The organism is Cryobacterium sandaracinum, assembly GCF_004403415.1.
Classification (GTDB): Bacteria; Actinomycetota; Actinomycetes; order Actinomycetales; family Microbacteriaceae; genus Cryobacterium; species Cryobacterium sandaracinum.
This window is the reverse complement of sequence record NZ_SOGO01000006.1, coordinates 56,674-112,769: the sequence shown is the minus strand read 5'-3', so window position 1 is coordinate 112,769 and position 56,096 is coordinate 56,674. Positions and strand designations below refer to the sequence as shown.

Here is a 56,096-nt window from a genome sequence, read left to right as displayed (position 1 = left end):
GTGCACAGCCGAGCCGGACTGCTCCACGATGACGTTCACCCAGACCTGGGTCCAGGCCAGCAGGGCCAGACCGCTGGCCGCCAGCATCACGAGGATGTGCCCGAGCTTGAGGCGCCGTGCGGATGCCACCTAGCGCACCCGCTTCATGGCGTTCGCGACCGCGACTGCGCGAAGGGGCGCCGCGGCCTTGTTCTGCGACTCCTGGTATTCCGACGCCGGGTCGGAGTCCGCGACGAGGCCGCCGCCGGCCTGCACGCGGGCGACGCCATTCATGATCGTTGCGGTCCGAATGGCGATGGCCAGGTCCGCGTCCCCGGCGAACCCGAAGTAGCCGACCACCCCCCCGTACACGCCGCGCTGCGCGGGCTCGAGCGCGTCGATGATCTCGAGGGCGCGCGGTTTCGGGGCCCCGGAGAGAGTGCCGGCCGGGAACGTGGCGCGGAAGACGTCGATCGCGGACCGGCCCGGCAGCAGGTTCCCCTCCACCGAGGAGACGAGGTGCATGATGTGGCTGAACCGCTCGATGCGCATGAACTCGGTCACCTCGACCGAGCCGGGTGCACACACCTTGAGCAGGTCGTTGCGGGCCAGGTCCACGAGCATCAGATGCTCGGCGCGTTCCTTGGCGTCACCCGCGAGCTCGGCTTCGAAGTCGGCGTCGGCCTCCGGGGTCGTGCCGCGCGGCTTCGAGCCCGCGATCGGATGCGTGAACACGCGTTCGTTCTGCACCTTCACCAAGGCCTCCGGGGAGGAGCCCACGATCCAGTAAGTCTCCTTCTCCGGCGATTCCAGGCTCAGCAGGTACATGTAGGGCGACGGGTTGAGGCTGCGCAGCACCCGGTAGACGTCGATGGGGTCCGCCGTGCACTCCTGGTCGAACCGCTGGGAGACGACCACCTGGAACACGTCACCGTCGACGATGTGCTCCTTGGCGACGTCGACAGCGGCGAGGAAGTCCTCACGTCGGGTGCGGTTCGTCGGGGAGGCGGGCGTGGCGAGGTCGACCTCTGCGAGCCAGGTCTCGGAGGGCTCGGCCAGGCGAGACTGCAGGGCGTCGAGCCGGTCCTGGGCGGCGGCCCAGAGGGCATCCGGTTCGTCGTGGCCGTCGTTGAGAACGTTGGCAATGAGCTGCACGGTGCCGAATTTGTGGTCGATCACGACGAGGTCGGCCACGAAGCTGAAGGCCTGGCCCGGCACGTCGTAGTCCGCCGGCGGGCGATTCGGCAGGCGCTCGATCTGGCGGATCGCCTCCCAGCCGATGAATCCGACGAGGCCGCCGGTCAGGGGTGGGTGGCCGGGCATCCGCGGGGTTTCCCAGCGTTCGTGGAGGGCCGCGAGAGCCGCCAGCGGGCCGAGGCCGGTGGCGTCGCCGAGGGCGCGCTCAGCCGAGAGGCCATAGTCGAGCCAGCGGGTCTCGTCGCCCTGCTGGGTGAGCACGCCGAACGAGGACACGCCCACGAACGAGAACCGCGACCAAATGCCGCCCTGCTCGGCGGACTCGAGGAGAAAGCTACCGGGCTGGCCGGCAGCGAGCTTGCGGTAGATGCCCACCGGGGTTTCGCCGTCGGCGAAGAGTTCGCGCACCACGGGGAACACCCGGTGGTCGTCGATCTGGAGCGCGAACTGCCCGGCGGTGGTCGTCGGGGCTGGGCCGGAGCTGTTCGGTGCCATGGTCAGTCCTTCGGTTTTTGGGTGGTTGCCCGGTCTGCTGCCACGTCGGGTGCCGCGGGGCGGGCGCCGGTCACGACCTCGATGCCGCGCCCGTCGAAACAGGTGCGGGAGCCGGTGTGGCAGGCTGCTCCGACCTGGTCCGCCTGCACCAGGAGGGTGTCCGCGTCACAGTCGAGCGCGGCGGACTTCACATACTGGCCGTGGCCGGAGATGTCGCCCTTGCGCCAGAATTCCTGGCGACTGCGCGACCAAAACGTCACGCGCCCCTCGGTGAGCGTGCGGCGCAGCGCTTCCCGGTTCATCCAGCCGAGCATGAGCACCTCACCGGTGTCCCACTGCTGGATCACCGCCGGCAGCAGGCCGTCGGAGTTGAAGACGGCCCTGGCCAGGGCGTCGTCGAGGGTGGAGAGTACATCGGTCATTTACGGAGCCGTTTCGGGTCGGGTAAGGCACAGCATCATCAGCGCACGGGCATTCCGGCGTGCCGGAGCTCCGCCTTGATGTCGCCGACGGTCAGCTGGCCGCTGTGGAACACGGATGCCGCGAGCACGGCATCCGCCCCCGCCGCGATGGCCGGGGGAAAATCCTCGACCCGGCCGGCGCCGCCGGAGGCGATCACCGGAACGGTGCTCAGGGCGCGCATCAGCGTGATGAGTTCGACGTCGAAGCCCGCCTTCGTGCCGTCGGCATCGATGGAGTTGACGAGCAGCTCGCCGACCCCCAGCCCGATGGCCGTCTGCGCCCAGGCGAGAGCGTCCAGGTCGGTTTCGGTGCGGCCACCGTGGGTGGTGACGACGAAGCCGGACTCGGTGCGCCCGCTGCGCTTCACATCAAGCGAGAGCACGAGCACCTGGGAGCCGAACCGGTCGGCGATCTCGCCGATCAGGGCGGGCCGCTTGATGGCGGCGCTGTTGACTCCGACCTTGTCGGCACCACTGGCCTGCAGCCGGGACACGTCCTCGACCGTGCGGATGCCGCCGCCCACCGTAAGCGGGATGAAGACCTGCTCTGCGGTGGCGCGCACGACGTCATAGGTGGTGGCACGGTTGTCCACCGTGGCGGTCACATCGAGGAAGGTGAGTTCGTCGGCTCCCTGCTCGTAATACCGGCGGGCGAGTTCGACCGGATCGCCCGCGTCTCGCAGATTCTGGAAGTTCACGCCCTTGACCACGCGGCCGTCGGCCACGTCGAGGCAGGGTATGACCCGCACCGAAAGACTCACGATTGTGCCTCCATTGTGTGTCGCCGCATCTGGGTACCGCCGGTCAGCCCGTTACAAGCGGGCGTTGTGAATGGAGCTGATCAGGATGGCGCGCGCCCCGAGCTCGTAGAGGGCGTCCATGACATGGTTCGTGTTCAGGCGCGGGATCATCACACGCACGGCAACCCATTCCGGGTCGTGCAGGGACGATACGGTGGGCGACTCGATGCCGGGCGCCAGCAGGCAGGCGTCGTCGAGGAGCGTCTGCGGGATGTCGTAGTCCATCAGCACGTACTGGCGGGCCACGAGCACGCCCTGCAAGCGGCGCAGGAGGGTCGCGATGCCGGGCTTGTCGTTCTCGGAGCTGATCAGCACGGCCGTGGACTGCAGGATGACCGGGCCGAAGATCTCGAGGCCGGCCTTGCGCAGAGTGGAGCCGGTGGAGACGACGTCGGCGACGGCATCCGCCACGCCGAGCTGAACGGCTGACTCGACCGCGCCGTCGAGGGTGACCAGTGTCACGCTGACGTCGTGCTCGGCGAGGAAGGCCTCGACCAGTCCGGGGTAGCTGGTGGCGACGCGATGGCCGGACAGGTCGGCCAGGTCGGTGAAGCGGCCTGCGGGGCCGGCGAAGCGGAAGGTGGAGTCGCCGAAGTCGAGGCTGGCGATCTCCTGGGCGGTGGAGCCCGAGTCGAGCAGCAGGTCGCGCCCGGTGATTCCCACGTCGAGGGCTCCGGAGCCCACATAGGTGGCGATGTCGCGGGGACGCAAGTAGAAGAACTCCACGTCGTTGCGGGGGTCGGCGACGACGAGGTCGCGCGGGTCGCGGCGGCCGGTGTAGCCGGCCTCGAACAGCATCTGCGCGGCGGTTTCGGACAACGAGCCCTTATTGGGCACGGCAATTCTCAGCATTTGGGCACTCTCTGCGTCTTCAGGTTCTGGCGAACAGGTCTCACGGGGTCAACCGGGTGGAGTCTCTCTGATGACGCGTCACAGATGGCGGTACAGGTCGGCGGGGGTCAGCCCCTTCGCCAGCATCATCACCTGTACGTGGTAAAGCAGCTGGCTCATCTCGGCGGCGGTTTCGTCGTCGCTCTGGAACTCGGCGGCCATCCAGACCTCGGCGGCTTCTTCGACGATCTTCTTGCCGATGGCATGTACGCCGGCGTCGAGTTCGCGCACGGTCCCCGAACCGTCCGGGCGGGTCCGTGCCTTGTCGCTCAGTTCAGCGAACAGGTCGTCAAAAGTCTTCACCTGACTAGGGTACTAGTGCGCGTGCTGGTGTTCGGTCGCGGCGGCGCGCAACAGGGCGATCTGCTTCGCCGGGTCCGCGGCGTTGAACACGCTGGAGCCGGCGACGAACGTGTTCGCCCCGGCCTCGGCGGCGATGACGATGGTGTCCTCGGTGATGCCGCCGTCGACCTGCAGCCAGACGTCCAGGCCGGACTTCTTCACGGCCTCCGACAGGGTGCTGAGCTTGCGCATGGTGGAGGGCATGAAGCTCTGCCCCCCGAAGCCGGGTTCGACGGTCATCACGAGCACCTGGTCGAATTCGGGCAGAAGCTCGAGGTAGGGCTCGATGGCCGTGCCGGGCTTGAGGGCGATGCCGGCCCGGGCGCCGATCGAGCGCAGCTTGCGGGCCAGGCCGACCGGGTTGGTCGTGGCCTCCGCGTGGAAGGTGACCGAGAACGCGCCGGCTTCGGCGTAGCCGAGCGCCCAACGCTCCGGGTTCTCGATCATCAGGTGCAGGTCGAAGGGCAGCGGGGAGACCTGGGCGAGGCGGTCGACGACGGGCGGTCCGAACGTCAGATTCGGTACAAAATGGTTGTCCATGATGTCGACGTGCACCAGGTCGGCGGTGCGGATGCGCCCCAGGTCCCGTTCGAGATTGGCGAAGTCGGCGGCGAGGATGCTGGGGTTAATCCGGGTGACCATGCTTTCACCCTACTGCGGCGAGCCCCGGCGGCTCGAAAGTCCCCTGCCGGTCGAGTCCAAGGCCCTGGAGCGATCCCGTCCCGAACGAATTCGACGGAGATTTTGCCGAAATGGGCCCAGAACCTTTAAAAAAAGTAGTTTTCAACCAGAATCTCCGTCGAATTCGTTCGGGCTGCGACGGAGAAGGATGCGAGTGCCTGGACCTCACAAGCCCTGCCGCAGATCCGGCGCGCGTTGTGGCTTACGCAGGAGATCCGTCCGGCTACACCGGCATTCGAACTGGTCCCGTACTGGTCCGCGGCGGCTGGGCAGCCCGGACGACGGATGTCCTGAGTTGGCCACGCGACGCACGGGCGCGGCCGGGGCGACGCCGGCCCGCCCGCATGCCGGCTGGCTGGCCGAGGCAGAGCCGCAGCCGCAGGAACGACGCATCCACCGGTTGCCGTCGGGCGGGCCGGACACTCGCCCCGCCCGCGCAAGAACCGCTGCGCATTCGTGAGTGTCGTGGTCAACTCAGGAGATCCCACCGGCCGGGTTGGATATCTACTTCGGTGCCGCACTGATTCGCGGCACCGGTGAACGCGCGGGACGGATGTCCTGCCTTAGCCACACGCGCGGGCTCGGCCGGGCCATGCTCACGGAAGAACCAGGGGAGCCAGAATCTCCGTCAGATTGGGTCGAGGCCGGGGCCCGAATGCGCCGGGACCGAATGCGCCGGGTCCGGGTGCGCGGGGTCCGGGTGCGCGGGGTCCGGGTGCGCGGGCTACTCCGTGCGCTCGAGCAGGGTGATGAACATAGCGTCAGTGCCGTGCCGATGCGGCCACAGTTGCACGCTGCCCCCGTCGCCGGGCAGGTCGAGCTCGGAGCTGCTCAGCCCCTGCAGCACGGATGCCGTGTCGAGAGTGCGCACACGGCCCTCCCATCTCTTGAGCGCGGTAGCCACGATCCCGCGGGTCTCCGCGATGTGCGGTGAGCAGGTGACGTAGGCCAGCACCCCGCCCGGCTTGAGCGCGCCAAGGGCCGCGTGGATCAGCCCGGACTGCAGATCGGAGAGCTCGGCGACGTCCTTAGGCTGCTTGCGCCAGCGGGCCTCCGGGCGCCGACGTAGCGCGCCGAGCCCGGTGCAGGGAGCATCCAGCAGGATCCGGTCGAACTCCTTCGGATGATCGTCTCCGAACCGGGTGCCGTCCTCCTCCCAGACAGGCACCTCTCCGGGCACGGCGGCCAGCGCCTTACGCACGAGGGCGGCCCGGGCCGGGACGAGCTCGTTGGCGACGAGGCTGGCCCCGCCGGCCAGCGCCTCGGAGGCAAGCAGGGAGGCCTTGCCGCCGGGGCCCGCGCACAGGTCGAGCCAACGCTCCCCCGGCGCCACCGGGCGGGCCCGACTGAGCGTGAGGGCCGCCAACTGGGATCCCTCGTCCTGCACTCGAAGGCGTCCGCCGCTGTCCTGCATCAGGTGCACGGGGTCGCCGCCGGCCAGCACAAAACCGATGGGCGAGAAGTCGTTGGCAAGGCCGAGACCGTCGGTGTCTTCGGTGTTGCTGAGGCCGGGCAGAATGACCATGTTCACCTTGGGCGCGGCATTGTCGGCCGACAGCAGCTCCTCGAGCTCGGTCTCTCGGCCCTCGAGGCGCAGCGACTGCCGGAACGCCCGCACCACCCAGATCGGGTGTGAGTGCTCCGCGGCAAGGCGGTCATCATCACTGGTGGCTTCGGTGAGCACGCGTTCGCGCCACTCGTCGGCGCTGGAGCGGGAGATGGTGCGCAGCACCCCGTTGGTGAAACCGGTGGTGGCGCGGGAGCCCACCTGACGGGCGAGTTCGACGGACTCGTTCACGGCGGCGTGGGTGGCCACCCGGGTGGCGAGCAACTGGTGCGCACCGAGACGTAGCACGTCCAGGATGGCCGGGTCGATCGCGGTGACGGGCCGACCGGCCGCGTCGGCGATCACCCGGTCGTAGAAGCCCTGCATACGCAGGGTGCCGTAGGTCAGCTCGGTGGCCAATGCGGCATCCGCGGTGCTGAGCGCCGCCCGCTTGATGCGGCTGGGCAGCAGCAGGTTCGCGTAGGCGTCTGATTCCCGCACGGCGGCGATGACCTCGTAGGCCACCCGCCGGGCCGGCTGCACGAAGTCGGTCTGCGGGCGCTCCAGGCCGCGGCCGCCCTGAGCACGGACGTCGTTCTTTCGCCCCTGGCGACGGTCGTCGCTCATGAGGCGACAACCTCCGTCCAATTCACTCCGCGCCACCAGTCGATTGCCTTCATCTGTGTCTTTCCGGCCGGTTGCACGGTGACCAGCTCGAGCGGCTCGGTCCCCGTTCCAATCAGCACTTTCTTGTCGATCTCACGGATCAGGCCGGCCGGTTGCGGCTCGGATCCCTGGGTCAGGGCAACGCCCTGGAGTTTGAGGCGGGCGTCGCCGAGCACCGTGAACGCGCCCGGCTCCGGGGTGACCCCGCGCACCCGGTTGCGCACCGAGACGGCCGGTTCGGACCAGTCGATACGGGCATCCGCAAGAGTCAGCTTGGGGGCCAGGGTGACCGGACCGGACTGCGGGGTCGCCTGGACGCCGCCGGCTTCGAGGGCGTCGATCACCTGCAGCAGCAGGCGTGCGCCGCTGTCGCTGAGCGCCCGCAACAGGCTGCCCGCGGTGTCGTCCTCGACGATCGCCCGCGTCAGTTGCGCGAACACGGCGCCCGCGTCGAGTTCCGGAACCAGCTGGAATACGGCGGCACCGGTCTGCTCGTCGCCAGCCATGAGTGCGCGCTGCACGGGAGCGGCACCGCGCCAGCGCGGGAGCAGGGAGAAGTGCAGGTTGATCCAGCCGAGCCGGGGCACCGACAGGAGCGGTTCACGCACGAGCCCGCCGTAGGCGACGATGACGCCGAGGTCGGGTCGCAGTGCGGCGATCTCCACGGTCGCGGCCTCGTCGAGGCGATTGGCCTTGATCACGTGCAGCCCGTTCTCGACGGCGGCTCGCGCGAGCGGCGAGGGGGTGAGCACGCGTTTGCGGCCGAACGGGGCATCCGCCCGGGTGATCACGGCCGCGAGGTCGTGGTGGGACTGAGCCAGGGCGCTCAGGCTGGGCACGGCCGCCTGCGGCGTGCCGGCGAAGACGAGTTTCATTTAGAGCAGCTCCGGGTCGTCGAATCGTACTTTGAGTGTAGGCGCGGGGCGGAAGGCCGCCCCCTTCGGGCGCCGGCGGCGGGCGGCATTGCGCACGACCGCGGCCTTGAGCGCACGGGCCACGGCGTCACCGCTGGCGTAGGGCAGCCGCACGATCGCACGCACCAGGGGGTCCTCCGTGGTGACCGGGCCGAGTACATCGACGCCGTCCATCCCGGCCAGCTCTGCCAGGGCCAGGGCGACGTCGGCGTCGGTGCCGGTGACGGATGCAGCACGCACCGCGGGCGGGAATCGCAGTTGGCGGCGATCGGCCAGTTCCGACGCGGCGAGCATCTCGGGCTGCCAGGAGTTGAGCGCCCGGGCGACGAGCCCGCCCACGCCGACCAGGACCACAGCGGCACCCGGGGCCGCCAGGGATGCGGCGTTGGACCACCAGCGCAGGCAGTCCTCCCCGACCCGCAGGGATTCCCGGGCGAGCATCCGTTCGCCGTCGAGCAGCAGGATGGCTCGGTACCCACCCGTCGGGATGGGCTCGGCGCCGCGGGTGGCGATCACCAGGGCCGGGGCGTCGCCGAGGTGCTGCAGCGGATGGTCGCCGTCGGCGACGACAATGCGCGCGCCGGGGAACGCCCGGCCGAGTTCTTCGGCGGTTCGCCCGGTGCCGAGGGTGACGACCCGCAGGGCGCGCCCCTCGCAGTGCGTGCAGCTCCAGTTGGCGGCCAGCGCCCCGCACCAGCGACACGACGGGGTGGAGTCCTTGGAGGCCAAAGCGAGCGGCCCCTGACAGGTGGTGCAGCGGGCGGCCTTCTTGCAACTCTGGCAGGCGAGCATCGGGGCGTAGCCGGGGCTGGCCACCTGCACCAGCACGGGGCCGTGGGCCAGCGCCTCCTTGGCGGCCCGCCACGCGGCCGTCGGGATGCGCGCGGCGCGGGCCTGCTGGTCGGGCTCGGACTGGAAGTCGGTAGGGATGATCCGCGGATGCCGGTTCTGCGCGGGGTGCACCGCAGTGAGCCAGCCCAGCTCGACCAGGCGCTGCACCTCGACGGTGCGGGTATGGCCGAGGAAGACGAGGGCGCAGCCGGACTGGCCCTGGCGCACGAGCGCGGCGTCGCGGGAGTGCGCGTAGGGGCTGAGCGGTTCGCCGTGCAGCGGGTCGCCGTCGTCGAAGAGCGCGATCAGACCGAGGTCGTGGGCCGGCGCGTAGACGGCCGACCGATTGCCGAGCACGATCCGGGGTTCCGGGGCAAGGGCGGCCAGGAAGGCCCGATAGCGTTCCGGGTTGGGCTGGCGTGCATCGACGCGGCTGACCGAGTCGGCCGGGGCCAGCAGGTCGAGGGCGGCCTGAAGCTGGTCCTGGTCGCGGTAGTCCGGCACGATGAGGATGGCGCTCCGCCCGGCGGCCAGGCCGGCCACCGCGAGCTCGGCCAGGGTGATCGCCCACTTCCCGATGGTCTGCCCGTCCGGCAGCCGTTGCAGCTCGGGCACCGCGGCCACGCAGAGGCGCGCCCCCGTGGCGACGGCCGTGTCGAGGGTGCCGGCCGGGTAATCGGCACAGGCCGGTCCGGCGGGGGTGGCGGGGTCGGCCACATCGCCAGGCTCGGCCACGGTGGCAACACCGGCCGTCCCGTCGGCCGGGGCGGAAGCATCCGCTGTTCGCGCCGCCAGCCAGGTTTTCTCCACCCGGACCTGGCGCGGGGGCACGGCGAGACGGATGATGTCGCTCGCGTTCCCCGAGGCCCGGTCGGCGACCCGACGGGCGAGCTCCCAGACCTCGGGGGTGAGCACCTGGGCGGCGGAGACCACGCTCTCGATCGGGCTGAGCGCGCCCCGGAATTCGGTGCCAGCCTCGAGACCCGGCAGCGCCTCCGGGCCTGCGGCCGGTCCGACCGCACCGCGCCCCTCGGCCGCACCCAGCACCTCGATCAGGTATCCGTCGGCGACGCGACCGGCCGAGCGCAGCGGCACCCGCACGCGCACGCCGGGCCGGGCGATGCCGGCGAGCTCATCGGGAATGCTGTAATCGAACAGGTGGTCGAGCTGCGGCAGCGGCGAGTCGATGAGCACCCGGGCCACGAGGCCGGAGCGGGTCATCGGCGCCGCGCCTGCCCGGTCACAGTCCGGCAGCGCTTCTCAGCTCGTCGACCCGGTCGAGGCGCTCCCAGGTGAAGTCGGGAAGCTCGCGGCCGAAGTGGCCGTAGACGGCGGTCTGCGCGTAGATCGGGCGCAGCAGGTCAAGGGAATGGATGATCGCGGCCGGGCGCAGGTCGAAGACCGCGCGGATCGCCGCGGTGATGTCCCGGTCGGCCATCACCCCGGTGCCGAAGGTCTCCACGTAAAGTCCGACGGGCGAGGCCTTGCCGATGGCGTAGGCCACCTGAATCTCGAGACGGTCGGCCAGCCCGGCGGCCACGGCGTTCTTGGCCACCCAGCGCATCGCGTACGCTGCGGAGCGGTCGACCTTCGACGGGTCCTTGCCGCTGAACGCGCCCCCGCCGTGCCGGCTGGAACCGCCGTAGGTGTCGATGATGATCTTGCGCCCGGTGAGGCCGGCGTCGCCCTGAGGGCCGCCGATCTCGAACCGCCCGGTCGGGTTGATCAGCGTATTCAGTTCAGACGAGTCCAGTTCCACGCGGTCGAGCACCGGGCGGATGACAAGTTCCTCGACCTCCGCACGCAGCTGCTCGTTGGACACCTTCGGCGAGTGCTGGGTCGACAGCACGACGGTCTCGACCGAGCGCGGCGTGATGCCGTCGTAGCCGATGGTGACCTGGGTCTTGCCGTCGGGCCGGAGGTAGCCGAGTTCGCCGGACTTGCGCACCTCGGCGAGGCGTTCGGCGAGGCGGTGTGCGATCCAGATCGGGATCGGCATCAGCTGGGGGGTCTCCCGGGTGGCGTATCCGAACATGATGCCCTGGTCGCCGGCGCCCTGGCGGTCGAAGTCCTCGACACTGGACTCTTCCCGACGCTCGAAGGCGTTGTCCACGCCCTGCGCGATGTCGGGCGACTGGCCGCCGATGGAGATCTCCACGCCGCAGGAGCGGCCGTCGAACCAGACGTCCGAAGAGTCGTAGCCGATATCGGTGATGCACTTGCGCACGATTGAGGGGATCTCGACGTAGGCCTCGGTGCTGACCTCGCCGGCGACGTGAACGAGCCCGGTGGTGACGAGGGTCTCGACGGCGACCCGGCTGTGCGGGTCTTCCGTCAGGAGCGCATCCAGAATGCTGTCGGAGATCTGATCGCAGATCTTGTCGGGGTGACCTTCGGTTACCGACTCCGAAGTGAAAAGGCGTAGATCGCGCATCTTGCCCGTCTCTGTTGCAGAACAACGTGTAGAAGAAATGAACGTGAAAAATTCTCCGCTGAGACCGGGCCGAGCCGACCGGGCACCCGGCCGTGCCGGTCGGGAAGCGCCGGAGACCCTGCCCTTGCCGGCGACGGCAATCCAGGTGACCGGATGCCCGAGCGGTCTCAGCCGATCAGGTCAAGGATGCGCCCGGCCACCGACATTTTGGTTCCGGAGACCTCACACACTATATCTCCGTCGTGATCGAGCACCGTGATCGCGTTACGGTCCGAGGCGAAACCCTCCGCCCAGCCCACGCGGTTGACCACCAGGAAGTCGCAGCCCTTGCGCGCCATTTTCTCGCGGCCGAGTACAAGCAGGCGAACCGGATCCGGCTCCGTCTCCGCGGCGAACCCGATCAGTACCTGGCCCGTGCGCTTCGTCCGGGCGAGCCCGGCGAGGATATCGGGGTTACGGGTCAGTTCGAGCAGCAGGGTGTCGCCGGTCTCGTCTTTCTTGATCTTGCCGGCGCTCACCTGCACCGGCCGGTAGTCGGCGACCGCGGCCGCCATGATCACGGCGTCGGCCCCGGCGGCGGCATCCGTGACGGCCGCCTCGAGCTCGAGCGCGGTGCCCACGAGCCGCAGTTCCACCGCTGTTGGTGCGGCAACCTCGAGATTCGCGGCGATCAGGGTCACGGACGCACCCCGAGCCAGGGCGGCCTGCGCCAGGGCGACCCCCTGCTTACCGCTGGAACGGTTGCCGAGGAAGCGCACGGGGTCGAGGGGCTCGCGAGTGCCGCCAGCGGTGATCACGACGTGCTTGCCGACCAGGTCGGCCCCTGGCCCATCGGTGCGGTCGGCCAAGGCAAGGGCGGCGAGGGCCGCGGCGACGATGGTGTCGGGCTCTTCCATCCGGCCGGATCCGGCGTCGGCGCCGGTGAGCTGGCCGACCCCAGGCCCGACGACGATGACGCCGCGGGCGCGGAGGGTGGCCACATTGGCGACCGTGGCCGCGTTGTTCCACATCTCCGTGTGCATCGCCGGGGCGATCACGAGCGGGGCGGTGCTGGCCAGGATGGTGTTGCCGAGCAGGTCGTCGGCGAGGCCGGTGGCGAGCTTCGCGATGGTGTTCGCGGTGGCCGGGGCCACGACGATCAGGTCGGCGGATTGGCCGATGGCCACGTGCCGCACCTCGGCGACGCCCTCATAGAGATCCGTGTGCACGGGGTTGCGGGAGATAGCCTCGAGGGTGGCCTTGCCGACGAATCGCAGCGCCGCCGGCGTCGCCACGACGTGCACGCAGTCCCCCCGCAACACGAAAGCGCGCACGACGTTCACGGCCTTGTAGGCAGCAATGCCGCCGGTTATCCCGACGACGATCGTGCGACCTGACGACATCCTGCGCGCTTGTGGGTGCGTTACTCGGCGATGGGGCGGGAGGTGAGCTTGTCTTCGTTGATCTCGCGGAGGGCGACGGACAGCGGTTTGTCGTCGACGGTCGAGTCGACGAGCGGGCCGACATTGTCGAACAGGCTGCCTTCGTGCAGGTCCGCATAGTAGTCGTTGATCTGACGCGCGCGCTTGGAGGCGAAGACCACGAGGGCGTACTTGGAGTCGGCCTTGGTGAGCAGGTCGTCGATGGGCGGGTCAATGATGCCAGTGAGCTTGGTAGCCATTGGTGTCACTCCTTCAGAGCGGTTTGTGCTGCGGGACGCGCAGAATCACGGAAAACGGGCGCTACGGCAGCAACGGCGCCGTACGCAGATTCATCAAGTCTACGACCTCGCGCGCCGCTTCGCCCACGTCGTGGTTTACGACCCGATAATCGAACTCCCCCTGGGCGGCCAATTCGAGTTTGGCCGTCTCGAGCCGGCGGGCCTGTTCGGCGGGCGCCTCGGTGTCCCGGCCAATCAGCCGGCGCACCAGTTCGTCCCAGCTCGGCGGAAGCAGGAAGACCAGTCTGGCCTCCGGCATGGCCCGGCGAACGGCCCGGGCTCCTTGGATGTCGATCTCGAGGAGCACGCTGTGACCCTCGTTCAAGGCCTCCGTGACTGGACCCCGCGGGGTGCCGTAGCGGTGCGCGTTGTGCACGGTCGCCCACTCGAGCAGGTCGCCGGCCGCGACCATCCGGTCGAATTCGGCGTCGTCGACGAAGAAGTAGCTCACGCCCGCGGTCTCGCCTGGGCGAGGTGCCCGGGTCGTGGCCGACACCGACAGGTGCACGCCCGGGTGATGCTGACGGATGTGCGCCGCGACGGTTCCCTTGCCGACCGCGGTGGGACCGGCCAGCACGACAAGCTTCGCGGAGGAATCGCCGCGCCTCGCGACGGTGCGCGTGGTGAGAAAATCTCGCAACCGATCGCGTTGGTGCTTGCCCAGCCCCCCCAATCGCTTCGACGGCGAGATCTCGAGCCTCCCCATGATTCGGTGCATCTTGGTGACGCCGATCGCCGGAATGCTGATCAGGAACTCGGTCACCCGCAGGCGCCCTTCGACGCCGTCCGGGCTCTCGGTCGCGGCGGACAACACGTCGAGCGCGCTACGTTTTCCCTGCGCAATCTGGCTTTTAACTGCGGCGCGTGCGCGGCGAGCCGCCACGGCGGCGCGCGAGGCGGCAACCCGATCGACGTCGGGTGGGGTGGGGCGATTCTCAGCCACGGGCAGCTCCTGCTTCAACTACTCGGCGCGCAATCGCTTGTTTGATTCGGTCGGGGCCGACCTCTAGAACGCTGCGCGATTCACTCACGATAACGCCTTCCGCGTACCCCCCGTACAAGTTCTTCAGATCGGCGACCTGCGCGCCCTGGTGGCCGAAGCCGGGAGCGAGGATGGGGGTGAGACCGCGGGCGGGCGCCACGGAGAGGTCCAGTCCGAACGTGGCCAGGTCCAGTGTGGCGCCGAGCACCACCCCGACCGAGCCGAGCGAGGAAGCCCCGGACCTGGCATTCCGCTCGGTCACGGCGCCGAAGACGGATTGGGCGACGCTTTGGCCGGTCTGATTCCCCTCGGCGATCACGGCCCGCTGAAGCGCCGCCGCCTCGGGGTTCGAGGTGGCAGCCAGCACGAAGATCCCCTTGCCGGTCTGGGCTGCAAGGCGGAACACCGGTTCCAGCGACCCGACGCCCATATACGCGTTCACGGTGATGGCGTCGACCTCCAGGGGGGACTCCTCGCTCAGCCAGGCCTGGCCGTACGCCTCCACGCTGGTACCGAGGTCGCCGCGCTTGACGTCCGCGATCGTGAGCAGTCCGGCGGCGCGGGCATCCGCCAGCACCCGTTCCAGGGCGAGGTACCCGGCGGAGCCGAAACGCTCGTAGAAGGCCACCTGGGGCTTCACCAGGCCGACCTGGCCGGCAGCGGCGGCCACGACCTGGCGGCCGAAAGACTCCGCCCCGGCGGCCGTGTCCGGCAGACCCCAGTCGGTCAGGAGCCAGGTGTGCGGGTCGATGCCGACGCAGACTTGTCCCCGGACCGAGAAGACATCACCCAGCCGGTCGCCGAAGGCGGCCGGTGCGGCCGGGCCGACCGCTGCGGTCGACCCGTCCTGTTCGTGCGCGCGGCTCACAGGGCCGCCGTCCGGGTGAGGGCGTAGTCCTGCAGCGAGGTCACCTCGAAGCCGCCGCGAATCGCGTCGATCGAGGCCACTGCGGCGCTCAACTCGGCGATGGTGGTGAACAGCGGCAGGTCCGCGGCGACCGCGGCCGCGCGGATCTCGTAGCCGTCGGCTCGGGCGGTGCGACCGCCGGGGGTGTTGATGACGATCTGCACCTCTTCGCGGCGGATCAGTTCCACGATCGACACGTCCGCCTCGTCGGCCTTCTCACTGAACTTGGTGACGATGGCGGCGCGGATGCCGTTGCGTTGCAGAACTTCGGCGGTCCCCTCCGTGGCGGTGATCGAGTAGCCGAGCTGCTGGAGGCGCAGCATGGGCAGGATGATCGCGCGCTTGTCCCGGTCGGAGACCGACACGAACACGGTGCCGGTGAGCGGGATTCCGCCGTAGGCGGCGAGCTGGCTCTTGGCGAAGGCCCGCGGGAAGTCGCGGTCGATGCCCATGACCTCACCGGTTGAGCGCATCTCCGGGCCGAGCACGGAGTCCACGACGAGACCCTCGGGCGTGCGGAACCGGTTGAACGGCAGCACGGCTTCCTTCACGGCGACCGGAGCATCCATCGGCACCCGCGAGCCGTCGATCAGAGGTAGCTTGCCCGCGGCCTTGAGTTCGGCGATGGTCTTGCCGACCATGATCAGCGCGGCGGCCTTGGCCAAGGTGATGCCAAGGGCCTTGGCCACGAACGGTACCGTACGCGAGGCGCGCGGGTTCGCTTCGAGCACGTAGAGCACGCCGGCGCCGATCGCGAACTGCACGTTGAGCAGGCCGCGCACGCCGATGCCGCGGGCGATGCCCAGCGTCGCCTCGCGCACGCGGTCGATCTCCGCACGGCCGAGGGTGACCGGAGGCAGGGTGCAGCTCGAGTCGCCGGAGTGGATCCCGGCCTCCTCGATATGCTCCATCACGCCGCCGATGTAGAGCTCGGTGCCGTCGTAGATGGCGTCCACGTCGATCTCGATGGCGTCGTCGAGAAACCGGTCCACGAGCAGCGGATGCGACGGGCCGATGATGCCCTGTCCGGCCATCCGGTTGAAGTAGTCGGCCAACGCTGCGGAGTCGTAGACGATCTCCATGCCGCGGCCGCCGAGCACGTAGCTCGGGCGCACGAGCACGGGATAGCCGATCTCCTCGGCAACGACCACAGCGCCGGCGTAGTCGGTGGCGACGCCGTTGCGGGGGGCGAGCAGGCCGGCCTGGTCGAGGATGCCGGAGAAAAGTCCGCGCTCCTCGGCCAGGTCGATGGCCTCCGGGGTGGTGCCGAGTATCGGGATGCCCTCGGCCTCGAGGCCCTTGGCGAGGCCGAGCGCGGTCTGGCCTCCCAGCTGCACGACCACGCCGACGAGCTCGCCGCTCTGGCTTTCTGCGTGAATGACCTCGAGCACGTCCTCGAGGGTGAGCGGCTCGAAGTAGAGCCGGTCGGAGGTGTCGTAGTCGGTCGAGACCGTCTCCGGGTTGCAGTTGATCATGATGGTCTCGTAGCCAGCCTCGGAGAGGGCAAACGAGGCGTGCACGCAGGAGTAGTCGAACTCGACGCCCTGGCCGATGCGGTTCGGGCCGGAGCCGATGATGACGACCTTTTTGCGGTCACTGGGCACGACCTCGGTCTCCTGGTCGTAGCTGGAGTAGTGGTACGGCGTGAGTGCGGGGAACTCCCCCGCGCACGTGTCGACGGTCTTGAAGACCGGGCGCACGCCGAGGATGTGGCGCACCGTGCGCACATCCGCTTCGCCGAAGCCGCGAAGCTCGCCGATCTGGGCGTCGGAGAAGCCGTGGTCTTTGGCGGTGCGGAGGATGTCTGTGTCGAGGCGCTCGGCGGCGGCGATCTCGTCCGCGATCTCGTTGATCAGCACGATCTGGTCGATGAACCACGGGTCGATCTTGGTGGCGTCGAAAACCTGCTCGGTGGTGGCACCCTTGCGGAGCGCCTGCTGCACGGTGACGATCCGGCCGTCGGTGGGTACTTCGGCGACCGTGAGCAACTCGTCGACCGTGCGGGTCTCGGCTCCCCAGTGGAACGACGAACCGCGCTTCTCGAGCGAGCGGAGCGCCTTCTGCAGCGCGGAGGCGTAACTGCGGCCGATGGCCATCGCCTCGCCCACGGACTTCATGGTGGTGGTCAGGCGCTGGTCGGCGGCGGGAAACTTCTCGAACGCGAACCGGGGCACCTTGACCACGACGTAGTCGAGGGTGGGTTCGAAGCTGGCCGGGGTGACACCGGTGATGTCGTTCGGGACCTCGTCGAGCCGGTAGCCGAGCGCGAGCTTCGCGGCGATTTTGGCGATCGGGAAGCCCGTCGCCTTGCTCGCCAGGGCGGAGGAGCGGGACACGCGCGGGTTCATCTCGATCACGATGATGCGACCGTCGGCCGGGTTGATCGCGAACTGGATGTTGCAGCCGCCGGTGTCCACTCCCACGGCGCGGATGATGTCGATGCTGATGTCGCGCAACTTCTGGTACTCACGGTCGGTCAGGGTCAGCGCCGGGGCGACGGTGATCGAGTCGCCGGTGTGTACGCCGACCGGGTCGACGTTCTCGATCGAGCACACGACGACCGTGTTGTCGGCCGTGTCGCGCATCATCTCGAGCTCGAATTCCTTCCAGCCGAGGATGGATTCCTCGAGCAGGACCTCGCTGGTGGGGCTCTGGTGCAGCCCGTCGCCGACGATGCGGCGCAGTTCCGGCTCGGTGTAGGCGAAGCCGGAGCCGAGGCCGCCCATGGTGAAGGAGGGGCGCACGACGAGCGGGTAGCCGAGGTCCTCGGCGAAGCCGACGGCCTCCTCGACCGTGTGGGCGATGTAGGACCGGGCGACGCCGGCGCCCGTGTCCAGCACCAGTTGCTTGAAGATCTGGCGGTCCTCACCCTTCTGGATGGCGTCGAAGGAGGCACCGATGAGTTCGACGTCGTACCTGGCCAGGATGCCGCGCTCGTGAAGCTGGATGGCGGCGTTCAGCGCTGTCTGCCCGCCGAGGGTCGGCAGAATCGCGTCGGGGCGTTCCTTGGCGATGATCGTCTCGAGGATCTCCGGGGTGATCGGCTCGATGTAGGTGGCGTCGGCGAAGTCGGGGTCGGTCATGATCGTGGCCGGGTTGGAGTTGACCAGGATGACCCTGACCCCCTCGGCCCGCAGCACCCGGCAGGCCTGAGTTCCGGAATAGTCGAACTCGCAGGCCTGGCCGATCACGATCGGACCCGATCCGATGACGAGAACGCTGTTGATGTCGTCGCGCTTGGGCATTACTTGGCGTCTCCTGCTCCGGTGGCCGCACGATGCGCGATCACCACATCCCTGAACCGATCGAAAAGGTACTCGGCGTCGTGTGGGCCGGCCGCCGACTCCGGGTGGTACTGCACCGAGAAAGCGGGGATATCGAGGCAGCGGATGCCCTCGACCACCTGGTCGTTGAGGCTGTAGTGGCTCACCTCCACCCGGCCGAAGCCGGTGCGGGACTCATGCACTCCCTCGATGGGCATGTCCACGGCGAACCCGTGGTTCTGCGAGGTGATTTCCACCCGGCCGGTGGTCTTGTCGAGCACGGGCTGGTTGATTCCCCGGTGCCCGAAGGGCAGCTTGTAGGTGCGGAAGCCGAGGGCGCGGCCGAGCAGCTGGTTGCCGAAGCAAATCCCGAAGTAGGGCACACCGGCTCGCAGCACCTCCTGTAGGAGGTTCACGTGTAGGTCGGAGGCTGCCGGGTCGCCGGGGCCGTTGGAGAAGAACAGGGCCGACGGGGTGAGGGACAGCACGTGCTCGGCGGTGACCGACTGGGGCAGCACCAGCACCTCGAAGCCGCGCGCGGCGAGGTGGCCCAGGGTGGAGGTCTTGACCCCGAGGTCGAGCACGGCGACCGAGCCGATGCGCTCGCCCTGCGCGGGCACCGAGAACGGTTCGACCGTGGAGACCTCATCGGACAGGTTGCGGCCACGCATGCCGGCGCCGGCACGCACCAGCTCGAGCTGCTCGCCATCGGAGAGGCCGAAACGGTCGCCGGAGAAGATCCCGCTCTTCATGGCCCCGGACGAGCGGATGTGACGGGTGATCGCACGCGTGTCGACACCGCTGATCCCGACCACTCCCCCGCCCGTCAGGTCGTCATCGAGGCTGCGGGTGGACCGGAAGTTGGAGGCCATGCGGGCAGGCTCGCGCACGACGAAGCCGGAGACCCAGATGCGGCGGGATTCCATGTCCTCGTCGTTGGCACCCGTGTTGCCGATGTGCGGCGCCGTCATCAGCACGATCTGCCCGGCGTAGGACGGGTCGGTGAGGGTCTCCTGGTAGCCGGTCATGCCGGTGGCGAAGACGATCTCGCCGAGGGTCTGCCCCACGCTGCCGTAGGAACGGCCTTCGTAGCGGCGGCCGTCCTCGAGTACGAGCACGGCAGGAGTCGGTCGGTCGGGGGTCGTTGCGTTGCTCACGCTACGCCTCGCTTTCATCGCGCGCGGCCGGGCGCCGGGCGTCGGCCGCAATGGTTCGAATGGCGTCGTTCACGCTGACGCGGTCGGATGGGTCAAGGATTCGGAAATAGCTGTCGACGATCTGTCTGTCGGCGCCGGGCAGCCGCCAGCCGAGCAGCAGCAGGCCGTCGGTCTCGACGGCGCGGTCGATTGCCACGGTGGCGTCTTCCAGCACGGCGATGGCCGAGGCAGGGATGAACACCGCCTCCTCGCCGGCCAGGGCCAGGATCAGACCCGCGTCGGTCACGGTCAGGCGGGCCCGGGCCCGGAAACCCAGGCCAGGGATGTTCAGGCGTTCGAGCGGCTGGGCGCGGAGGGTCGTGGCGACGTAGAACACGGCGGCGGAGGCCAGCTCTAGTGCCGCGTCGACGGGCAGCGGGTAGCCGGCCGGCAGGGCGGCGTCCCGGCGGCTGCGGCCCCGCCAGCTGCGCAGCATGAGGCCGAGCAGGCCGAGCAGCACGGCGACGGTGATGACGGTGGCGATGGTCCTAGCCATGGGTTCGCTCCTCGAGTGCCGCGATCTCGTCGGCGGGCTGCAGCGCACCGTCCAGAACCGTGGCGTAGCCCCGGTGGAATGTGGCCAGCACCCGACCCGGCAGGGTCATCGCCAGGTAGGGCGAGTTGGCGCTCCTGCCGGCCAGGTTGCCGCGCTCGAAGACGCGGCTCGCGGCGGGATCGTAGAGGGTGAGCTCGGCGGGAGCCCCGACGAGCAGACCCTGGCCCTGGCCGGCGAGCCGGCCGATCCGGGCGGGGCTGCTGGAAAGCACGCGAGCGATGTCCGTCCAGTCGAGCAGCCCGGTGTTGACGACGGCCGCGTGCACCACGGAGAGGGCGGATTCGAGGCCGACCATGCCGTTCGCCGCGGCGTCCCACTCGCAGTCCTTCGCCTCGACCGGGTGCGGGGCGTGGTCGGTGGCGACGATGTCGATGGTGCCGTCGGCGAGGCCGGCGCGCAGGGCTTCGACGTCTTCGCGGCGGCGGAGCGGCGGGTTGACTTTGAACCGGGCGTCGTAGCCGACGACCAGGTCCTCGGTGAGCAGCAGGTGGTGCGGGGTGGCCTCGGCGGTCACCTGGATGCCGCGGGCCTTGGCCCAGCGGATGACGTCGACCGAGCCGGCCGTCGACACGTGGCACACGTGCAGACGCGACCCGACGTGCTCGGCGAGCAGCACATCGCGGGCGATGATCGACTCCTCGGCGACCGCGGGCCAGCCGACCATCCCGAGTTCGCTTGAGAGTGCCCCCTCGTTCATCTGCGCCTTCTCGGTCAGGCGCGGTTCCTGGGAGTGCTGGGCGACAACGCCGTCGAACGCCTTCACGTACTCGAGGGCCCGGCGCATCAACAGCGGGTCGGAGACGCAGAAGCCGTCGTCGGAGAAGACCCGAACCCGGGCACGACTGGTGGCCATGGCGCCCAGTTCGGCCAGGCGCTCCCCCGCAAGCCCGACGGTGACGGCGCCGATCGGCTGCACGGTGACATAGCCGGCGCGCTCACCGAGGGCGAGAACCTGGACGACGACGCCGGCGGTGTCCTGCACGGGCGAGGTGTTGGCCATCGCAAACACGCTGGTGAAGCCGCCCACGGCCGCGGCCTGACTGCCGGTCAGGATGGTTTCACTCTGTTCGAAGCCCGGTTCGCGCAGGTGCGTGTGCAGGTCGACCAGGCCGGGCAGAGCGATCAGGCCGGCCGCGTCGACGACGGTTGCGCTGGCACCAGAAAGCCCGGAACCGATCTCCACAATCTTGCCGTCGGCGAGGATAAGGTCAGCGCGGGTGCCGTCCGCGAGTGTCGCACCTCGAATCAGGTACGGCGTGCTGGCCGCGCTGTCGCTGGACATCTATGAATCCTCCCGATCGCCGGACAACAGCAGGTACAGTGCCGCCATCCTCACTGAAACCCCGTTTGCGACCTGTTCGCGCACGGTTGAGCCGGCCGAATCGGCCGCCGCTGAAGATATTTCCAAGCCGCGATTCATGGGGCCGGGGTGCATCACAATGGTAGTCGGGGCCAGACGGCCGAAGCGCTCATCGTCCAGGCCCCAGCGGCGCGAGTACTCGCGGCTGTTCGGGAAGAAAGCGGCGTCCATGCGTTCCTGCTGGATGCGCAGCATCATCACCACGTCGGGCCCGGCGTCGATGGCCGCGTCCAGGTCGAAGCCCGACTCGGCCGGCCAACCGCTCATGTCCATCGGCAGCAGGGTGGGCGGAGCGATCAGGCTCACGTGCGCGCCGAGCGTGGTGAGCAGCCAGAGGTTCGAGCGGGCCACCCGGGAGTGCAGGATGTCACCGACGATGGTGACCGTGACGCCGTCCAGGCCCCGACCGCGCGCGGCACCCTGGTGCAGCCGACGACGGATGGTGAACGCGTCCAGCAGCGCCTGGGTCGGATGCTCATGGGTGCCGTCGCCCGCGTTGATGATGCCGGCGTCGATCCAGCCGCTTTCGGCCAGCACGTGGGGTGCCCCGGAGGCCGGATGGCGGATGACGACCCCGTCGGCACCCATCGCGGCGAGGGTTTGAGCGGTGTCCTTGAGGCTTTCGCCCTTCGACACGCTCGAGCCCTTGGCACTGAAGTTGATCACGTCCGCGCTCAGCCGTTTCGCGGCGGCCTCGAAGGAGATCCGGGTCCGCGTCGAATCCTCGAAGAACAGGTTGACCACGGTCTTGCCGCGCAGGGTGGGCAGCTTCTTCACCTCGCGGTTGGCGACATCAGCCATGTCCTCGGCGATGTCGAGCAGCAGGATCGCCTCGTCGCGACTCATGCCCTTGGTCGAGAGGAGGTGCCTCATCACGCGACCCCCTCGTCAGCGCCTTCGAGGGGTCCGCCGTCGATGCTGACGAACTCGTCGCCGTCGACCTCGAGCAGGTGCAGGTTGATGCGTTCCGCGGTGGAGCTGGGCAGGTTCTTGCCCACGAAGTCGGCCCGGATCGGCAGTTCGCGGTGGCCGCGGTCCACGAGCACGGCCAGGCGCACGACGGTCGGCCGCCCGTGGTCGCCGAGTGCGTCGAGGGCGGCGCGGATGGTGCGGCCCGAGTAGAGCACATCGTCGACGAGCACCACCGTGACGCCGTCGACGCTGCCGGGCACCAGGGTGCGGGTCGGCGTGCGGGTGCGGGTGTGGCCGAGGTCATCGCGGTACATGGTGACGTCGAGGGAGCCGACCCGGACATCCGTCGCCGTGGGCTCGATGCGCGCGATGGTCTCGGCGATGCGCCGGGCCAGAACGACCCCGCGAGTGGGGATGCCGAGGATCACAAGGTTCTCGGCGCCTCGATTGGACTCCAGGATCTCGTGGGAGATCCGAGTCAACGCTCGAGCGATATCAGCCTGGTTCAACACGGTGCGTGCCATCAACCCGACCTCCTTCCCCGCCTCACCGGACGGCTGTTAAAGGATGTCATTTCCGGGCTTTACACTAGCACCCGACGCGGGCTCCCTCGTGCTGGGCCTAACCGCCCCCAGGGGCGCCGAAGTGGCTGCCGACCTTGATTGGTTGCCGGCCCCAGGCGAGGGAGGACGACGCCAGGTCGCCCCATGGCAGCGAGAAGAACATCGAGAGGTCCCCGGGCCCATCCCCGTCCGCGTCCGAGGTGAGCGCCCCGGCCGTCAGCAGCCAGCGGTGGGCATTCACGGACCTCGACGTCACCCTGCAGCTGCAGGGCACCACCCCTATGCGCCCGGCCTGGCCATCCTTCATCGCCGGCACCGTTGCCGGCATCACGGTCTCCACCTGAGACCTTCGCGGCTGAGCTCAGCCGACCGAGTTGCTACTGAGGAAGTCCAGGAATTCCGCCGGGTCGGTCAGTCCGCCGTCGTAGACCCTGCCGTTGACGAGCACGGTCGGCGTGCCCCGGATCCGGGTGATCTCGGCATCCGCAATCACGCCGTTCAGGGCTTGCTCGGTGTTGGCCCGGGACCAGGCCTGGTACTCGCCGGCCGCGAGGCAGTCGTCGATGTCGACGGGGTTGTCGACGAGGGCCGCAAGCTCCGGATCGCCGAGTCCCACGGTGTTCTCGGCGGGCTGGTTCGCGAACAGGGCCGCCTGGTAGGCGAGCAGGTTCTCCGGGTTGAGGGTGGCCTGGCAGGTAAGCGCGGCGGATGCCCTGGTCGAGTAGGACGTTCCCTGCGAGACCCGGTCGAGGAAAGTGAGCGAGTGCAGCCGCAGGGTGATGGTCCCGTCAGAGGCGAGGGCAGCCAGCTCGCCGCCGTTCGTCTCCTCGAACTGCCGGCAGTACGGGCACATCGGGTCGAAGTAGACGTCGACGAGCGCGGCGCCGGTGCCGACCGACAGGTAGCCGTCGTCGAAGTGGGCCGCACCGACGGTGCCGGTGGGCAGGGCTTCCTGCGACGCATCCCCGTTCGCCTCATCCGCCTGCGGCTCGCTCGTGGACGAACTCCACGGCTGGTCGCCCACGGCTCCGTTCACGGCCGCCGCGATGAGCGGAATCACGGTCGCGGTGACGACGAGGGCGATCACGAGCGCCAGGGTGGTGGCGGCGATGCCCACGTAGCCGAGAACGAGCCCGGTGATCGCCAGACCTCGGCCGCCCTCATGGGTGCGCCTGATCTGCCCCAGGGCGAGGTGCCCGGTGATCACGGCCGCCAGGGACACGAAGAACGCCGACACCAGGGAGATGATCGCCAGTGTGTTCGTCTTCGGCGCCGCCGGGAAGGGCGACTGTCCGTAGGCCGGCGGATACGGCTCCGGGGCGCGGGGCGGTGCGGGCTCGGTGTTGGTCATGCGTTCCCCCCCCTGGCAGAACGGATTACGCGGATGGTGCGGTCTGGGCGATGCGCCCGAGGAGTCCGTTCACGAATCCGGCCGAGTCATCCGTCGACAGGATTTTGGCGGCCTCGACCGCCTCGTCGATGGCGACAGCGTGCGGGACGGCGTCGTTGAAGAGGATCTCCCAGATGCCGATGCGCAGGATGGCGCGGTCGAGGACGGGCATGCGAGTCAGCGTCCAGCCCTGCGAGTACGTCTCGATGAGTTCGTCGATCTCCTCGCGGTGATCCACGACGCCGTCGATGATGTCCCGGGCGTAGAGCCAGGAGGCCATCCGGGCCGGCTCGCTCGCGGCGCGCTGCGCCTCGAGGGCGAGCGACTCCGGGATGGTGCTCTGCCGCACGTCTGCGGCATACAGGATGTCGATCGCACGCTTGCGCGCCTTGGTCCGAGCGCTCACTAGTTGACGCGGCCCAGGTAGTCCCCGGTGCGGGTGTCGACCTTGACTCGGGTGCCCTGCTCGAGGAACAGGGGAACCTGGATCTGGAAGCCCGTTTCGACGGTGGCGGGCTTGGTGCCGCCGGTTGAGCGGTCGCCCTGAAGGCCCGGCTCGGTGTAGGTGATTTCGAGAACGACGGAGGCCGGCAGCTCGACGTAGAGGGGGTTGCCGTTGTGCAGGGCGATCGTCACGTTCTGGTTCTCGAGCATGAAGTTGACGGCGTCGCCCACAACGACGGCCGGCACGTGCAGCTGATCGAAATCGGACACGTCCATGAAGACGTAGGAGTCGCCGTCCGCGTACAGGTACTGGAAGTCCTGGCGGTCGACGTTCTCGGTCTCGATCTTCGCGCCGGCGTTGAAGGTGCGGTCGACGGTCTTGCCCGTCACGACGTTCTTCAGCTTGGTGCGGACGAAGGCGCCGCCCTTGCCCGGCTTGACGTGCTGGAAATCGGTGACTGCCCACAGCTGGCCATCGATGTTGAGCACGACGCCATTCCGGATATCGGCGGTTGATGCCATGAAAATGTGTTCCGTTCACTGGGTTCAATTAGAAAGGTGCGCGGCCGATTCGGCCATCATCGAGTGTAGTTGCCCGCAGCCCGCGCACCAAAGGCGCGAGACCCGGCCGGTCAGGCGGTCGCCGGCACCGACCTCGCGATGAAGTCCAGGGCCAGACGGTAGGAATCGAAGCCGAACCCGGCGATCACCCCGGTGGCCACGGCGCTGACGACGCTCGTGTGGCGGAACGTTTCCCGGGCGTGCGGGTTGGACAGGTGCACCTCGACCAGGGTGACGCCGGCCTTCGTCACGAGAGCGGCGGCATCCCGCAGCGCGTAGCTGTAGTGCGTGAACGCCGCCGGGTTCAGGATGACGGGGATGCGCTCGTCGACGGCCTCGTACAGCCAGTGGATGAGCTCGGCCTCGTCATCCGTCTGGCGCACGTCGACCGTCGTCCCCGCCGGGGCGGCCCGCGTCAGCATCGCGCGCAGCTGATCGAGATCGGCCGACCCGTAAACGTCGGGTTCGCGACTGCCGAGCCGCCCCAGGTTCGGGCCGTTCAGAACGAGAACTGTACTCATTCCCACAGCCTAAGGGAGTACGCGGGCGCCGAAGGCCAGGGCAGGATCAGGGCAGGATCGGCCCGACCGAGATCATCACGCAGTACACCAGGATCATCACCAGCGAGTAGCGGAACATCCGCCTGGCCCAGGCGGCGGGATCGGCGGCGCGCAGGCCGATGACACCCAGCCAGATCCAGTAAGCGCCGAGCACGCCCATGACCGCCGTATAGACGTAGCCCACGTAGCCGAATACCGACAAGAGGAGGGTGGAGACAACGAATCCGACCGTGTAGACGAGGATCTGAACTGTGGTGTTCGGGACGCCCCGCACCACGGAAATGACGGGCACGCCGGCACGGGCGTATTCGTCGTGGCGGTAGATGGCGATGGAGTAGAACTCGGGCATCTGCCAGAGGAACACGGCCAGGAAGGCGAGCACGGCTGCGATGTCGATGGCGCCGGTGACGGCGACGTAGCCGGCCAGAATGGGCGCTGCGCCCGAGACGCTGCCGACCAGGGTGCCGTGGATCGACATGCGCTTGGACAGCATGCCGTAGAGCACGACATAGACGAGGAAGCCGACCAGGCCGACGGCGACGACGAGCCAGTTCGTCCAGGCGATGAGCGTCGCCATGCCGAAAACGAACAGCAGGCTTGAGAAGGTGACCGCGTTCCGCACGCCGATGCGGCCGGTGACCGTGGCCCGCTTCTTCGTGCGTTCCATCACCGTGTCGATGTCGCGGTCGAGTACGTTGTTGAGCACGGTGGCCGAAGCAATCACGAGCGTGGTGCCCAGGCAGAGAGCCGCGAACAGGAAAAGATCCACCTGGCCCCGGGCCGCGAGTAGAAAGCCCGCCGCGGCTGTCAACGCGTTGCCGTAGAGAACGCCGGGTTTGGTCAGGGAGTAGTACAGCGTGACCGTGTCACGGATGCCCGTGCCGTCGGCCCGGCCGGCGAGAGCCCCGTCGGTGCCGTCCACCCGATTGCGAACGAAGAATGGTACGCGCGCAGTCATGCGGAAAGGGGTCCCATCGGGTCGTCGGTCGTGATCAATCATATGCCGCCGAATCTGTGCACGACCCGTGCCGGCCGACATCACACTGGCGCGCGTCGCGGCGCCTCTATCCGGCGCTGATCGAGGGCGGTAGGGTGTCGAAGCCGGTCGTTTGGTCGGCGCCAGGCCAAGAACAAGGGTGTGACATGGCCGGAAGATTCACCATCTATCGGGACCAGTCGGGCCGCTACCGATTCTGTTCCTCCGCGGACAACGGGCAGAGCATCCCGTCGCCGGAGACCTATTGAACGGAGGACGAGGCCCGGAAAATGGTTGACTCTCTGCGCTCCAACGTCAGCCCACGCAGCCGCCGCACGCACTGAGGCCAGCGCCTGTCTCCGAACCGTCATCCCCGTGGCGACAGGGGTGCAACCGCGTTCTGCTCATTCTGGCCTTGCAGTCGCCCTGCATCGGTCGAATTGGCCCACCACGCGTCACGTCAGGGGAGAAATTGACAGACCACGAAAGCGCGGGTCGTCGGCCCCGCGCCGCCTGGCGAGGATCTGCGTCGGGTAGCGCCAACGCCCGCACACCACGGAGGCGTCGCGTCCTCCGAAACCTCCTCGTCATCCTGGCCAGCGCCCTGGTCGTCTCGTTTCTGACCGAGGCCTTCCTGATCCGCACGTTCTACATCCCGACCGGATCGATGCAGGACACCCTGCAGATCGACGACCGCATTATCGTGAACGAGCTCGTCCCCGACGTCGTCGACATCGATCGCGGCGACATCGTCGTTTTCAGGGATCCCGGCGGATGGCTCGGTCCGGTCGCTCCGGCCCCGATCGAGGCAGGGAACACCGTTGTCGACGGCATCCAGTGGCTCGCCGCTGAGGCCGGCCTCCGGGTTCCGGATTCCGATGACCACCTCGTGAAACGCGTCATCGGCCTCCCCGGCGATGATGTGGCCTGTTGCGACACGGCGGGCAGCACCACCGTCAACGGCGAGCCGATCACCGAGCCCTACCTCAAGCTGCCGCCCGGGGCCATCCGAACGTCGGAGTACGACTTTTCCGTGACCGTGCCGGCCGGCGGTCTCTGGGTCGAGGGCGACAACCGTTACAACTCGGCGGACAGCCGGCTGCACACAGACACACCCGGCAACGGATTCGTGCCCGTCTCCCATGTGGTCGGCCGGGCGTTCGTGATCAACTGGCCGCTCAGCCACTGGTCCTGGCTCGGCGGCTGACCCGCCGCCCCGACACCGCCCCCGCCGTTCCCGTTTCCGCCCCCGCCCCAATACCAGACCCCCAGTCTCGGGCGAATTCGACGGAGATTTTGGCCCCACGCGTCCCAAACCGGCCAAACCGTGCCAGATTGCGCAAAATCTCCGTCGAATTCGTTCGTTCCATTCGGTCGCGCTGCGTGGGACTACGTCGGCGAAAAAGCGCCCTCTGGCCAGCGTCGCACAAGCCGGATACGACGAGACGACGAGTCAAAAGCAGATGCCAGCGCTGGCACCCTCGAGTGCCTCCCGGCGCGAGAGCACCGGCATCCGTTGGCGCGCTCCCCAGCGCTTCCCGACGCTCCGCAACGCCCTGGGGCATCGTGGCGTGCCCCGCGGCCTGACCACGGGATCGGTTGCCGCCGCGGTCGTCCTCTTTCTCGGCGCGATCAGGCAGCCCTGCGCCGCTAGCGAGGAGGCGCGTTCACCCTGGGCGGCCGGCCCTGGGCCAGGAGGGCCGCCGGGGACTCTCCGGCGGACGACCAGGGACCCTCCCAGCCGATCACGGCGAAAGCCGAGGTCGGCAGGGACACGGTCGTGCCGGCGAGAGCGGTGGCCAGATCCTCGAGGCCGGGATTGTGGCCCACCAGGACGACGGTGTGCATGGTGCCCGGCAGCGCCCGAACAATGCTCTGCAGTTCGCCGGCCGAGGTGGCATAGACCGCATGTTCGACACGGATCGGCGGAGTGCTCTCGAACTCGGCCGCCACGAGGTCCCAGGTGGCCCGCGCGCGCTCCGCCGGTGACACGACCGCGAGATCGATGCGGTAGCCGCTGTGGGACAGCCACGCTCCGGTGAGCGGCGCCTGCCGCACCCCACGTTTTGCCAGCGGCCGGTCGACGTCGGCCTGGCCGCCCGCCCAGTCCGACTTGGCGTGCCGCAACAGGATCAGGGTGCGTTCAGGCATCGCCCGGCCCCGCGCCCACCCGGCCGGCAACACAGACGTTGACACTTTCCAATCGCTCATCGCTGATCATCATCCTGTCAGTCTGCCACTGCATCCACGACGGTGGCCGGGAGTTCGCAGACGCCCTCGTCGTGGGCGACGAACATGCCCGTGATGCGCACCACTTTGCCGAAGGATTCGGCGAGTTCCCGGGCCCAGGCCTGGTCGGGCGCGGTTAGCGCCGCGGTGCCCGGTCGCTCGAGGGTGAGGATGACGCTGCCGCACGGGCCGTGCTCGGACAGGAGCCGACCGACCGCCGCGGCCATGACGGCGGCACCGCCGGGTTTCGGACGGAGCGGGATGTCGTCGACGGGAATCAGCAGGGGAATCTGCCGCCCGCAGGCGTCGAGCAGCATGAACCAGAGCTGGCGGCTAATCGCGTGGCCGACGAGGTCGGCCACCCGGTCTCGCGCCTGCTCGGTCGTGGTCACTGGGGCAGCGTCTTCGACGCGCAGAGGGGTTGTCATGCCACCCAGACTGGACGCGCGGACATCCGTCGCGGTCCCCGTCCACAAGGCCGGGCTCGGGAGGGAGCGGTGGAGGAGAGTGAACTCGACGGCGTCGCTCAGGGAGTCATCGTAGATCGGCTTCTGCAGCACCGCCCGGCTGGGCGCGGTGCACACCTCGCCCTGGTTGAACGCGAAGAGCACGAACCCTTCCAGGGCCTTGTCGTAGAACGCATCCTTCTCCTGGGCGACGTCGCCGAAGAAGATGTTGTTGGGGCTCTTTCTGCCGAGCTTCATGGTCGACGGGATGATATTGGAGCTCGCGTACTGCATGTTCCGACGCCCGGTCGAGGTCTCTCCCATGAACGCGATCTTGCGGATACGGTTGGACGACGCGAGCGGCTTGCCGGCCTCGATGCCGAAACCGTTGACGACGTTGAGCACTCCCGTCGGCAGCACATCGCCGATCAGTTCGATCAGCACGAGGATCGACACCGGGGTCTGATCGGCCGGCTTCAGCACGATCGCGTTGCCGGCGGCCAGGGCCGGGGCCAGCTTCCAGACGGCCATCAGGAGTGGGAAGTCCCACGGGATGATCTGCCCGACGACGCCGAGCGGCTCGTGGAACTGGTCGGAGACCATGTCGCCGCCCAGCTCGGCGTGGTCGCCATCCTAGGCGCGGATGGCGGCAGCGAAATAGCGGAAGTCGTCGGAACAGAGCGGGATGTCCGCGTTCAACGTCTCGCGCACCGGCTTGCCGTTCTCCCAGGTCTCGTCGACCGAGAGCAGGTCGAGGTTCGCACCGATGATGTCGGCGATCTTGTTGAGCACGGCCGCGCGCTCGGTCGACGAGGTCTTGCCCAACACCGGCGCTGCACTATGCGCGGCGTCCAGGGCCAGTTCGATATCCTCCGCGGTGCCGCGGGCCACCTCGGCGAACGGCTTCCCGTTGACGGGTGAGATGTCTTCGAAGTACTGGCCCCTGACGGGCTTGACCCACTCGCCGCCGATCCAGTTCTCGTAGCGGGGCTTGAAGGTGACGAGGGCGCCCGGTGTTCCGGGGTTGGAATAGACGGTCATGATGTCTCCTCGTCGACGACGTCGTCGGTGTGGAACCGCGGGACGCGGACCTGGACCTTGATCCGAGGAAGGAGAACGTTGCTTCAGCGTTGCGGGATATTGCGGGCGGGGCCGCGGAGCCGTCGCGGCGCAACTCGTCCGCGATCCGGTTCAATCGGGCGACCACGGATGCCCGCTTCGGCGACCGCGCCGGCAGCAGTTCGAGGCACGCGCGCCAGACCTCAGCGTCGTAGGTCGCCTCGTCGGTGCGGGCGTACTCCAGCAGGAGTTCGGCGGACGCGTCGCTGAGCATGGCCTGCCGCAGCCGCGCAGAGATCCCGGCGCGGATCTGGACGATTCCCGGCGCGGTCGAGCTCGGTAGCACGGGCCCCCGGTAGGCCCCCAACGCCACCCGGTGCGTGCCGGGCTCCAGGGATGCCAGCACGCGCTGGGCGTCCAGTTCGACGGATGTCTCGAGCCGGTAGGGCCGCGAGGCAATGCCGCCACGGGGGCTGGTCTGCTCGAGCACCCCGCGCAGCCGCACCATCTCGGCACGCAGGTTGTCGACCGCGTTGGTTTGGTCGGTGAGCAGCAGCGAGTGCCGGTCGTTGGATGCGCAGTTCCGCTTCCAGGGCCGCGACGGCCGCCTCCACGAGCGGGAGAGTCTGCGGGGCCACCGCCTCGTCGCCGCCCGTGATGTCGATGACGCCGAGGATGGAGCCGGAATGCGGGTCGGGGATGCGCACGGCCGTGCAACTCCACGGATGCGCCAACTGGTTGAAATACTCGGCCCGCTGAATCTGGATTCCGTGATCGAGGGCCAGGGCCGTGCCCGGCGCGCTCGTGCCGACCCGGCGCTCGGACCAGTCCGACCCCTCGACGAACAGCATCCCCTCCGCCTTACTCCGCACGGTTCGGTCACCGTCGATCCAGAGCGGGCGACCGAACTCGTCACCGATGGCCACGATCAGGCCGGAGTGAAAGGCGTGCCGGATGAGCAGGTTGTGCACGACCGGGAGCACGGCGGCCAGCGGATGCCGGTCGCGCAGCTCGTCGGAGCTGAGTTCGTGTTAGTGGACGAGCCTCAGCGAATCAAGGCTGAGGGCGAGCGACCGTTGCCAGGACTCCTGCACCAGCTTGCGCACGCCCGGACCGACGAACCGTTCCGTGACTGCCGCCTCCTGGGCCGCCGTCAGGTCCGCGAAGTCTCCGCCTCCGCTCTCGCCGGCCGCACGGACGATCCACGGACTCGTCCTTAAGCCTCCGAACAGCTTCGGTCAGCGGCGACCGGCTGCGCCGGTCTGGGAATCAGTCTGGGCCCACGGATGCGGCGCGAATGGTTAGGAGCCGATCTCCTGGTAGGCGGCGAACAACAACGACGAGTCCGGTCCTTCGAGCACGGTCGGCTTCCCGATGTCGTCGAGCACGATGAATCGCAGCATGCCGCTGCGGGTCTTCTTGTCGCGCTGCATGGTGGCGAGCAGGGTGCTCCAGCGGCCGACCGGATAGGTGGTGGGCAGGGTGAGCGATTCGAGGATGCGACGGTGCCGGTCGACGGCCTCGTCCGAGAGCCGGCCGCTCAGCCGGGCGACCTCCGCCGCGAACATCATGCCGACGGCAACGGCCGCCCCGTGCCGCCAGCCATAGCGTTCGGCGTGCTCGACGGCGTGGCCGAGGGTGTGCCCGTAGTTCAGAATCTCACGCAGGCCGGACTCCCTGAAGTCTTCCCCCACGACCCGGGCCTTCATCCCGATCGCGAGTTCGAGCACGCGCCGGAACTGCGGGGTGTGCGGGTCGGTGACGGCCGTGACATCCGCTTCGACGATGTCCAGGATCTCGGGCAGCTGGATGAACCCGGCCTTCACGATCTCGGCGAAGCCGGCCAGGATCTCGTTACGCGGCAGGTCGTCGAGCACGTCCAAATCGCAGATGACGGCGGCGGGCGCGTAGAAGGTGCCGACAAGGTTCTTGCCCTCGGCGGTGTTGATGCCGTTCTTGCCGCCGACGGCGGCGTCGACCATGCCGAGCACGCTGGTCGGGATCTGCACCAGGCGCACGCCACGGAGCCAGGTCGCGGCGACGAAGCCGGCCAGGTCGGTGACGGCGCCGCCGCCGAAGCCGATCACGGCATCCGTACGACTGAAGTCGGCCTGACCCATGACCTGCCAGCAGAACGCGGCCACTTCGACGCGCTTGGCAGCCTCGGCGTCGGGCACCTCGGCGATCAGCACCTCGAATCTGCCGAGCAGGCTCTCGCGCAGGGCGACGGCGCGGGCGCCCAGGTGTGAGGTGTGCACGATGAGCACCTTCGCCACCTTCGGGCCGAGCTGTTCGACGACGTCGTCGACGAGGCCGCGACCGATCAGAACGGGGTAGCTGTCGGCGCCGGCAACCGTGATAACGGTGGTGGCGGGCTCGGTGGAATCAGGCACAGGTGCTCCGGTCATGATCTTTTCTTGGTCCATTTCACGACGTCATCAGCGATGGCGCCCAGGGGACGGTGCGAGGTGTCGAAACGGATGCCGGCCAGCGCCTCATAGATCGGGCGCCGGAGGGCGTAGATGCGCTTCCAATCGGCGATTCCGCCCGTGAGCAGCGGCCGTTTCGCCCCGCCGATCCGGGCCCCGACGGCTCGAGCGGACACGCTCAGGTACACCACGGAGCACTCAGCAAGGTCGGCCTGAGTCTCCTCGTCGAGCACGGCTCCCCCGCCGAGCGAAACCACGGCCTGCTCGGTGAGGGCCTGCACCACGGCCTGGCGTTCGAGCACCCGGAAGTGCTCTTCACCGTGCTGCCCGAAGAGGTCCGTGATCGGCCCGTGCAGGGCGACGATCCGGTGGTCGGTGTCGATGAACGGCACATCGAGGGACTTCGCCACTTTCCGGCCGATCTTGGTCTTGCCGGCGGCCATGGGACCGATGAAGACGAGGGGCAGGATCGGATGCGTCGGCGCGGCCATTGTGATTCTCCGGCGCCTCTAAAGGGAAGCGTCGCTGGACGCGCCCGTCTGGAGATTCGCCGGCATTCCGGCCAGGTAGGAATCCAGGTTGCGGCGCGTCTCCACGATGGAGTCACCACCGAACTTCTCCAGGACCGAGTTGGCCAGCACCAGAGCGACCATGGCTTCCGCGACCACGCCGGCGGCCGGAACGGCACAGACATCCGACCGCTGGTGGTGCGCGGGGGCAGCCTCGCTCGTGGCCACGTCAACCGTGCGGAGGGCGCGCGGGATCGTGGAGATGGGCTTCATGCCGGCGCGCACGCGCAACACGGTTCCGGTGCTCATGCCGCCTTCGGTGCCGCCGGCCCGGTCGCTGACCCGCTGGATGCGACCGTCGGCCTGCACAAGCTCGTCGTGCGCCTCCGAGCCGCGCCGGGTGGTGGTCAGGAAACCGTCCCCGACCTCGACCCCCTTGATGGCCTGGATGCCCATCAGCGCGGCCGCCAGCTGCGAATCGAGGCGGCGATCCCAGTGCACGAACGAACCGAGTCCGGGAGGAAGGTTGTAGGCCAGCACCTCGACGACCCCGCCGAGGGTGTCGCCCTCCTTGTGGGCCAGGTCGACCTCGGCCACCATCCGGGCGGAGGTGACGGCGTCGAAGCAGCGCAGCGGGTCGGCGTCGAGGGCGTCGACGTCGCCGGGTAGCGGTAGCGGGGCGTCGACGGGCACGCGAACCGGCCCGATCGACAGGGTGTGGCTGACCAGGGTGATGCCGAGCTCGGCCAGGAACGACCGGGCGACGGCGCCGAGCGCGACGCGTGCCGCGGTCTCCCGGGCGCTGGCGCGCTCCAGTACCGGGCGGGCCTCGCCGAAGCCGTACTTCTGCATGCCGACCAGATCGGCGTGGCCGGGCCGGGGACGGGTCAGGGGGGCGCCGCGTCCGCGCGCGGACGTGGTCTCCACCGGTGCGGGACTCATCACCTCGGCCCACTTGGGCCATTCAGTGTTGCCGATCCGCAGGGCAACCGGTCCGCCCATGGTGAGGCCGTGGCGCACGCCGCCCGAGATGTTCAGTTCGTCCTGCTCGAACTTCTGGCGCGCGCCTCGGCCGTAGCCGAGTTTGCGGCGTGCCAAGTCGAGGCGGATCGCATCTAGAGTAACCGGGATTCCAGCGGGCAAACCCTCGACAATGGCGATGAGTTCGGGGCCGTGGGACTCTCCGGCGGTGAGCCAACGAAGCATGACCACTATCCTGTCACAGCCTTCCCGGTCAGGGCGCCGCGCATGGCGTGCAGCACCACGTCCTCATTCGGGAGCGGCTCGAACGGGTTGCCGGAGACGAAGATGCGCACCTGGATCAGGGCCTGGTGCAGCAGCATCCCCTCTCCGGACACCGCGGTGCCGCCCACCGACGACCAGGACCGGGCGAGGGCGCTGGGCCAGGGGGAATAGCTGACGTCGAACAGGAGCGCCTGCCGGCGCAGCCCGGCGGGAAACTCGGCGCCCGGGTCGCTGCCCCCGGGCAGGGTGCTGATCACCAGCTCGCTGACGCGGGCAGGGTCGGGCAGGTCGGTGAGCGGGTATACCCGTACCACGACCCCGAGGCTCTGCCCCAGTTCGACCAGATCGGCCGCCTTCGCCGGGGTACGCACGAGCACGTCGACCAGCTCCGCGCCCAGCTCAGCCGCGGCGACCAGGGCGGATGCCGCGGTGGCGCCGGCGCCGAGCAGGCACACGTGCACCGCGCGGCGAACTCCGGCTTCGGCAAGGGCACGCACCAGGCCGGTGACGTCCGTGTTGAAACCCTGCAACGTTCGCCTGCCGTCGGCTTCACCGAACAGCACCGTGTTGACGGAGCCGGTCTGAGCGGCGACCCGGTCGATGCCGTCGAGCTGCGCCTGGACCTCGTGCTTGAGGGGCATCGTGAGGGAGAGGCCGCGCCAGTCTGCGCCCCGGGACGCGAGGAAGTCCGGCAGTCCGCCCGCCGGCACCCGCACGGCGTCGTAGCGCCAGTCCAGGCCGAGCGCCTGGTACGCGGCCCGGTGCAGTGCCGGGGAGAGGGAATGCTCGACGGGCGAGCCCAGCACCGCGAGACGGCGCACGCGGGCAGAGTCACGGGCGGGGGCTGGCACGGATGCTTCGGGCTCAACCATATTCGGGGTGCTCGTCCATCCAGGCCAGCCATTTGTTCACGGCGGCGTCGTGCTCCGCGATCGTGGTGGAGAAGATCGTCTCCCCCGTGTCGAGGTTCCAGGACACGAAGTACAGCCAGGTGCCGTCGGCGGGGTTCACGGCGGCGTCGATCGCGATGTCGCCGGGGTTCGAGATCGGCCCCACGGGAAGCCCGGGGTGCACATAGGTGTTGTAGGCGTTGGCGGCGTCGGCGCGTTCGGCATCCGTTGTCTTCACCCGGTCGGTCGCCCCGGTCCCGTAGGCCACGGTAGCGTCGGACTGCAGGAGCCCGCTCTGCCACTTTGCCGGGTCGAGCCGGTTCAGGAACACGCGCGAAACCTTGTAGAAATCCTCCGTGAGCCCCGCTTCGCGTTGGATCAGGGCCGCGACAACGATGGTCTTCCAGCGGTTCTCGGGCGCGACCTCGGCAGCGTCGAGAGCCTCGAACTGTCGGTCGACGAGCGTGCGGATGGCCTCGGGCGCCGTGGTCTCCGGGGGGAACGTGTAGGTGGCCGGGAACAGGAACCCCTCGAGGGTGGTTGCCTCGCCCGGCAGGCCGTAGGGCTCGACGTCGGCGGCCGCGGCCTCGAGATCGACCAAGGGAATGCTGGTGCCCTCGCTGATCAGCTGGAGCACCGAGGCAGTCGTGGTTCCCTCGGGTATCACCACGGTCTGTTCGAGCTTGTTTTCCGGGTCGAGCAGGGCGTCGAGGGCGGCACGGCCGCTCATCTTGCCGGCCAAACGATAGGCGCCGGGCTGGAAGACGGGTGCCGGGCTCTCCGCGCGGAGCACCTCGTAGAACGCGTCGTAGCTCTTCACCACGTCCTGGGCGAGGAGGGAGTTCGCGACGTCCTGACCGGTTTCACCGTCGTGGATCATCACGATGACCTCGTCGCCTCCGGCGCCGTCGTAGTCCGCCGGGCCCTGCACCATGCCGATCACGGTACCGATCGGCTCCTGGAGCAGGAGGGCGGCGGCACCGGCGAGTCCGGCCAGGATCAGGAAGACGATCAGGCAGCCCCAGGTGCCCCGGCGGCCCCTCTTCTGCGGCACCGGAGCGGAGTCCAGCAGGGCGCGACGACTGGACCGGGTGCCTTCGCCCCGTGACTCACGGATGGCCCGACGCGAACTGAGAGGGTCCGCCGGGTCGATGGGGCTTGTCGGGTCGCCCGGCTCGGCCGGGGCTCCGGTGCTGTCGGCGGGAGGCGGTGTCATCGTTGAGGCTGCCCTTCATTCGGTGCGGCAGCTGGCGGGGACCCGGCTGGAAACTGGTCGCGCACGAGATCGACGGCGGTGCCGGCGGGTGTGCCCAGGGTGCGTTCGGTGTCGAGGGCATGCTGGAGGATGATGACCGCGGCGACTTGGTCGATCACGGGTTTTTGGGTTTTGGCCTTCCGCCCCGCGGAGCGCAGGACCGACTGCGCCGCGACGGTGGAAAGGCGCTCATCGACCAGGCGAACCGGAACGGCCAGGGACCGGGCCAGCAGCTCGGCGAACCCCACCGCATCGTTGGTCGACGCCGTGCGGTTGCCGGAGAGCGCGAGCGGCAGCCCGACCACCACCTCAACGGCGTCGAGCTCGGCCACCACAGCCACGATCCGGGCCACGTCCAGGCTGCCGGAGTGGTCGCGGCCCACGGTCTCGACCGGGATTGCCAGCAGGCCGTGCGCGTCGCTGCGGGCCAGGCCGATCCGGGCTTTCCCGACGTCGACTCCCACCCGCACACCGTGACGCATGGTTCAGCCTGCTACGGCGGATCGAACGGCCGCGAGAGCGTTCGGGATGGCTGCTGCGTCGGTGCCGCCGCCCTGGGCGAGGTCGTCCTTGCCGCCGCCGCCGCCGCCGAGGATGCCGGCGACCTGCTTCGCCAGGGCTCCCGCACGCTGGCCGGCCTCCCGGGCCGCGGGGTTGGTGGCCACGATGACGACGGGCTTGTCGGCGACCACGGCCGCGAGGGCTACGACCGCCGGCGTGCTGCCGAGCTGCGTGCGGGTGGCCGTGACCAGCATCCGCAGGTCGTCAGCGGAGCCCAGCGTGCCGACCTGCTCGGCCACGACATTGACGGAACCGGCCAGCTTTGCCGAGGCGACGAGGGCCGGCACCCTGTCGGAGAGGGCCCGCGCCTCGAACGCGGCGATCTTCTTCTCGGCGGCCTTGAGGCTCTGCACGAGCTCGTTGATGCGCTCTGGCAACTGCTCCCGCGGCGTCTTCAGGTGTGAGGTCAGCTGGGAGACGAGGGCGCGCTCGGTGGCCAGGTCGCGGAAGGCCTCGAGGCCGACCAACGACTCCACCCGGCGGTTCGTGGAACCGACAGAACCCTCGCTGACAAGGTTGATCATGCCGATCTCGGCGCTGGAGGCGACGTGGGTTCCCGCGCAGAGTTCGCGAGACCAGGGGCCGCCGATATCGACGACGCGCACTCGGTCGCCGTACTTCTCGCTGAACAGGGCCATCGCGCCGAGCGCCTTCGCCTCGGCCAGGGGCAGCTCCCGGGTGAGCACGGGCAGGTTGTCCCGGATGGCGTTGTTGGAGATCTCTTCGATCTCGCTTCGGGTCGCCGGGGACAGTGCCTGGTTCCAGGAGAAGTCGAGGCGGAAGAAGCCGGCCTTGTTGTACGAGCCGGACTGGTGGGCGTTCGGGCCGAGCACCTGGCGGAGGGCGGCATGCAGCACGTGTGTGCCGGAGTGCGCCTGTCGGGCACCGCGGCGCCAGTCGGGGTCGACGACGCTGGTGGCGGAGTCCCCGACGCCGACTTCGCCGGTCCGCACCTGAACCTTGTGACTGATCAGGCCCTTGACGGGCTTCTGCACGTCGAGCACCTCGAGCTCGTAGCCGGTGCCCACGATCAAACCGGCATCGGCCTCCTGGCCGCCGGACTCCGCGTACAGGGCCGTCTCGGCGAGGATCACCTCGGCGATGTCACCGGAGACGGCGCGGTCGACGGAGAGACCGTTGACGATGATCCCAAGCACGCTGGATTCGGTCTGCAGAGCGTCGTAGCCCGTGAAGACGGTCTCCCCCGCCGCGCGGAATGCGCTGTAGACCGACAGGTCGGCGAGGTGCGTCTTCTTGGCCTTGGCGTCGGCCTTGGCCATCGCGCGCTGCTTGGCCATCAGCGTGTCGAAGGCCTCGCGGTTGACGCTGAGCCCGGCCTCCTCGGCCATCTCGAGGGTGATCTCGATCGGGAAGCCGTAGGTGTCATGCAGGAGGAACGCGGTGTCGCCCGGCAGAACGACCTTGTCGGCCTTCTTGGTCTTCGCGACGGCGAGGTCGAGCACGGCGCTGCCACTGGCGAGGGTGCGTAGGAAGGTCTCCTCTTCGGCATACGCGGCCTGGCTGATGCGGGCGTAGTCCGCCTTGATCTCGGGGTACGCGCCGGCCATGGCGTCGCGCGAGGCCGGAAACAATTCGGGAAAGGTCGCGGCGTCGACGCCGAGGAGGCGCATGGCGCGCACGCTGCGGCGCATCAGGCGGCGCAGGATGTACCCGCGGCCCTCGTTGGACGGCATCACTCCGTCGCTCATCAGCATCAGGGACGACCGCACATGGTCGGCGACGATGCGCATCCGCACGTCGTCGTCGTGGACGGCCCCGTAGCGGCGACCGGACAGTTCCGCGGCCCGGTCGAGGACCGGGCGCACCTGGTCGATCTCGTACATGTTCTGAACGCCCTGTTTGAGGAAGGCGACACGTTCGAGCCCCATGCCGGTGTCGATGTTCTTCTTCGGCAGGTCGCCGAGGATGACAAAGTCGTTCTTGCTGGTGCCCTCGCCGCGGAGGTACTGCATGAAGACGAGGTTCCAGATTTCGACGTACCGGTCGTCGTCGGTGGCCGGGCCGCCGTCGATGCCGTAGGCCGGGCCGCGGTCGAAGAAGATCTCGGAGCAGGGTCCGGCGGGCCCGGGCTGACCGGTCGACCAGTAGTTGGAGTCCATGCCGAGACGCTGGATGCGGTGCTCGGGCAGGCCGAGGGCGCGCCAGTACCGAAAGGCCTCGTCGTCGTCCTCGTAGACGGTGACCCAGAGGTCCTTCTCGGCGAAGCCGTAGCCGCCGTCGGCATCCGAGCTGGTGAGTAGCTCCCAGGCGTAACCGATCGCCTGTTCCTTGAAGTAGTCGCCGAACGAGAAGTTGCCGTTCATCTGGAAGAAGGTGCCGTGACGCGGGGTCTTGCCGACCTCTTCGATGTCGTTGGTGCGGATGCATTTCTGAACACTCGTCGCTCGCGGGTAGGGGGGCGGCACGAGACCGGTCAAATACGGTACGAACGGAACCATCCCGGCCACCGTGAACAGGAGTGTGGGGTCGTCGCTGACAAGCGAAGCGGAGGGGACGACGGTGTGACCGCGATCGGCAAAGAAGTCGAGCCAGCGCCCGCGAATTTCAGCAGTCTGCATTAGTTCCGTAGTTCGTTGTAGTGGAAAAGATATGGATGATACCTACCTGGCGAGCACGTACTTGGCGAGTACTTACTTGGCAAGTTTTTCGATCGTGATTTCGGTCTCCGACTCGATGTCGCCGATGGCATCCCGCAGCTCGGCCTCACGCTTGCGGTAGCCGTCCGAGATGGCCTCACCGAATTCGCGCGCCTTGGTGTCCAGATCGGCGAAGAATTGCTTCCCCTGACGCGTCTTGCCGGCTTCGCGGGCGATGAGCAGCCCCGTGGTGACACCGACGACAAACCAGATGAAATTCTTCATAGCAATGCTCCCTGAATATGTGTGGAGACCCTGAAAAGTGGTGAAAAGGTCGGTTCACGGCGGTTGAACGTCTGGAACGACCGTCTGACCGGCGAATCCCTGACGGGTCGGCTCCGTTCCAGAGTACCCGACTACCTGTGGCGGCGGCGGCGGGTGCCGCCCGGGCGGGCAGCCCCCAGCGCCGCGCGAACCCCCGCGGAGAAGCCGGCCAGTTTGACCAGCGGGCCGCCGACGGTCGCCGCGACGAGGGCGACCAGGGCGGAGACGTTGCCCGTGACATCCGCCACGTTCGAGGTGATGGTGTCCACCCGGGCCAACTGCGCGTTGGTCTCCTGAATGGTCTTGGTGGATTCCTCGAGCAGTGGGGTGACGGTGTGGGTCAGGTCGCGGATGGCCACGGTCGTCTCGTCGAAGACGCGGCCGAGCTTGACCAGGGGCAGGGCCAGGAACCCAACCAACATCAGGAAGGCAGCGGCGAACACGAGCCCGACAATATCTCCACCAGACATTGACCAACCATCCATTCCAGATTCGACATTCACGAGCTTGGTGCGCGTACGCAAAGAGCGGACCACCCCAGGGTGATCCGCTCTCCAGCGTAGTTCAGTTGCAGCGCCTGACGGCGGTGCGGGTGAAAAGGAGCCTAGCGGGCCGCGTAGTACTCGACGACGAGCTGGACTTCACAGGTCACGGGGATTTCGATGCGCTTCGGGCGGCGCACGAGGCGGGCCTGCAGCTTGTCGATCTCGACCTCGAGGTAGGCGGGGAGCTTGGGCAGAACGTCGACGTGACCGCCGGCGGCTGCGACCTGGAACGGCTCCATGGCCTCGCTCTTGGGCTTGACGTGGATGAGCTGTCCCGGCTTCACGCGGAAGGAGGGACGGTCGACCAGCTGGCCGTCGATCAGGATGTGACGGTGCACGATCATCTGACGGGCCTGGGCGGTGGTGCGGGCGATCGCGGAGCGAACGAGAAGAGCGTCGAGACGGGTCTCGAGGATCTCGACGAGGTTCTCACCGGTCAGTCCCTGGGCGCGGCGAGCTTCCTCGAACGCGATCTTGAGCTGGGCTTCGCGGATGCCGTACTGAGCGCGTAAGCGCTGCTTTTCGCGGAGGCGGACAGCGTAGTCGGAGTCGGTCTTGCGCTTGGTGCGACCGTGCTCGCCCGGGGCGTACGGACGCTTCTCCAGATAGCGCGCGGCCTTCGGGGTCAGGGCGATGCCCAGGGCCCGCGAGAGGCGGGTCTTACTGCGGGTACGTGACTTGGTAGACACGGTGTCCTTTCGATGGAACTGCAAACAAGGGGAAACCAGGGCGGCGGCCGCGCGATGAGACAGCACGGCTCAACGTCATGGGAGTTCAGAGGGGTGGTGCCACGGGACGCCCGGCTACAGGGCGAGACCATCAAATCCGGAATCGGACGCAGCCGCATGCCGATTCCATTTGTAGGCAGCGATCAGGTTAGCACATCGGGTTGTTCGGCCGTTCCGCTCAGCGGGCACGGATGATCTTGCGCAACTTGGCGAGGCGGGCCGAGACCTCGCGCTCGTGGCCATGCTCGGTGGGCTCGTAATAGCGCACCTCGGCGAGCTCGTCCGGCGGGTACTGCTGGGCCAGCACGCCGAGGGCGTCGTCGTGGGGATACTTGTAGCCCTTGCCGTGGCCGAGGCGTTTGGCGCCTGGGTAGTGCGCATCCCGCAACGGTTTGGGCACCCGGCCGGTCTTGCCGTTCCGCACGTCGGCGATCGCCGCATCCAGGGCCATGTAGGCCGCGTTGGACTTGGGTGCGGTGGCCAGGTGCACGACGGCCTGGGCGAGCGGGATGCGGCCCTCGGGCATGCCGATGTATTGCACGGCGTCGGCGGCGGCGATGGCGATCACCAGCGCCTGGGGGTCGGCCATGCCGATGTCTTCGGAGGCCAGCACGATGATGCGGCGGCAGATGAACCGGGGATCTTCGCCGGCCTCGATCATGCGCGCGAGATAGTGGAGGGACGCGTCGACATCCGAGCCGCGTACCGATTTGATGAAGGCGCTGATGACGTCGTAGTGCTCGTCGCCGTTGCGATCGTAGCGCAGAAGCGCACGGTCGACAGCGAGGGCGACCACCTCGGTGGTGATGACCGGCTTCGCGTCGGACTCGGCGTCGACGGAGGACGCCGCCGCCACCGACCCAGCTTCCAGGGCGGTCAGCGCCCGTCGGGCGTCACCGGACGCGAGCCGGATGATCGCGGCCCTGGCTTCGGGGTCGAGCACGAACCGGTCGGCCAGGCCGCGCGGGTCGACCACGGCCCGGTCGACAACGACAGCGAGGTCGTCGTCGCTGAGCGTTTCGAGGGTGAGCAGTAGGGAGCGGGACAGCAGCGGCGAGATGACGGAGAAGGACGGGTTCTCGGTGGTGGCGGCCACGAGGATGATGACCCCGTTCTCCACCCCGGGCAGGAGAGCGTCCTGCTGCGCCTTGCTGAACCGGTGGATCTCGTCCAGGAAGAGCACGGTGGAGAGTCCGTAGAGGTCCCGGCTGGTGCGCGCCTCTTCCATTACCTGGCGCACGTCCCGCACTCCGGCCGACACGGCGGACAGCTCGACGAACCGGCGGCCCGAGCTGCGCGCGATGGCCTGGGCCAGGGTGGTCTTGCCGGTGCCGGGCGGGCCCCACAGGATGACGGAGATCGCGCCCTGCTCCCCTGTCTTGTCACTGGCCAGGCTGACCAGCGGGGAGCCCGGTGTGAGCAGATGCTTCTGACCGGCGACCTCCTCGAGGCTCGTCGGGCGCATCCGTACGGCGAGGGGTGTGGCCCCGCTGCGCAGTCCCGGTTGTGAATCCACCATGGGTCCAGCGTAGTTTGTGCCGGTGACCGGGCCGATCCTGAACCGGTGCTGCCCGGAGCGGATGTTTGTTTGCCCTCTCCGGGTTGCGTAGAGTTCAACATGGTTCGGGCGCCAGACGCTGGAGCCGTCCCCGTTCGATCGGGCCTTCCGATGGAGGCCGCCTGGAGGCTACGACGTGGTACCGAACAAGAAGCAAGAACGTGAAGCCCGCGAGGCGCGCGTGCGTGTACGCGCCTTTCAGGCCCGGCGTTCGGTGAATGCGCACCAAGTGAAGCGGCGACGGCGGGACAACCTCATCGCCGGCGTCAGCGTGGCCGTGGTCGTGGCGCTGGCCGTCGGCGCCCAGGTGCTGTTCTTCACCGGAGGCCCCGGCAGCCCGGCACCCTCCGTGGCCGACACCGCTTCCCCCTCCGCGTCGGCCGCACCGTCCGACAGCGCGAACAGCGGCGAGGTGCCGCCCAGCACCCTGGCGGAAGACCGCACCTGGACCGGCACGCTGGCCCTCAACGGCATTCCGCTCGAGATCGAGCTCGATGGAGCCCTCGCCCCTCAGGCGGTGTCCTCGACCATCAACCTGATCACCACCGGCTTCTACCAGGACGTGACCTGCCACCGGCTCACCGACGGCGGTTTCTTCGTGCTGCAGTGCGGGGACCCGACCGGAACGGGATCGGGTGGCCCCGGCTACAGTTATGGACCGATTGAAAACGCCCCGGCCGACGATGTGTACCCGGCCGGCACGCTGGCCATGGCCCGACAGGGCGGCAACGCCTACAGTATGGGCAGCCAGTTCTTCATCGTCTACGACGACACGACCATCCCCGCCGACGCGGTCGGCGGCTACACGGTGCTCGGCCGGGTGACCGATGGACTGGACGAAATCAAAGCGCAGATCACGGCTGCCGGCGTCGCCGACGGCTCTTCGGACGGCACCCCTCAGGTGCCGACCAGCATCACTCAGGTATCAGTTCAGTAGAACAGACGAACAGCGCGCGGGCTTGCAATAGGCTTGACCGGGTATTGGCTCACTTGTGAGCACACAACGACATCGATAAGGTGAGGCTCTTGACTACGACAGATCAGCAACCATGGGGTCGCGTAGACGAAACCGGCACGGTTTACGTGCGCGAAGCGACAGGCGAGCGCGCCGTGGGACAGTATCCCGACGCGACGCCGGAAGAGGCGCTTGCCTACTTCGAACGGAAATACGTTGAGCTCAACGGCCAAGTCACGCTTCTCGAACAGCGCGCCAAGGGTGGCGCACCTGCCGCAGATATCGCGAAATCCGTCAAACATCTGACCGAGGCTGTGGCGAACGCCAACGCGGTCGGCAACCTGGCAGCCCTGGCCACCCGCCTGGGTGCCCTCGGCGGCGCGGTGACCGAGCTCACCGAGCAGCAGGGCGCCGAAGCGAAGGCTGCAGCGACCGCCGCCGTCGCCGAGCGTGCCGCGATCGTCGCCGAGGCCGAGGCTCTCGCCGCCGAAGACCCGGCGAAGACGCAGTGGAAGCAGACCAGCGCTGCTCTGGAAGCCCTGTTCGCGAAATGGCAGGCCCACCAGCACGATGCTCCGCGCATTCCCAAGGGCGAGGCCAATGACCTCTGGAAGCGGTTCCGCGCGGCCCGCACCACGATCGAGCAGAACCGCAAGGCATTCTTCGCCGAGTTGGACAGCGCCCACAAGGACGTTCGCAACCGCAAGCAGCACCTGATCGAACAGGCCGAGGCTCTCGCCCCCAAGGGCGCCGATGGCATCCCGGGCTATCGCAATCTGCTCGACGAGTGGAAGCTCGCGGGTCGCAGCGGCAAGAAGCAGGACGACGCCATGTGGGCCAAGTTCAAGGCAGCCGGCGACGTGCTTTACTCGGTCAAGTCCGAAATCGACGCGCACGACGACGAGGAGTTCGCGGGAAACCTGACTCTTAAGGTCGAGCTGCTCACCGAAGCCGAACTTCTGCTGGCCGAGACGGACCGCGCCAAGGCGCGCAGCGTGCTGAGCTCCATCCAGCGCCGGTGGGACGCCATCGGCAAGGTTCCGCGCGACTCGGTCAAGTCCATCGAGGACCGCATGCGCAAGGTTGAGGCAGCCGTGCGCAAGCTCGACGACGACCACTGGAAGCGCAACAACCCGGAGACCAAGGCTCGCGCCGAGGGTCTGGCCGGTCAGCTGAACGATGCCATCGTCAAGCTCGAGGCCGAACTGGCCGCGGCGCAGGCCGGCGGGGATGCCGCGGCGATCACGGAAGCCACCGAGGCTCTCGAGACCCGCAAGGCGTGGCTGAAGGCCATCGGCCAGTAGCCCGGCCGTCCACAGCATGACCAGCGGGGATCTGTCCACAGATCCCTGCTTTTTGTGGGCGGGAGAACACACCCGGCGCACGCTGAGTCGATGAACCCACAATCGATGAACTCACGCCTTCCCGTGGTGCTCTCTGCCCAGGACCTGCCGCTTGCGGAGCTGTGCGGCGCCCGTCTCGACGGGGAACTCTTCACCCTGGGCGACTTTTGGTGCCCGGTCGACGAGGTCGATGACCGGGTGCGACGCGCCCGAGCCGTCGGGTTGCTGCTTGCGTCCCCAAGGGCCATCGCCGAGCGGATGACCGCTGCCTGGATCTACGGTCTGGCGCCGGAACCTCGCCGCCACCACTTCTGCGTGCAGAGTTCCGCCCGAATGAAACTGGTCCCGTCACCCCGAATGCAGATCCGCGAGGTGAGCTGCCCGTCCGACCAGCTTCAGGCGATCTCCGGCCTCCGGGTCACGCTGCCCCTGCGCACCGCCGTCGACCTCGTCCGCTGGCACGACGAGCCCACCGACGGTGTCCGGGTTGCCCTGATCGCCGCCCTGCTGCGCCTGGCCGGCTGCACCAGCACCGACCCGGCGAGTCGCCTATGCGCGGCACCCAACCTGCCGTTCAAGGCTCCGGCCCTCACCCGACTGCGAGAGGTGCAACGGTACCTCGACGAGCATCCGCGCCCCACCTGATGTCTCTACCGGGAGGCCAATGCGAGCTCAATGGCCGCTCAGCCCTCGTTGACGCGATAGACGTCATAAACGGCGTCGATACGGCGCACCGCATTGAGCACGCGATCGAGGTGCGTGGTGTCGCCCATCTCGAAGACGAACCGGCTGATCGCGAGTCGGTCGGAGGAGGTGTGCACCGTCGCCGACAGGATGTTGACGTGATGCTCCGACAGCACCCGGGTGACGTCGGAGAGCAGCCCGGAGCGGTCGAGAGCCTCGATCTGGATCTGCACCAGGAACAGGCTCTTGGAAGTGGGCGCCCAATCGACGTCGATCATGCGCTCGGGTTCCTTGAGCAGGGACTGCACGTTGCGACAGGATGCCTGGTGCACCGATACCCCAGCGCCGCGCGTGATAAACCCCACGACTTTGTCGCCCGGCACGGGAGTGCAGCACCGGGCAAGCTTCACCAGGATGTCGGGGGCGCCGCGCACGAGGATGCCCGAGTCGCTGTTGCGGAGCGTCTGGGTGCGGCCGTGGGGCGCGAACGGCAGGTCCGTGGCGTCGCTCTCCTCGACGCTCTGCAGGGTGGCAACCACCTTCTCCAGCACCGACTGCGTCGACACATGCCCCTCGCCGACGGCGGCGTACAGCGCAGAGACGTCTTCATACTTCATCACCGCGGCAACTTCGGCGAAGGAGTCCTGGTTCATCAGTTTCTGCAGCGGCAGGTTCTGCTTGCGCATAGCGCGTGCGATGGCGTCGCGGCCCTGCTCGATCGCCTCGTCGCGGCGCTCCTTGGTGAACCACTGGCGGATCTTGTTGCGAGCCCTGGGGCTCTTGACGAAGTTCAGCCAGTCCTTGCTCGGCCCGGAGTCGGGATTCTTCGACGTGAACACCTCGACGACGTCACCGGTGACGAGAGGGCTCTCCAGCGGGACGAGGCGCCCGTTGACCTTGGCGCCCATGGTGCGATGGCCGACCTCGGTGTGCACGGCGTAGGCGAAGTCGACCGGGGTGGCGTCGGCCGGCAGACCGATCACCCGGCCCTTGGGGGTGAAGACGTAGACCTCTTTGGCGCCGATCTCGTAGCGCAGCGAGTCGAGGAACTCTCCCGGGTCGGCCGTTTCGGCCTGCCAGTCGGAGATGTGGGCGAGCCAAGCCATGTCGGTGTCGCTCTGCGGGCCCGGACCGGAACTCTTGCCGGTGGTCTGCTCCTTGTACTTCCAGTGCGAGGCCACGCCGAATTCGGCGCGCTGGTGCATTTCCTGGGTGCGGATCTGGATCTCCACGGCGCGCCCGCTCGGGCCGAGAACCGTGGTGTGCAGCGACTGGTACAGGTTGAATTTGGGGGTGGCGATGTAGTCCTTGAACCGGCCGGGAAGCGGCGTCCACCGGGCGTGGATTGCGCCGAGAACCGCGTAGCAGTCCCGCACCGAGTTGACGAGAACTCGAATGCCGACCAGGTCGTAGATGTCGTCGAACTCGCGCCCGCGCACGACCATCTTCTGGTAGATCGAATAGTACTGCTTGGGCCGGCCGGCGACCTTGCCCCGGATGCGGGCGGCCTTCAGGTCGTCGACGATCGAGTCGATGACGTGCTGAACGAACTCTTCGCGCTGCGGAGTGCGCTGCTTGACAAGACTGTCGATCTCGGCGTAGAGCTTGGGGTACAGCACCGCGAACGAGAGGTCTTCGAGCTCCCACTTGATGGCCTGGATGCCCAGGCGATGCGCGAGCGGCGCGTAAATCTCCAGCGTCTCGGTCGCCTTCCGAACCGCGGACTCGGCAGGCACGAATCCCCACGTGCGCGCGTTGTGCAGCCGGTCGGCGAGCTTGATGATCAGCACACGAATGTCCTTAGACATCGCCACGATCATCTTGCGCACGGTCTCGGCCTGGGTGCTGTCGCCGTACTTGACCTTGTCCAGCTTGGTGACGCCGTCGACCAGCATGGTGATCTCGTCGCCGAAATCGTGCCTCAGCTGGTCGAGAGTGTACTCGGTGTCCTCCACGGTGTCGTGCAGCAGTGCCGCCGAGACGGTCTTGGGGCCGATGCCCAGATCCGCCAGGATCTGCGCGACCGCGACCGGATGTGTGACGTACGGCTCTCCGCTGCGGCGAAACTGGCCCTCATGCGCCTGCTCCGCGGTGACGTAGGCCCGCTCGATGATCGAGAGGTCCACCTTGGGATGGTGCATCCGCACGGTCTTCAGCAGCGTATCGACCGCGCCGACCGGTTGGGCCCGGGAAAAGATCCGAGGCACGAGGCGCCGCAAGGATGCCGGCGGGAGCGGAGCCGGGTAGGCAGGAGGAGTCGTCAGTTCAGTCATCTGGCCACCTCCATCCGCTTGATCAATTATTACTGCTCCCGAGCCGGATCGGGTACCACTTCCGGCTCGGGTGCGGGCCTCCTCCGGCGGTGATCAGGGCCGACTAGGTGCTGACTTCGGCGGCCACCTTCAGCGCGGGGCCGGCCTTCGCGCGCTGGGCGAGAACCTTCTGGTCGGCCCGGCGCACGGCCGGCTCCGCGGAGCGGATTTGAGCGTACAGCGGCGACGCGATGAAGATCGTCGAGTAGGCGCCGGCGACGATGCCGATCAGAAGTGCCAACGAGATGTCCCGAAGGGTTCCTGCCCCGAGCACGAGCGTTCCGATGAAGAGGATCGAGGCGACCGGCAGCACCGCGACGACGGAGGTGTTGATCGAGCGCACCAGGGTCTGGTTGACGGCCAGGTTCACGGATTCGGCCAACGTGCGCGTCTCGGCGCCCGCCTCCGAGGTGTTCTCGCGGATCTTGTCGAAGACCACGACCGTGTCGTAGAGCGAGTAGCCGAGGATCGTGAGAAATCCGATCACGGCAGCCGGGGTGATTTCGAAACCGGTGATGCCGTAGATCCCGGCGGTGATGACGAGGTCGTGCATCAGCGCGGTCATGGCCGCGACCGACATCTTCCAGGTGCGGAAGTACAGTGCCATGCCGATGGCGGCGAGCACGAGGAAGATGAGGAGTCCGCGCACGGCCTGGCCGGTGATGTCCTGGCCCCAGACCGGACCGATGAAGGACGCGGTGACCTGCTCGATCGGCACGGCGTAGGCATCCGCCAGCGCGGCGCGAATCTCCCGGGTCTCGTCGCTGGTGAGCTGGTCGGTCTGCACGCGGATGCCGGTGGTGCTGACGCTCGACACCCTGGGCGTCGCCAACGGGACGACCTCGGTCACGGCATCGGCGGCAGCTCGCTGGTCCTGGTCGGCGACCTGGGAGATCTTGAACTCGGAGCCTCCCGTGAACTCGATGCCGAAGACGAAGCCGCCACGCAGCTGGGGAACGACGATGGCCACGAAGAGTGCCACGACCGCGACCAGGTACCAGGTCTTGCGCCGCCCGACGATGTCGAACGAGCGCTTGCCGGTGTGCAGGTCGTTGCCGAACTGGGAAAAGCTAGCCATTAGGAATCCTTCCCGTCGGTCGTTCGATCCGCACTGGAACCGACGAGTTCTGACGCCTTGCGCTCGGCGATGGTCTGGCGCTTGGCTGCCTCACGGCTGGCCGAGGACAGTTTGGCGGAAGGGAGGTCATCCGAGGGACGGAATTTCGCCCGCCCGCGGTAGGTCGCGCCCAGGGCCCGCGGGTCGAGGCCGCTGAACTTATGTCCGTCGCTGAAGAACTTCGTGCGTGCCAGCAGCTGGAGCATCGGGTGGGTGAAGAGCATGACCACGAGCACGTCGACGAGGGTGGTCAGCCCCAGGGTGAGGGCGAAGCCCTTGACGTTGCCGACGGCGACGATGAACAGGACGCCGGCGGCCAAGATGTTGACCGCGTCGGAGGCGAGGATGGTGCGCAGGGCGCGCTTCCAGCCGGCCTCGACGGAGGATTCGAGCCCTCGTCCGTCCCGGAGCTCATCACGCACCCGCTCGAAGTAGACGATGAAGGAGTCGGCGGTGATGCCGATCGCGACGATCAGACCCGCGACGCCGGCCAACGACAGCCGGTAGCCCTCGCGCCAGGACAGGATCGTGATCAGCAGGTAGGTGATGATCGCGGCGACCGTGAGCGACGCCACGGTGACGAGGCCGAGCAGGCGATACTGGATCAGCGAGTAGAGCACGACCAGTACGAGTCCGATCAGGCCTGCGATCAGGCCGCCGGTGAGCTGGCTCGAGCCCAGGGTCGCCGAGATGGTGTCCTGGCTCTGCACGGTGAAGCTGATCGGCAGGGCGCCGAACTTGAGCTGGTCGGCGAGGGCCTTCGACGAGTCCTGGTCGAAGTCACCGCTGATCTGCGCGTTGCCGTCGGTGATGGCCGCCAGGGTGCGCGGGGCCGAGATGACGTTGCCGTCGAGCACGATCGCGAACTGGTTCTGCGCTGCGGTGAGCGCGTTCAGCCGGGTGCTGACGTCGGCGAAGGCCTTGGTTCCGGTTCCGTCGAAGGTGATGTTGACGACCCATTCACCGGTCGTGGCGCCGCTCTGCGTGGTCTGCTGGCCGTTGGTCGCGTCGGAGACGTTCTCGCCGCTGACTTCGACCGGGCCGAGGATGTACTTGATGGAGCCGTCGGCCTCACAGGTGACAAGCGGCTCCGCCGCCGGTGCCACATTGGTGGTATCGATCTTGCTGCAATCGAAGGCCTCGTACTGGGCCTGGAGCGCGGGGGTGATCCAGTTCAGGTCGCTCCCGTCGGTGGGCACCGCGGTCGGGGTGCTTTCCAGACTCGGGTCGACCGTGGGGGTCGGTACCGGGGTCGCGACCCCGTCCTCTCCGACAACGTTTTCACCGACGCTGGCCGCGGACGGGGCACCGGCCACGAGCACCGGGCGGAACTCGAGCTTGGCTGAGGACTCGATTCGGTTGATCGTCGCGTCGTCCGGCACGCCGGGGATGGACACGACGATGTTCTGGCCGCCCTGGGTGTTGATCTCCGCCTCGGAGACGCCTGCCGAGTCGATGCGCTGCCGAATGATCTTCACGGCCTCGTTGAGCTGCTCCGAGGAGACGGACTGCCCGGACTCGAGCTTCGGCGCGAGGATGATCTGCGTGCCGCCCTCGAGGTCCAGGGCCAGCTTGGGCGTCCAGGATCCGCCGCCGGTGAGCACGCCGGCCGTGTTGAGCGCAATCAGGCCGACGATGATCACACCCAGCCACGTGAGGGAACGCCAGGCCTTCTTGGCCGGAGACGACTTTGCCACCAGAGAACTCAGCTTTCTATGCTCATGCTCATGCCCGCGCCGAGGCGCGGGCATGGAGAGGGATTGGTTAGGCGTCGCCCTTTTTAGGCTCTTCGTCGGTGTCGGCGACGCGCTGACCGAAGTCAGGTTCGCCCATAACGGTGGCGCTGCCCTGTTTCAGCTCGGCGACGCCCTCATCTTCGGGCTCGGCCACGATCGGTTCCACCACGCGGGCGATGGTCTGACGGTGCAGCTGCACGACGGTTCCCGGAGCGATCTCGAGGGCAACCTTGTTCGCCTCCTCGTCAATCGCGAGAATGGTTCCGTACATGCCGAAGTTGGTCATGACCTCGGCGCCGACGACCATCTGGGCCTGCAGGGCAGCGAGGTCCTTCTGGCGTTTGCGGCTGTTGCGGAACATGAAGAACACGAGCGCCGCGAGAACGGCGAGCATGACGAGAGTCAACGGATCCATAAAACTGTGGGACCTTCCGGTTGCGGCGCGAGGGCCGAAGTCTGTGCGTCTGGCTCGGGGGAACCAGCACGAGTGGTTCGAAGCGAACCAACTCGAATTATAGGTCATCCAGCATAAGAGGGATTGGCGGCCCGCCCACCAGAGGCGCCGTCAGGCCGAAATGCCGCCACGCTTCCGCGGTCGCCACCCGGCCGCGCGGGGTGCGCATCAGGAAGCCGATCCGCACCAGGAACGGCTCCACGACGGCCTCGATGGTCTCGGACTCCTCCCCCACGGACACCGCGAGCGTGTTCAGACCCACCGGCCCTCCCCCAAAACGGGTCAGGATGATGCGCATCACCTCCCGGTCGAGCCGGTCGAGCCCGATGGCGTCGACGTCGTACAGCTCGAGAGCCGCGTGCACCGCGGCCACATCGGCGTCTCCACCGTGCACCAGCGCGTAGTCCCGCACCCGCCGGAGCAGGCGGTTGGCGATTCTGGGCGTGCCGCGGCACCGACCGGCGATCTCGGCGGTGGCGGCCGTGTCGATCGACAGGTCGAGCAGTTTGGCTGCCCGGCCGAGCACCTGCTCGAGTTCGTCGTCGGTGTAGAACTCGAGGTGGGCGGTGAAGCCGAACCGGTCGCGCAGTGGGTTGGGCAGCAGTCCGGACCGGGTCGTGGCGCCAACCAGGGTGAACGGTGCCAGGTCGAGGGGAACAGAGGTGGCGCCGGCGCCTTTGCCGACCATGATGTCGATGCGGAAGTCCTCCATCGCCAGATAGAGCATCTCCTCGGCGGAACGGGCCATGCGGTGGATCTCGTCGATGAACAGCACCTCGCCGGGCACCAGCGAGGAGAGTACCGCCGCCAGATCACCGGCGTGCTGGATGGCCGGGCCGCTGGACATCCGCAGCGGGCGGTTGCCCTCGTAGGCGATGATCATGGCCAAAGTGGTCTTGCCGAGTCCGGGCGGGCCGGCCAGAAGGATGTGGTCGGGGGTGCGGCTCTGCATGGTAGCGGCGGTCAGGAGCAGCTGCAGCTGCCCGCGAACCTTCTGCTGGCCGACGAACTCGCCGAGGCTGCGCGGACGGAGGGCACCCTCGAAGGCGAGTTCGGCGTCGCCCCCGAGTTCCGGCTTGGTGAGCTCCACGCCGGGATCTCCGGCCAGACCCTGTGCGCCGGTCACGGGCGACGCTCCGATGCCTGCTGGGCCGGGCCGAGCCTGACGAGTACGAGGCGAAGGAGCGCTGCGACGCCGACCTGCCCGGGTTCGACGGTCTCCGCGAGGGTCTCGTCGACGGCCTCGGCGGCCACCTTCTCCGACCAGCCGAGCCCGATCAGGGCGGCCTGCACGTTCGCCGACGCGCTGGTGGGCTCCGGGCGGGCGGATGCCGCGGCCGTGACGGTCACGAACACCTTGCCGGCCAGGGAGAGCACGATCAGTTTGGCCGTTTTCGGGCCGATGCCGCTGACCCTGCGGAAAGCGCCGTCGTCTTCTGCCGAGACGGCCTGCGCGATCTGGACGGGGCTGAGCACCGCGAGTACGCCGAGGGCCGATTTCGGGCCGACCCCGGTGACGCCGACCAAAAGCTCGAAGACCTCGAGTTCGTCGGCGGACGGGAATCCGAAGAGGGTGAGCGAGTCCTCGCGCACGATAAGGGTGGTCGAAAGCCGGGCCTCCGTGCCGACGCGCAGGGAGAGCGCAGTGGCCGGGGTGACCTGTACGGCCAGACCGACTCCCCCGACCTCGATCACGGCCGTGGAACCCACGGCAGACAGGACAAGGCCACGAACGGAAGCAATCACCGCTTCAGACTACGGGGCACCGGCGACACTGCGCTGCGCTCGGCGGCGCGCCACGCCTTCTGGGCCGGGGTCAGGGTGCCGGGGACCACGTCGGCGCTGGTGGGCAGGGTGCCGCCGGCCGCCCCGGTGCGCCAGGCATGGCAGATCGCGATGGCCAGCGCGTCCGCGGCATCCGCGGGCTTGGGCACCTCGGCCAGGCCCAGCACCCGCGCCACCATGGCGCCGACCTGGGCTTTGTCGGCGGACCCGTAGCCGGTGATGGCTGCCTTGACCTCGCTCGGGGTGTGCAGGGTGACCGTCAGCCCACGCTGAGCGGCCAGGAGCAGCGCGACGCCGCTCAGCTGGGCGGTGCCCATCACGGTGCTGACATTGTCCTGAGCGAACACCCTCTCGATGGCGACGACCGCCGGCTTGTGCCTGTCGAGCAGGTCTTCCAGGCCCCGGCTGATCAGCAGGAGCCTCTGCTCGAGCGGCAAGTCCGGCGAGCTGCGCAGCACGGTCACGTCGACCAGGGACGCGGATCGGTTGGCGGCGACGTCTACGATTCCGACGCCGCAGCGGGTCAGCCCGGGATCGATGCCCAGAACCCGGACCGACACAGCGCGCTACTCGGCTTCGGCCTGAAGCTCCGCGATGACCTCGGGCGACACGTCGTAGTTACTGTAGATGTTCTGCACGTCGTCGAGCTCTTCGAGGGCGTCGATCAGCCGGAACACCTTGCGGGCGGTCTCGGCGTCGACCTCTACCTTGAGCTGGGGCACGAACGCGATGTCGGCGGAGTCGTAGTCGATCCCGGCGGTCTGCAGGGCGGTCCGGGTCGCGACGAGATCGTGCGCTTCGCTGAAAACCTCGAACTTCTCACCGTCGTCGACGACCTCTTCGGCGCCCGCGTCAAGCACGGCGAGGAGCACGTCATCTTCGCTGAGGCCGTTGCTCTTCGGCACGACGACGATGCCCTTGCGGTGGAAGTTGTACGCGACGCTGCCGGGGTCGGCCATGTTGCCGCCGTTTCTGGACATGGTGGTGCGCACCTCGGCGGCCGCGCGGTTCTTGTTGTCGGTCAAACACTCGATCATGACGGCGACGCCGTGCGCGGCGTAGCCCTCATACATGATGGTGGTGTAGTCGACTACTTCGCCGGACAGGCCGGCGCCGCGCTTGACGGCACGGTCAATGTTGTCGTTGGGAACAGAGGTCTTCTTGGCTTTCTGGATCGCGTCGACCAGGGTCGGGTTGCCCGACAGGTCGGCGCCACCCATGCGGGCCGCGACTTCGATGTTCTTGATCAACTTGGCGAAGGCCTTGGCCCGACGCGAGTCGGTAACCGCCTTCTGGTGCTTTGTTGTCGCCCACTTGGAATGTCCGGACATGAGTCTCCCGTTGTCTTTGGCTGTCGTGACGTGGCTGTCGATTGGCGCGGGGGTACCGCCGCCGTGCTGGTCGCTGCACTACTGGTGCCATTGGCCGTTGCACCGTGGGGTGCGCCTCATTCTAACCCGCGATGCCTGATGGGCCGGGCTTCACGCGCCCGGGGCCGCGGCGATCAGTTTGTTCAGGGTGCGGAGGTTGCGGGTGGTGGTGGTCGACCGGTAGCGGGCCTTGCCGCTCAGCTTGCTGAACGGACTGTTGATGCCGATGCTTCGGCGCACCTGCCAGTAGAGCACGCCGGTTCCGGGCCGAACCTGCTCCGTTTCCGGGTCCGGTTCCCCAGCCGCCTCGAGCAGTTCCTCGAGCGCGGTCCGCGCCGATCCGAACACGACATACGGATGCCAACCGTCCCGCTCCGCATCGAATGGGAACGCCCGCGCCACCCTGTCGAGTGCGTCAACGCCGAGCAGCACGATCCACGCCTGATAACCGAAGTTGTCGGAGAGAGCGCGTTCGATTGTGGCCTTGAGGGCCGCGGCATCCGTCTCGCCCGCCGTGAAGAGCACGTTACCGCTGGCCAGAACCGTGCGGACATCCGTGTAGCCGAGCCCGCGGAACACGGCCCGCAGGTCCGCCATCGTGATCGTGATCCCGTTGACGTTGATTCCGCGCAGGAGCGCCACCCAGCCGGCCATGACCGGAGCCTAGTAGCGGAAGCCGGCGGCGGCCACCTTCTGCAGGAAATAGTCGTGGAACCGGTGCTCCCCGGTGATCTCGGGGTGGAATGAGGTTCCGAGCAGGTTGTCCTGCTCGACCGCGACGCAGCGCCCGTCCGAGAGCGTGGCTATCGCGCGGGCCCGGGTCCCGACGGACTCCACCACGGGGGCGCGGATGAAAATGGCGTGCACCGGCGGCTCACCGAGCACCGGCACGTCGAGGTCGGTCTCGAAAGAGAGCGTCTGCGAACCGAAGGCGTTGCGACGCACGGCGATGTCGAAGCCGCCGATGCTCTGCTGCCCTTCGATCCCGTCGATGACGGTGTCGGCGAGCATGATCAGGCCCGCGCAGGTGCCGTAGACGGGCAGGCCGGCCCGCACGGCCTCGGCCAGCGGTTCCGCCACGCCGAACGCGCGGGCCAGTTTGTCCATGACGCTGGATTCGCCGCCGGGGATCACGAGCCCGCTGATGCGGTCCAGTTCCTCTGGGCGGCGGATGAGTTCGACTTCGGCGCCGAGGGACCGCAGTACCTCGGCGTGCTCACGAAAGTCACCCTGCAGGGCGAGAACTCCAACGCTCACGAACGGGTATCTACCAGCCGCGCTCTGAGAGGCGGTGCGGCGCAGCCAGATCGGACACGTTGATGCCGACCATGGCCTCGCCGAGTCCGCGCGAGACGGATG

General features: G+C 68.2%; 56 protein-coding genes and 1 pseudogene (2 of these 57 only partly in view). 7 read left to right on the top strand and 50 right to left on the bottom strand.

The genetic code is table 11. The annotated features are described in order from the left end of the window. The 21 genes from E3T25_RS00710 to pyrR all read right to left on the bottom strand — a co-directional run. A protein-coding gene (locus E3T25_RS00710) for a Trp biosynthesis-associated membrane protein (RefSeq protein ID WP_241976773.1) crosses the window boundary here: on the bottom strand, positions 1-129 show its start. It extends 528 nt beyond the left edge of the window; only the first 129 of its 657 coding nucleotides appear in the window; the start codon lies at positions 127-129; the stop codon falls past the left edge of the window. Further along, complete coding sequence (locus E3T25_RS00705; protein WP_134342453.1) at positions 130-1,671, bottom strand: anthranilate synthase component I; 1,542 nt, start codon at positions 1,669-1,671, stop codon at positions 130-132. Positions 1,672-1,673: 2 nt separating this feature from the next. Then, on the bottom strand, positions 1,674-2,093 hold the full coding sequence (gene hisI / locus E3T25_RS00700) for a phosphoribosyl-AMP cyclohydrolase (protein WP_104171001.1): 420 nt from the start codon (positions 2,091-2,093) through the stop codon (positions 1,674-1,676). 38 nt (positions 2,094-2,131) lie between these two features. Beyond that, positions 2,132-2,893 (bottom strand): imidazole glycerol phosphate synthase subunit HisF, encoded by a 762-nt coding sequence (hisF, locus tag E3T25_RS00695; protein WP_134342454.1) that lies wholly within the window; start codon positions 2,891-2,893, stop codon positions 2,132-2,134. Positions 2,894-2,944: 51 nt separating this feature from the next. Then, positions 2,945-3,784: an ATP phosphoribosyltransferase gene (hisG, locus tag E3T25_RS00690; protein ID WP_104194874.1), complete on the bottom strand. Its 840-nt coding sequence runs from the start codon at positions 3,782-3,784 to the stop codon at positions 2,945-2,947. A 78-nt stretch (positions 3,785-3,862) separates the two neighbouring features. Next, a complete protein-coding gene (locus E3T25_RS00685; RefSeq protein WP_104100525.1) occupies positions 3,863-4,126 on the bottom strand; it encodes a phosphoribosyl-ATP diphosphatase in 264 nt (87 codons plus the stop codon). Positions 4,127-4,138: 12 nt separating this feature from the next. After that, positions 4,139-4,807: a ribulose-phosphate 3-epimerase gene (gene rpe / locus E3T25_RS00680; protein ID WP_134371555.1), complete on the bottom strand. Its 669-nt coding sequence runs from the start codon at positions 4,805-4,807 to the stop codon at positions 4,139-4,141. 763 nt (positions 4,808-5,570) lie between these two features. Continuing rightward, positions 5,571-7,019, bottom strand: coding sequence for an RsmB/NOP family class I SAM-dependent RNA methyltransferase (locus tag E3T25_RS00675; protein WP_134371553.1), 1,449 nt, complete (start codon positions 7,017-7,019; stop codon positions 5,571-5,573). Continuing rightward, entirely contained in the window at positions 7,016-7,933 is a 918-nt protein-coding gene (gene fmt / locus E3T25_RS00670) for a methionyl-tRNA formyltransferase (protein WP_134371551.1), read from the bottom strand. The genes E3T25_RS00675 and fmt overlap by 4 nt, the downstream gene beginning before the upstream one ends. Continuing rightward, positions 7,934-10,024, bottom strand: coding sequence for a primosomal protein N' family DNA-binding protein (locus E3T25_RS00665; protein WP_134371549.1), 2,091 nt, complete (start codon positions 10,022-10,024; stop codon positions 7,934-7,936). Between the two features lie 19 nt (positions 10,025-10,043). Continuing rightward, the gene (gene metK, locus E3T25_RS00660; protein ID WP_134371547.1) at positions 10,044-11,237 is read right to left on the bottom strand and encodes a methionine adenosyltransferase; all 1,194 of its coding nucleotides are present in this window, start codon (positions 11,235-11,237) and stop codon (positions 10,044-10,046) included. A 167-nt stretch (positions 11,238-11,404) separates the two neighbouring features. Beyond that, on the bottom strand, positions 11,405-12,619 hold the full coding sequence (gene coaBC, locus E3T25_RS00655) for a bifunctional phosphopantothenoylcysteine decarboxylase/phosphopantothenate--cysteine ligase CoaBC (protein WP_134371545.1): 1,215 nt from the start codon (positions 12,617-12,619) through the stop codon (positions 11,405-11,407). A gap of 20 nt (positions 12,620-12,639) precedes the next feature. Next, positions 12,640-12,897: a DNA-directed RNA polymerase subunit omega gene (rpoZ, locus tag E3T25_RS00650; protein WP_104100518.1), complete on the bottom strand. Its 258-nt coding sequence runs from the start codon at positions 12,895-12,897 to the stop codon at positions 12,640-12,642. 61 nt (positions 12,898-12,958) lie between these two features. Continuing rightward, the gene (gene gmk, locus E3T25_RS00645; protein WP_134342458.1) at positions 12,959-13,879 is read right to left on the bottom strand and encodes a guanylate kinase; all 921 of its coding nucleotides are present in this window, start codon (positions 13,877-13,879) and stop codon (positions 12,959-12,961) included. Continuing rightward, positions 13,872-14,786, bottom strand: coding sequence for an orotidine-5'-phosphate decarboxylase (gene pyrF / locus E3T25_RS00640; protein ID WP_174720170.1), 915 nt, complete (start codon positions 14,784-14,786; stop codon positions 13,872-13,874). Before pyrF ends, gmk begins: the two co-directional genes overlap by 8 nt. Beyond that, a complete protein-coding gene (carB, locus tag E3T25_RS00635; protein ID WP_134371543.1) occupies positions 14,783-18,070 on the bottom strand; it encodes a carbamoyl-phosphate synthase large subunit in 3,288 nt (1,095 codons plus the stop codon). The genes pyrF and carB overlap by 4 nt, the downstream gene beginning before the upstream one ends. Further along, positions 18,070-19,263, bottom strand: coding sequence for a glutamine-hydrolyzing carbamoyl-phosphate synthase small subunit (gene carA, locus E3T25_RS00630; protein WP_174843028.1), 1,194 nt, complete (start codon positions 19,261-19,263; stop codon positions 18,070-18,072). The genes carB and carA overlap by 1 nt, the downstream gene beginning before the upstream one ends. Further along, positions 19,247-19,780, bottom strand: a complete 534-nt coding sequence (locus E3T25_RS00625; RefSeq protein ID WP_104194880.1) for a PH-like domain-containing protein — start codon at positions 19,778-19,780, stop codon at positions 19,247-19,249. The genes carA and E3T25_RS00625 overlap by 17 nt, the downstream gene beginning before the upstream one ends. Continuing rightward, complete coding sequence (locus E3T25_RS00620; RefSeq protein WP_134371541.1) at positions 19,773-21,122, bottom strand: dihydroorotase; 1,350 nt, start codon at positions 21,120-21,122, stop codon at positions 19,773-19,775. Before E3T25_RS00620 ends, E3T25_RS00625 begins: the two co-directional genes overlap by 8 nt. Next, positions 21,123-22,073, bottom strand: a complete 951-nt coding sequence (locus E3T25_RS00615) for an aspartate carbamoyltransferase catalytic subunit (RefSeq protein ID WP_104171013.1) — start codon at positions 22,071-22,073, stop codon at positions 21,123-21,125. Further along, positions 22,073-22,639: a bifunctional pyr operon transcriptional regulator/uracil phosphoribosyltransferase PyrR gene (pyrR, locus tag E3T25_RS00610; protein ID WP_134371539.1), complete on the bottom strand. Its 567-nt coding sequence runs from the start codon at positions 22,637-22,639 to the stop codon at positions 22,073-22,075. The genes E3T25_RS00615 and pyrR overlap by 1 nt, the downstream gene beginning before the upstream one ends. Positions 22,640-22,875: 236 nt before the next feature. Here pyrR and E3T25_RS16590 point away from each other — a divergent pair, with 236 nt between their 5' ends. After that, positions 22,876-23,019: a hypothetical protein gene (locus E3T25_RS16590; RefSeq protein WP_166785112.1), complete on the top strand. Its 144-nt coding sequence runs from the start codon at positions 22,876-22,878 to the stop codon at positions 23,017-23,019. Between the two features lie 17 nt (positions 23,020-23,036). Here E3T25_RS16590 and E3T25_RS00605 read toward each other — a convergent pair whose 3' ends face one another. The 5 genes from E3T25_RS00605 to cyoE all read right to left on the bottom strand — a co-directional run bounded on the left by E3T25_RS00605 (position 23,037) and on the right by cyoE (position 26,588). Then, a complete protein-coding gene (locus tag E3T25_RS00605) occupies positions 23,037-24,026 on the bottom strand; it encodes a DUF4190 domain-containing protein (RefSeq protein WP_134371537.1) in 990 nt (329 codons plus the stop codon). A 25-nt stretch (positions 24,027-24,051) separates the two neighbouring features. Then, positions 24,052-24,471 (bottom strand): transcription antitermination factor NusB, encoded by a 420-nt coding sequence (gene nusB / locus E3T25_RS00600; RefSeq protein ID WP_134371535.1) that lies wholly within the window; start codon positions 24,469-24,471, stop codon positions 24,052-24,054. Then, positions 24,471-25,031 carry an elongation factor P gene (gene efp / locus E3T25_RS00595; RefSeq protein WP_104100509.1) on the bottom strand — a complete coding sequence of 187 codons (561 nt, stop codon included), beginning with the start codon at positions 25,029-25,031 and terminating at the stop codon, positions 24,471-24,473. The genes nusB and efp overlap by 1 nt, the downstream gene beginning before the upstream one ends. Before the next feature lie 110 nt (positions 25,032-25,141). After that, a complete protein-coding gene (locus E3T25_RS00590) occupies positions 25,142-25,591 on the bottom strand; it encodes a type II 3-dehydroquinate dehydratase (RefSeq protein ID WP_104100508.1) in 450 nt (149 codons plus the stop codon). Positions 25,592-25,637: 46 nt separating this feature from the next. Beyond that, complete coding sequence (gene cyoE, locus E3T25_RS00585) at positions 25,638-26,588, bottom strand: heme o synthase (RefSeq protein ID WP_166784712.1); 951 nt, start codon at positions 26,586-26,588, stop codon at positions 25,638-25,640. 185 nt (positions 26,589-26,773) lie between these two features. Between cyoE and E3T25_RS18015 the strand changes: the two genes are divergently transcribed. Both E3T25_RS18015 and lepB read left to right on the top strand, forming a co-directional pair. Next, positions 26,774-26,875 carry a YegP family protein gene (locus E3T25_RS18015; protein ID WP_478213427.1) on the top strand — a complete coding sequence of 34 codons (102 nt, stop codon included), beginning with the start codon at positions 26,774-26,776 and terminating at the stop codon, positions 26,873-26,875. Between the two features lie 203 nt (positions 26,876-27,078). Then, positions 27,079-27,813, top strand: coding sequence for a signal peptidase I (gene lepB, locus E3T25_RS00580; protein ID WP_134371533.1), 735 nt, complete (start codon positions 27,079-27,081; stop codon positions 27,811-27,813). Between the two features lie 443 nt (positions 27,814-28,256). Here the strand turns inward: lepB and E3T25_RS00575 are convergent, their stop codons facing one another. Continuing rightward, positions 28,257-28,757 (bottom strand): SixA phosphatase family protein, encoded by a 501-nt coding sequence (locus E3T25_RS00575; protein WP_134420611.1) that lies wholly within the window; start codon positions 28,755-28,757, stop codon positions 28,257-28,259. Positions 28,758-29,272: 515 nt separating this feature from the next. After that, positions 29,273-30,322 (bottom strand): annotated as a pseudogene (locus tag E3T25_RS17220) (aldehyde dehydrogenase family protein); the annotation flags it as partial. A 563-nt stretch (positions 30,323-30,885) separates the two neighbouring features. Between E3T25_RS17220 and E3T25_RS00565 the strand changes: the two are divergent. Further along, positions 30,886-31,560 carry a hypothetical protein gene (locus E3T25_RS00565; RefSeq protein WP_134371529.1) on the top strand — a complete coding sequence of 225 codons (675 nt, stop codon included), beginning with the start codon at positions 30,886-30,888 and terminating at the stop codon, positions 31,558-31,560. A gap of 81 nt (positions 31,561-31,641) precedes the next feature. Here E3T25_RS00565 and aroB read toward each other — a convergent pair whose 3' ends face one another. The 11 genes from aroB to E3T25_RS00510 all read right to left on the bottom strand — a co-directional run bounded on the left by aroB (position 31,642) and on the right by E3T25_RS00510 (position 42,942). Continuing rightward, a complete protein-coding gene (gene aroB / locus E3T25_RS00560; RefSeq protein ID WP_104100503.1) occupies positions 31,642-32,748 on the bottom strand; it encodes a 3-dehydroquinate synthase in 1,107 nt (368 codons plus the stop codon). After that, positions 32,745-33,260, bottom strand: a complete 516-nt coding sequence (locus E3T25_RS00555) for a shikimate kinase (protein WP_174720172.1) — start codon at positions 33,258-33,260, stop codon at positions 32,745-32,747. The genes aroB and E3T25_RS00555 overlap by 4 nt, the downstream gene beginning before the upstream one ends. Before the next feature lie 18 nt (positions 33,261-33,278). Continuing rightward, positions 33,279-34,484 carry a chorismate synthase gene (aroC, locus tag E3T25_RS00550; RefSeq protein ID WP_104171053.1) on the bottom strand — a complete coding sequence of 402 codons (1,206 nt, stop codon included), beginning with the start codon at positions 34,482-34,484 and terminating at the stop codon, positions 33,279-33,281. A 5-nt stretch (positions 34,485-34,489) separates the two neighbouring features. Then, a complete protein-coding gene (locus E3T25_RS00545; RefSeq protein ID WP_104100502.1) occupies positions 34,490-35,395 on the bottom strand; it encodes a shikimate dehydrogenase family protein in 906 nt (301 codons plus the stop codon). Next, complete coding sequence (gene mltG, locus E3T25_RS00540; protein WP_134371527.1) at positions 35,388-36,629, bottom strand: endolytic transglycosylase MltG; 1,242 nt, start codon at positions 36,627-36,629, stop codon at positions 35,388-35,390. The genes E3T25_RS00545 and mltG overlap by 8 nt, the downstream gene beginning before the upstream one ends. Next, positions 36,626-37,150 carry a Holliday junction resolvase RuvX gene (gene ruvX / locus E3T25_RS00535; RefSeq protein ID WP_174720173.1) on the bottom strand — a complete coding sequence of 175 codons (525 nt, stop codon included), beginning with the start codon at positions 37,148-37,150 and terminating at the stop codon, positions 36,626-36,628. Before ruvX ends, mltG begins: the two co-directional genes overlap by 4 nt. A gap of 3 nt (positions 37,151-37,153) precedes the next feature. Beyond that, positions 37,154-39,808 (bottom strand): alanine--tRNA ligase, encoded by a 2,655-nt coding sequence (gene alaS / locus E3T25_RS00530; protein WP_134371525.1) that lies wholly within the window; start codon positions 39,806-39,808, stop codon positions 37,154-37,156. 72 nt (positions 39,809-39,880) lie between these two features. Beyond that, a complete protein-coding gene (locus E3T25_RS00525; RefSeq protein WP_104100499.1) occupies positions 39,881-40,111 on the bottom strand; it encodes a hypothetical protein in 231 nt (76 codons plus the stop codon). Positions 40,112-40,242: 131 nt separating this feature from the next. After that, entirely contained in the window at positions 40,243-40,620 is a 378-nt protein-coding gene (locus tag E3T25_RS00520; RefSeq protein ID WP_104100498.1) for a DUF948 domain-containing protein, read from the bottom strand. Between the two features lie 134 nt (positions 40,621-40,754). After that, a complete protein-coding gene (gene rpsD / locus E3T25_RS00515) occupies positions 40,755-41,384 on the bottom strand; it encodes a 30S ribosomal protein S4 (protein ID WP_104100497.1) in 630 nt (209 codons plus the stop codon). A 217-nt stretch (positions 41,385-41,601) separates the two neighbouring features. Next, on the bottom strand, positions 41,602-42,942 hold the full coding sequence (locus E3T25_RS00510; protein WP_104100496.1) for a replication-associated recombination protein A: 1,341 nt from the start codon (positions 42,940-42,942) through the stop codon (positions 41,602-41,604). A gap of 268 nt (positions 42,943-43,210) precedes the next feature. On the opposite strand from E3T25_RS00510, the gene E3T25_RS00505 reads away from it, so the two are divergent. The 3 genes from E3T25_RS00505 (at position 43,211) to E3T25_RS00495 (ending at position 45,924) form a co-directional block, all read left to right on the top strand. Beyond that, positions 43,211-43,918, top strand: a complete 708-nt coding sequence (locus E3T25_RS00505) for a peptidylprolyl isomerase (protein ID WP_241980492.1) — start codon at positions 43,211-43,213, stop codon at positions 43,916-43,918. 89 nt (positions 43,919-44,007) lie between these two features. Then, complete coding sequence (locus tag E3T25_RS00500; protein WP_134371523.1) at positions 44,008-45,240, top strand: DUF349 domain-containing protein; 1,233 nt, start codon at positions 44,008-44,010, stop codon at positions 45,238-45,240. 105 nt (positions 45,241-45,345) lie between these two features. Continuing rightward, positions 45,346-45,924 carry a hypothetical protein gene (locus E3T25_RS00495; protein ID WP_134371521.1) on the top strand — a complete coding sequence of 193 codons (579 nt, stop codon included), beginning with the start codon at positions 45,346-45,348 and terminating at the stop codon, positions 45,922-45,924. Between the two features lie 38 nt (positions 45,925-45,962). Here the strand turns inward: E3T25_RS00495 and E3T25_RS00490 are convergent, their stop codons facing one another. The 11 genes from E3T25_RS00490 to pdxS form a co-directional block, all read right to left on the bottom strand. Then, entirely contained in the window at positions 45,963-48,236 is a 2,274-nt protein-coding gene (locus E3T25_RS00490) for a RelA/SpoT family protein (RefSeq protein WP_104100492.1), read from the bottom strand. Positions 48,237-48,339: 103 nt separating this feature from the next. Next, complete coding sequence (secF, locus tag E3T25_RS00485; protein WP_104100491.1) at positions 48,340-49,353, bottom strand: protein translocase subunit SecF; 1,014 nt, start codon at positions 49,351-49,353, stop codon at positions 48,340-48,342. Further along, positions 49,353-51,089 carry a protein translocase subunit SecD gene (gene secD / locus E3T25_RS00480; RefSeq protein WP_104100490.1) on the bottom strand — a complete coding sequence of 579 codons (1,737 nt, stop codon included), beginning with the start codon at positions 51,087-51,089 and terminating at the stop codon, positions 49,353-49,355. Before secD ends, secF begins: the two co-directional genes overlap by 1 nt. Positions 51,090-51,156: 67 nt before the next feature. After that, positions 51,157-51,522 carry a preprotein translocase subunit YajC gene (gene yajC / locus E3T25_RS00475; RefSeq protein WP_241980490.1) on the bottom strand — a complete coding sequence of 122 codons (366 nt, stop codon included), beginning with the start codon at positions 51,520-51,522 and terminating at the stop codon, positions 51,157-51,159. Between the two features lie 118 nt (positions 51,523-51,640). Then, positions 51,641-52,690 carry a Holliday junction branch migration DNA helicase RuvB gene (gene ruvB, locus E3T25_RS00470; RefSeq protein ID WP_369827955.1) on the bottom strand — a complete coding sequence of 350 codons (1,050 nt, stop codon included), beginning with the start codon at positions 52,688-52,690 and terminating at the stop codon, positions 51,641-51,643. Between the two features lie 14 nt (positions 52,691-52,704). Further along, positions 52,705-53,328: a Holliday junction branch migration protein RuvA gene (gene ruvA / locus E3T25_RS00465; RefSeq protein ID WP_134371517.1), complete on the bottom strand. Its 624-nt coding sequence runs from the start codon at positions 53,326-53,328 to the stop codon at positions 52,705-52,707. Further along, on the bottom strand, positions 53,325-53,927 hold the full coding sequence (ruvC, locus tag E3T25_RS00460) for a crossover junction endodeoxyribonuclease RuvC (RefSeq protein ID WP_104100487.1): 603 nt from the start codon (positions 53,925-53,927) through the stop codon (positions 53,325-53,327). The genes ruvA and ruvC overlap by 4 nt, the downstream gene beginning before the upstream one ends. 6 nt (positions 53,928-53,933) lie before the next feature. Continuing rightward, positions 53,934-54,698, bottom strand: coding sequence for a YebC/PmpR family DNA-binding transcriptional regulator (locus E3T25_RS00455; protein ID WP_104100486.1), 765 nt, complete (start codon positions 54,696-54,698; stop codon positions 53,934-53,936). 150 nt (positions 54,699-54,848) lie between these two features. Next, positions 54,849-55,391, bottom strand: coding sequence for a DUF1697 domain-containing protein (locus E3T25_RS00450; RefSeq protein ID WP_134371515.1), 543 nt, complete (start codon positions 55,389-55,391; stop codon positions 54,849-54,851). Positions 55,392-55,400: 9 nt separating this feature from the next. Continuing rightward, a complete protein-coding gene (pdxT, locus tag E3T25_RS00445) occupies positions 55,401-55,994 on the bottom strand; it encodes a pyridoxal 5'-phosphate synthase glutaminase subunit PdxT (protein ID WP_134371513.1) in 594 nt (197 codons plus the stop codon). A gap of 10 nt (positions 55,995-56,004) precedes the next feature. Continuing rightward, positions 56,005-56,096, bottom strand: partial view of a pyridoxal 5'-phosphate synthase lyase subunit PdxS gene (gene pdxS / locus E3T25_RS00440; protein ID WP_104100483.1) — the 3' end only. The gene runs 805 nt beyond the window's last position; the window shows 92 of its 897 coding nt (coding positions 806-897); its start codon lies beyond the right edge, outside the window; its stop codon occupies positions 56,005-56,007.

Excerpts from the sequence above, each read along its gene's own strand:
- carB (WP_134371543.1), bottom strand. The coding sequence starts at position 18,070 with ATGCCCAAGCGCGACGACATCAACAGCGTTCTCGTCATCGGATCGGGT.
- E3T25_RS00625 (WP_104194880.1), bottom strand. The coding sequence starts at position 19,780 with ATGGCTAGGACCATCGCCACCGTCATCACCGTCGCCGTGCTGCTCGGC.
- secF (WP_104100491.1), bottom strand. The coding sequence starts at position 49,353 with ATGGCTAGCTTTTCCCAGTTCGGCAACGACCTGCACACCGGCAAGCGC.
- cyoE (WP_166784712.1), bottom strand. The coding sequence starts at position 26,588 with ATGACTGCGCGCGTACCATTCTTCGTTCGCAATCGGGTGGACGGCACC.
- E3T25_RS00525 (WP_104100499.1), bottom strand. The coding sequence starts at position 40,111 with ATGAAGAATTTCATCTGGTTTGTCGTCGGTGTCACCACGGGGCTGCTC.
- E3T25_RS00605 (WP_134371537.1), bottom strand. The coding sequence starts at position 24,026 with ATGACCAACACCGAGCCCGCACCGCCCCGCGCCCCGGAGCCGTATCCG.
- E3T25_RS00705 (WP_134342453.1), bottom strand. The coding sequence starts at position 1,671 with ATGGCACCGAACAGCTCCGGCCCAGCCCCGACGACCACCGCCGGGCAG.
- E3T25_RS00510 (WP_104100496.1), bottom strand. The coding sequence starts at position 42,942 with ATGGTGGATTCACAACCGGGACTGCGCAGCGGGGCCACACCCCTCGCC.
- E3T25_RS00495 (WP_134371521.1), top strand. The coding sequence starts at position 45,346 with ATGAACTCACGCCTTCCCGTGGTGCTCTCTGCCCAGGACCTGCCGCTT.
- rpoZ (WP_104100518.1), bottom strand. The coding sequence starts at position 12,897 with ATGGCTACCAAGCTCACTGGCATCATTGACCCGCCCATCGACGACCTG.
- E3T25_RS00455 (WP_104100486.1), bottom strand. The coding sequence starts at position 54,698 with ATGTCCGGACATTCCAAGTGGGCGACAACAAAGCACCAGAAGGCGGTT.
- E3T25_RS00615 (WP_104171013.1), bottom strand. The coding sequence starts at position 22,073 with ATGAGGCACCTCCTCTCGACCAAGGGCATGAGTCGCGACGAGGCGATC.
- hisI (WP_104171001.1), bottom strand. The coding sequence starts at position 2,093 with ATGACCGATGTACTCTCCACCCTCGACGACGCCCTGGCCAGGGCCGTC.
- ruvX (WP_174720173.1), bottom strand. The coding sequence starts at position 37,150 with ATGCGTCACGGTGTGCGGGTGGGAGTCGACGTCGGGAAAGCCCGGATC.
- E3T25_RS00555 (WP_174720172.1), bottom strand. The coding sequence starts at position 33,260 with ATGGCCGCGCCGACGCATCCGATCCTGCCCCTCGTCTTCATCGGTCCC.
- E3T25_RS00620 (WP_134371541.1), bottom strand. The coding sequence starts at position 21,122 with ATGTCCAGCGACAGCGCGGCCAGCACGCCGTACCTGATTCGAGGTGCG.
- E3T25_RS00490 (WP_104100492.1), bottom strand. The coding sequence starts at position 48,236 with ATGACTGAACTGACGACTCCTCCTGCCTACCCGGCTCCGCTCCCGCCG.
- aroB (WP_104100503.1), bottom strand. The coding sequence starts at position 32,748 with ATGACCGGAGCACCTGTGCCTGATTCCACCGAGCCCGCCACCACCGTT.
- E3T25_RS00575 (WP_134420611.1), bottom strand. The coding sequence starts at position 28,757 with ATGCCTGAACGCACCCTGATCCTGTTGCGGCACGCCAAGTCGGACTGG.
- alaS (WP_134371525.1), bottom strand. The coding sequence starts at position 39,808 with ATGCAGACTGCTGAAATTCGCGGGCGCTGGCTCGACTTCTTTGCCGAT.
- E3T25_RS00520 (WP_104100498.1), bottom strand. The coding sequence starts at position 40,620 with ATGTCTGGTGGAGATATTGTCGGGCTCGTGTTCGCCGCTGCCTTCCTG.
- mltG (WP_134371527.1), bottom strand. The coding sequence starts at position 36,629 with ATGACACCGCCTCCCGCCGACAGCACCGGAGCCCCGGCCGAGCCGGGC.
- efp (WP_104100509.1), bottom strand. The coding sequence starts at position 25,031 with ATGGCATCAACCGCCGATATCCGGAATGGCGTCGTGCTCAACATCGAT.
- E3T25_RS00590 (WP_104100508.1), bottom strand. The coding sequence starts at position 25,591 with ATGAGTACAGTTCTCGTTCTGAACGGCCCGAACCTGGGGCGGCTCGGC.
- coaBC (WP_134371545.1), bottom strand. The coding sequence starts at position 12,619 with ATGTCGTCAGGTCGCACGATCGTCGTCGGGATAACCGGCGGCATTGCT.
- E3T25_RS00545 (WP_104100502.1), bottom strand. The coding sequence starts at position 35,395 with ATGGTTGAGCCCGAAGCATCCGTGCCAGCCCCCGCCCGTGACTCTGCC.
- E3T25_RS00450 (WP_134371515.1), bottom strand. The coding sequence starts at position 55,391 with ATGGCCGGCTGGGTGGCGCTCCTGCGCGGAATCAACGTCAACGGGATC.
- rpe (WP_134371555.1), bottom strand. The coding sequence starts at position 4,807 with ATGGTCACCCGGATTAACCCCAGCATCCTCGCCGCCGACTTCGCCAAT.
- metK (WP_134371547.1), bottom strand. The coding sequence starts at position 11,237 with ATGCGCGATCTACGCCTTTTCACTTCGGAGTCGGTAACCGAAGGTCAC.
- aroC (WP_104171053.1), bottom strand. The coding sequence starts at position 34,484 with ATGCTTCGTTGGCTCACCGCCGGAGAGTCCCACGGCCCCGAACTCATC.
- hisG (WP_104194874.1), bottom strand. The coding sequence starts at position 3,784 with ATGCTGAGAATTGCCGTGCCCAATAAGGGCTCGTTGTCCGAAACCGCC.
- E3T25_RS00665 (WP_134371549.1), bottom strand. The coding sequence starts at position 10,024 with ATGACCCGCTCCGGCCTCGTGGCCCGGGTGCTCATCGACTCGCCGCTG.
- carA (WP_174843028.1), bottom strand. The coding sequence starts at position 19,263 with ATGAAAGCGAGGCGTAGCGTGAGCAACGCAACGACCCCCGACCGACCG.
- E3T25_RS00675 (WP_134371553.1), bottom strand. The coding sequence starts at position 7,019 with ATGAGCGACGACCGTCGCCAGGGGCGAAAGAACGACGTCCGTGCTCAG.
- E3T25_RS18015 (WP_478213427.1), top strand. The coding sequence starts at position 26,774 with ATGGCCGGAAGATTCACCATCTATCGGGACCAGTCGGGCCGCTACCGA.
- fmt (WP_134371551.1), bottom strand. The coding sequence starts at position 7,933 with ATGAAACTCGTCTTCGCCGGCACGCCGCAGGCGGCCGTGCCCAGCCTG.
- yajC (WP_241980490.1), bottom strand. The coding sequence starts at position 51,522 with ATGCTCGCCGTTCTCGCGGCGCTCGTGTTCTTCATGTTCCGCAACAGC.